The sequence below is a fragment of the Duganella qianjiadongensis genome (genome assembly GCF_009857915.1).
Classification (GTDB): Bacteria; Pseudomonadota; Gammaproteobacteria; order Burkholderiales; family Burkholderiaceae_D; genus Rugamonas; species Rugamonas qianjiadongensis.
The window spans coordinates 170,692-228,078 of sequence record NZ_WWCM01000003.1 but is presented as its reverse complement, the minus strand read 5'-3'; the positions used below and the strand labels follow the sequence as shown (position 1 = coordinate 228,078).

Here is a 57,387-nt window from a genome sequence, read left to right as displayed (position 1 = left end):
GCATCAAGGTGCTGGCCAAGCTCGATATTTCGGAAAAGCGCGTGCCGCAGGACGGCCGCATGCGCCTGATTGTCTCGCCCACCAAGACCATCGATCTGCGCGTCTCCACCCTGCCCACCCTGTTCGGCGAAAAGACCGTGATGCGGATACTCGACGCCACCCAGGCGCAGATGGGCATCGACGCACTGGGCTACGATCCGGACCAGAAGGCCTTGCTGCTGGACGCCATCCAGCGCCCTTACGGCATGGTGCTGGTGACCGGCCCTACCGGCTCGGGCAAAACGGTGTCGCTGTACACCTGCCTGAACGTGATCAACAAGCCCGGCATCAACATCTCGACGGCGGAAGACCCGGCCGAGATCAATCTGCCCGGCGTGAATCAGGTCAACGTCAACGAAAGGGCGGGACTGACCTTCCCCGTGGCGCTGAAGTCCTTCCTGCGCCAGGACCCGGACATCATCATGGTGGGCGAGATCCGCGATCTGGAGACGGCCGACATCGCCGTCAAGGCCGCGCAGACCGGCCACATGGTGTTCTCCACCCTGCACACCAACGATGCGCCGTCCACTCTGACCCGCCTGATGAATATGGGCGTGGCGCCGTTCAATATCGCCTCCTCGGTGATCCTGATTACGGCCCAGCGGCTGGCGCGGCGCCTGTGCAGCTGCAAGCAGCCGGTCGACATTTCGCCCGATCTGCTGCGCAAGGCCGGCTTCCGCGAAGAAGAACTGGATGGCACCTGGAAGCCCTACGGCCCGGTCGGCTGCGAGCGCTGCAACGGCGGCGGCTACAAAGGGCGGGTGGGCATCTACCAGATCATGCCCATCACACCGGCCATCGAAGAACTGATACTGGCCCATGGCAATGCCATGCAGATTGCTGCCCAGTCGGAAAAGGAAGGCGTGAAATCGCTGCGCCAGTCCGGCCTGCTCAAAGTGAAGAGCGGGCTGACCAGTCTGGAAGAAGTGCTCGGCTGTACCAACGAATAGGACACTGTCATGGCAACTTCGGGCAACGCAGGCCATCAGGTCAAGGAAGCGATCTTCGCGTGGGAAGGCCGCGACAAGAGCGGCAAGGCGGTGCGCGGCGAAATGCGCGCCGGCGGCGAGGCCGTGGTGAACGTGACGCTGCGCCGTCAGGGCATCATGGTGACCAAGGTCAGGAAGAAGGCCTACCGCAGCGGCAAGAAAATCACCGACAAGGACATCACCCTGTTCACCCGCCAGCTGGCCACCATGATGAAGGCCGGCGTGCCGCTGCTGCAGTCCTTCGACATCGTCGGCAAGGGCCACGCCAATCCCTCCGTGTCGAAAATGGTGATGGACCTGCGCGCCGATATCGAGACTGGCACCAGCCTGAATCAGGCGTTCCGCAAATTCCCCCTGTATTTCGACCCGCTGTTCTGCAATCTGGTGGGCGCCGGCGAACAGGCCGGCATACTGGAAGACCTGCTGACGCGGCTGGCCATCTACAAGGAAAAGACTGTGGCCATGAAGGCCAAGATCAAATCGGCGCTGATGTATCCGATTTCGATACTGGCCGTGGCCTTCATCGTCACGGCCGTCATCATGATCTGGGTGGTGCCCGCCTTCAAGGAAGTGTTCAAGAGCTTCGGCGCCAATCTGCCTGCGCCCACGCTGTTCGTGATGGCCATGTCGGAATTCGTGGTGGCGTGGTGGTATGTGATCTTCGGCGGCACTTTTGCCGCCATCTATTTCTTCTTCCGCGCCTGGCAGCGCTCGCTGCAGATGCAGCGTTTCATGGACCGTCTCCTGCTGCGCCTGCCCATCTTCGGTGCAGTGATACGCAAAGCCACCATTGCGCGCTGGACCCGCACGCTGGCCACCATGTTCGCGGCCGGTGTACCACTGGTGGAATCGCTCGATTCGGTGGGCGGCGCGGCCGGCAATGCCGTGTATTTCGACGCCACCCGCAAGATCCAGAGCGAAGTCAGCACCGGCACCAGCCTCACCGTGGCTATGCAGAATGCCGAAGTGTTTCCCAATATGGTGACGCAGATGGTGGCCATAGGCGAAGAATCGGGCTCGCTCGACGCCATGCTGGGCAAGGTGGCCGACTTCTACGAAGACGAGGTGGACGAAGCGGTGGCGGCCCTGTCCAGCCTGATGGAGCCGGCCATCATGGTCATACTGGGGGTGCTGATCGGCGGTCTGGTGGTGGCCATGTACCTGCCCATCTTCAAACTGGGCTCGGTGGTGTAAGGTTAAAGCGCCGCGCCAGTAAGGCCGCGAGATCCATACGGACGTGACAGATCAGATGAATATAGAGCACATCGCCGCAGGATGCATAAATGATGCGATTCTGGTCAGCGTGTATCTGGCGAAAGTGATGCAGTCCTAATCCGGCCAGTTCAGGGACTAGGTGTCCCAGATCGGGGCGCTGCTTTAACAGCAACACAGCGCGGCGGATTTCCTCAGTAATTTTGGTGGCGTAAGCTGACGAAACATGAGTTTGCAGATAACGGCGGATTTGCAGCACATCATCACGTGCTGCATTCGTCCATTTAATCCGCGATGGTTTTTTCGGCATCCTGTGCCTGTAACTCAGCAAAGAAGCTTTCGTGGTCGATCACGTCTCCTGCCGCTATCTGCTGTTGTCCAGCCAGAAGTATGCGCAACATGGCAAGTTGCTCCTGCGTCTGTTGAAAACTGGCGATGTCCTGCACGACCGCCTGCACTTTCCCATCGACGCTCAGCATGACTGGCTTCCGGGTAGACAGTAGTTGCTTAAGCAGTTCATCCATAGTCGCTGGAAGAAAGCTAGCCGGCGGTACTATAGTGTGTGGTTTCATGGTTTGCCCCCGAGATTTTTGAGATTAGCACAAATTAGACAGCTGATTTTGATGTATTTCATCATCCTGCGACTCTGTCCGCTTAGCAATATTTCTCCGATGATTTAATATATCCCTTCAATTCCTCTATCTTTCTCTTCCGGCCCCTGCTATGACTGATACGTCCTTTTTGTTTGCTCCTGCCGGTTTGCTGACCGTCAGCCTCGTCGCCGGACTGTTCGGCCTGCTGTTCGGCAGCTTCCTTAACGTGGTGATCCACCGCCTGCCCAAAATGATGCAGCGCGAGTCCGACAACTATGTGGCGTCGGAAAGCGGCCAGCCCCTGCCCCACACGGAGCGCTACAACCTGATGCTGCCGCGCTCGGCCTGTCCCCAGTGCGGCCACCAGATCACGGCGCTGGAAAATATCCCTGTACTCAGCTATCTGTTCCTGCGCGGTCGCTGCAGCGCCTGCAAAACCCCTATCCCGGCACGCTATCCGCTGATCGAACTGCTGACCGGCCTGCTGTCGGCAGGCGTGGTATGGCGCTTCGGCAGCGGCTGGATGGGCCTGTCCTGCCTGCTGTTCCTGTATGCGCTGATCGCCCTCACCTTCATCGACCTCGATACCCAGCTGCTGCCGGACGACATTACCCTGCCCCTGCTGTGGCTGGGTCTGCTACTCAACGTCAACCAGATGTTCGTGCCCCTGCACGAGGCGGTACTCGGTGCCGCCGCCGGCTATCTGGCGCTGTGGGCGATCTACTGGCTGTTCAAGCTAGCGACAGGCAAGGAAGGCATGGGTTATGGTGACTTCAAACTGCTGGCGGCCCTCGGAGCGTGGATGGGCTGGACCATGCTGCCTGCCATCATCCTGCTATCGTCGCTGGTCGGCGCCGTGGTCGGCATCAGCCTGATCGTGTTGCGCCGCCATGGCCGCAACCAGCCTATTCCGTTCGGCCCCTATCTGGCCATCGCCGGTCTGCTGGCCATGATGCACGGCCACGAAGTCACGCTCGTGATGCGCCAGCTGTTCGGTTAAGCAGCGCTGAGGTAGCTATATCAAATGTCCCGATTGAACTTTGCCATAGGCCTGACAGGCGGCATCGGTAGCGGCAAAACCACGGTGGCCGACCAGTTCGCCGCCCTGGGTGCCAGCGTGATCGATACCGACCAGATCGCCCACAGCCTGACGGCACCGGGCGGCAGCGCCATGCCCGCCATCGTGGCCGCATTCGGCGCCGATTTTGCCGACGCCAGCGGCGCCATGGACCGCGCCCGCATGCGCCAGCTGGTATTCAGCGATGCCAGCGCCAAAGCCCGGCTGGAAGCCATCCTGCACCCGCGCATCCGCGATGCCGCACTGGCTGCCGCCGAAGCGGCCACGGGCAGCTATGTGATTTTTGCCGTGCCACTGCTGGTAGAGTCCGGCACCTGGCGCCAGCGGGTCAGCCGCATTGTCACCGTCGATTGTCCGGAAAGCGTGCAGGTAGCGCGCGTGATGGCGCGCAATGGCTTAACAGAACAGCAAGTTCTGGCGATTATGGCCAATCAGGCCAGCCGCCAGCAGCGGCTGGACGCGGCCGACGATGTGATCGACAACGCTAGCGATGTCACGGCTTTGGCCCCGCAAATTACCCGCTTGCACGAGTTATATCTGGCGATTTCGAAAAGAAGCGCCACAAACACTGCACAATGTTTGTAATTTTGCTTGGCTTGCTTCAAAATCACAGGATTCACGCAAGTCCACCTAAAGGGATGTTATTTTGATCGTCTACGAATATCCATTCAACGAGCGCATCCGCACGTTGTTGCGATTAGAGGACCTGTACGAGAAATTTAAATTTTTTGTGCAACAAGACCATCCCATGCAGCATCATGTGGCGCTGGCGACGATCTTCGACATGCTGGAAGTGGCTGGCCGGGCCGATCTGAAATCCGATCTGCTGCAGGAACTGGAACGCCAGCGCCAGACCCTGCTCGGCTACCGCATGAACCCCAATGTGCAGGCTGAAACGCTGGACGCGATACTGGAAGAACTCGATGGCGTCAGCACGGCCCTCGTCAATGCCCAGGGCAAGACGGGCCAGAACGTGCGCGACAATGAATGGCTGATGAGCATACGGGGCCGTACCATCATTCCGGGCGGCGCCTGCGAATTCGACCTGCCGTCCTACTACGCATGGCAAAAACGTCCGGCCGACTTGCGCTACAATGACATCATGAACTGGTTTGCCCCGCTGGCGCCCCTGTTCGACGCGCTGGGTCTGGTGCTGCGCCTGCTGCGCGATTCGGGCGGCGCCGTGAAAATGATCGCCGTCTCGGGCAGCTACCAGCAGATGCTTCAAGGCAAGGTCTACCAGATGCTGCGCCTCACTCTGGACGAGGAAATGGGCGCCATCCCTGAAGTATCAGCCAATAAATACATGCTGTGGGTACGCTTTACTTCGCAGGATGGCGACTTGAAACCCAAGCCGCTGGAAGACGATGTACCGTTCGAACTCACCCTGTGTAACTTCTAAAGCAAGTCATGACCACCGTAGTTGATTGCCCGACCTGCGGCGCCAAAGTTGAATGGACGCCCGCCAACCGCTATCGCCCGTTCTGCTCGGAACGCTGCAAGAAAATCGATCTGGGCGCCTGGGCCGAAGAAAAGTACGCGATTCCGGCGGCCCCGCCTAAAGACCCGCTGGACCAAGAATAAGCGGCGCCGGTCTCGGCCCGCGCTGCAGGCCGACTACGCAGCCGGATAGCGCAGTTCGTCCAGCCAGGCCAGCAGTGGTATGGTGGCCGGCAGCAGCGGCTCCACGCCGACTGCACCCTGCCATGCAAACGCCTGCCCTTCCAGACTCTGCGGCTCGCCCTGCCAGTCGCGGCTGATGTAGAAATGCAGCCGCACATGGGCGTGCGGATACACATGCTCGACCCCGCACCATTCCTCGGCGCTATGGATGGTCAGGCCCAGCTCTTCCATGAATTCGCGCTGCAGGGCGGCGAAAATGGTTTCGCCGGGATCGACCTTACCACCGGGGAATTCCCAGTAGCCGGCATACGGCTTGCCTGCCGGACGCTGGCCCAGCAGCACATCGCCATTCGGCTTGACCAGCACGCCTACTGCCACATCGACGATATCGCTCATGCGTGCTTACCTGCGTAGTCCTTGGCGAACTGCCACGCCACCCGGCCCGAACGCGAGCCGCGTTGCAGGGCCCAGCGCAAAGCGTCGGCCCGCGCCGCTTCCACCTGCGCGGGCGTGCAGCCCAGCGTGGCCAGCCAGTGCGCCACGATGGCCAGATAGTCATCCTGCTTGAACGGGTAGAAGCTCAGCCACAGGCCGAAGCGCTCGGACAGCGAAATCTTTTCTTCCACCGTTTCGCCCGGATGCAGGTCGCCGTCTTCGTCATGGCGGTAGCTGCTGTTATCGGACATCCGCTCCGGCATCAGATGGCGCCGGTTGGAAGTGGCATAGATCAGCACATTGTCCGACTGCGCCGAGATGCTGCCGTCCAGTGCCACCTTGAGCGCCTTGTAGCCGCTCTCGCCTTCCTCGAACGACAGGTCGTCGCAGAAGATTACGAAGCGCTCGGGGCGGCCTGCTACCAGATCGACGATATCGGGCAGATCGGCCAGATCTGCCTTGTCCACTTCGATCAGGCGCAGCCCCTGCGCGCCGAACTGGTTCAGACAGGCTTTGATCAGCGAGGATTTGCCGGTGCCGCGCGCGCCCGTCAGCAGCACGTTGTTGGCCGGCTTGCCCTGCACGAACTGGCGGGTGTTCTGCTCGATCTGCTCTTTCTGCGGCCCGATGTGCTGCAGATCGTCGAGCGCGATGGGCGCCAGATGGCTGACCGCCTGCAGATAACCGGCGCCACCGCTACTGCGCTTGCGCCAGCGGAAAGCATGGGCCAGCCGCCAGTCCGGCTCGCGCGGCACGGCCGGCAGCACGGCTTCCACCCGCGCCAGCAAGGCTTCGGCACGGGCCAGGAACTGCTCGAGTGGCGTCGTCATATCAGGAACGGTAATCGGCGTTGATGCTGACGTAGTCATGCGACAGGTCGCAGGTGTACACGGTGGCCTGCGCCGCACCGCGCGCCAGTTTCACCCGCACGGTGATTTCGCTCTGCTGCATGACGCGCTGGCCATCTTCTTCCTTGTAGTCGGGATTGCGGCCGCCGTTCTTGGCCACCCATACGTCGTCGAGGTAGAGGTTGAGCTTGCTGACGTCGAGATCATCCACGCCGGCATAACCGATCGCCGCCAGAATCCGGCCCAGATTCGGATCGGATGCGAAGAAGGCGGTTTTCACCAGCGGCGAATGGGCGATCGAGTAGGCGATCTTGCGGCACTCTTGCATGCTGTTGCCCTCTTCCACCGTCACGGTAATGAATTTGGTGGCGCCTTCGCCGTCGCGCACGATGGCTTGCGCCAGGAACACCGCCAGTTCCGTCACGGCAGCGGCCAGCTGGGCGTATTCAGGGCTATCGACCGCGTTCACTTCCAGCGTGCCGGCGCCGGTGGCGATCAGCATGAAGGAATCATTGGTCGAGGTATCGCCATCGATGGTGATGCAGTTGAACGACTGGTCGGCCACCTGCTTGACCAGCACGTCCAGTACCGGCTGCGCCACTTTGGCGTCGAAGGCCAGATAGCCGAGCATGGTGGCCATATTCGGCTTGATCATGCCGGCGCCTTTGCTGATGCCGCTCAGGGTCACGCTGTGGCCGGCGATGGTGACGCTGCGCGAACCGGCCTTGGGCTGGGTGTCGGTGGTCATGATGGCTTCCGCCGCGTTATACCAGTTATCGGCTTTCAGACCGGCCACGGCCTGTGGCAGACCGGCGATCACTTTATCGGCCGGCAGCGGCTCCAGTATCACGCCGGTCGAGAACGGCAGGATCTGGGCCGGGGCACAACCGAGCTGCTGCGCCAGCGCGGCGCAGGTCTGGTTGGCCAGCGACAGGCCCAGTTCGCCCGTACCGGCGTTGGCATTGCCCGTATTGACCAGCAACGCCACGATGGGCTGGCCGGTGGTTTGCGCGGCCGCCAGATGGGCTTTGGCGATCTGCACGGGGGCGGCGCAGAAGCGGTTAAGCGTGAACACCCCGGCCACCGTGGCCGTCGGCGCCAGCTTCATCACCAGTACGTCTTTGCGGTTCGGTTTTTTAATCCCGGCTTCGGCATAACCGATTTCGATACCGTTGACTGGCTTCAGTTCGGCGGCGACGGGCAGAGGGGAATTAACGGCCATTTCAGTGTTCTCGTGTTGGTAAAGGGGAAGCCGCTATTGTAATCCCTCGGGCGGCAATTGGCGCAGGCCAGCCATACTTGCGGCGCAGTTGATAACGCACGCAAATGAGGTCTGACAAGTTATTGAATTGATTTGAAAAATAAACATCTTTCGCAGAAAAACGACAGATTTTTAGCACGATCGTGCACATTTATCGAAAGAAATTTCCATATTACACTTAAAAGCGCTTAAATAAGAGCTGGAATGCCGTACCCCCGCATCTCAAGAGACGATTGTGACGACAAAATCGTTCAAGCTGCATACAAACGACAACAATTTCAAGGAACCCTACTCATGAACAAAACTCTGTTAGCCGCAGCCCTGTTCGCCGCCATGCAAGCCCAGGCCGGCACCCTCGACGACGGCAACCTGAGCCTGAGCGGCTTCGGCACCTTGGGCGTGGCCAAATCGAATACCGATCAGGCCCAGTTCACCCGCTACAACCAGGCTGAAGGCGTGGCAGATCAGGCCAAAATCGGTCTGGACTCCAATCTGGGCTTGCAAGCGAGCTACAAGATCAATGACTGGCTGTCCGGCACGGCCCAGATTCTGACCCGCAAGAACACCAGCCCCACTTTTACCACCGACCTGACCTGGGCCTTCCTGAAAGCCCGCGTCAACGATGAAACCAATGTGCGCGTAGGGCGCGTGGTACTGCCAGCCTTCCTGATCTCGGAATACCAGAACGTGGGCTACGCCAACACCATGATGCGTCCGCCGGTCGAGATGTACGCCCAGGCACCGATCGAAGCCGTCGATGGCGCCGACGTCACCTACCAGCATGCGTTCGGCGACTTCAACTTCACCACCTCGGGCTATGCCGGCGTGAGCCGCGGCAAGCTGTTCGTTCCCGCTGCCGCCACCGTGGCCACCTATCGCGCACCGTCGGCCGGTCTGAGCGTGGGCGGCGAATACGGTCCGTTCAGCGTGCGACTGGCCCATGCCCGCATCAAGATGACCAGCAACGATCTGGGCCCCGTGAATACCCTGACCAGCACGCTGGCCAAGGTCGGCTTCGCCCAGCTGGGCAGCGATCTCTCCCTGATTCAGGGCAAAAAAATCGCCTTCACTTCGCTGGGCGGCACCATGGACTGGAACAATGTCGTCGCCCAGGCCGAGGTGGCCATGCGCGTGGCCAAAGAGCCTGTGTATGTGCCTGACACCACTTCGTGGTACCTGATGGCCGGCTACCGCATCGGCAAAGTGCTGCCTTACTTCGCCCACGCTGCCGTGCGCGATGCCGGCCACTCCGTCACCTTGCCGGCCGGCTTCCCGAAAACCGGCGCACTGGGTACGCCGGTGGCCGGCCTGATGGCAGCTGCCGAGCAGAAGAACGATCTGATCGGCGTACGCTGGGACTTCGCCAAATCGATGGCGCTGAAAGTGCAGATCGACCGCGTCCAGCCTAAGACCAAGGCCGGCACCCTGATCTTCGCCCCGGCGGCAGGCTATACCAACACCGTTACCGTGGTCGGCGCTGCGCTCGACTTCGTCTTCTAATCCGGAGCCCTCCATGCATAAACTGATGACCTCCCTGCTGCTGTCGGCACTGGCCATGGCAGCCCTGCCTGCATCGGCAGAAATCGTAGTGATCGTTAGCCAGAAGAACCCGGCCACCCGTATGTTCTCGGAACAGGCTTCCCAGTTCTTCCTCGGTAAATCCAACCTGTTCACCCCGGTCGACCAGCCGGAGAGCTCGCACATCCGTGCCGAGTTCTACCAGAAGATCGCCGACAAGGACCCGGCCCAGGTAAAAGCGCTGTGGTCGAAACTGGTGTTCACCGGTAAAGCCACGCCGCCGAAAGAATATGCCAATAGTGCCGAGGTGAAGAAAGCAGTTGCTGCCGATCCGAAAGCAATCGGTTATATTGATAAAGCGGCAGTTGATGACACTGTGAAAGTAATTCTGACCTTGCCTTAACCCCCCGGTAGGATCGCCCGCGCAGCCGCACGCCTGCGCGGGCAGGCACTCCCGGCCAGACCGAGGAGTGCCCGTTTTGAGTCTCACACTACGTGCGAAATTCCTGCTCCTGAGCGCCCTGATCCCCACGCTGGTGGTGGGCCTGCTGATCTGGAACAGCCTGCGCCTGATGAACAACGCCGTCAGCGCCAACGCCGAGCGGGTTGCGCAGGAATATGCCGTAGCCCTCAATCTCACCCTCAGTCCCTATGCCACCGGCGGCCGCCTGCCGCAGCTGCGCGGCCATCTGGCCGAAATGCTGGCCGACCCGGCCGACAGCTATCTGCGCTATCTGGTCATCCTCGACGAACGGCAGCAAGCCATCCTGTCCGTGGGCCAGCCTCCGGCACAGCTGTCCGCCACCCTGCGCAATGGCGGCGGCACCGCCTTCAAAGGCGTGCGCACCGAACTCGGCGACAACCTGCTGCACGCCCGTGCGCCCCTGCTGCTGGTGGATAACCACATCGGTTCGATCAATTTCGGCATCACCACCAGCGACCTGAAACAGGCGCGCGATGAAGTGATGTGGCAGGGCGGCGTGATCTCCATGGCCGGGCTGATGCTGGGCATGCTGCTGTTCTACCTCGTCACCCAGGGCATCGCGCGCCGCCTGAATGTACTGAGCCGGCAATCGACCCGCATGGTCATGGGCGACTACAGCAACACCCTGCCCGAAGTGGGCAACGACGAAATCACCGTCTTCACCCGCACTCTGAATACGCTGAGCGCTGCGCTGCGCGAACGCATAAACCAGCTGGAGCAGTCGCAGCAGCGCCTGCTGGAATCGGAAGAACGCTTTAAAACCCTGTTCGATATGGCGCCCCTGCCGCTCACCGTATCCGACCGCAGCGGCCGCATCGTCGCCGCCAACCGCGCCGTGACGGAAACCTTCGGCCAGTCGGTCGATGCGCTGATCGGCAAACGTTCGGAAGAAGTGCGCTTCTGGGCCAGTACGGCGGAGCGCAAGCGCATCTGGAATATGTACCAGAACGATGGCGCCGTGCACGGCGACGTGGCCGGCGTGCTGCTGGCCGATGGCAGCGTGGGCAGCGTGGCGATCTGGTCTTCGTCGCTCACGCTGGACGGACAGGATGCCATCATCTGGGCCCTGCTCGACCTGACGGAAGAACTCAATGCCAAGCGCGAACTGAAGGACCTCAACTTCTCGCTGGAGATGCGCGTCAAGGAACGTTCGGCAGCGCTGGAACGGGCCAATACGGAATTGCAGGCTACGCTGGAGACCCTGCGCATGACCCAGAGCGAACTGCTGTCGGCGGAAAAAATGGCTTCGCTCGGCTCGCTGGTAGCCGGCATCGCCCATGAACTCAATACCCCTATCGGCAACAGCCTGCTGGCTGCCACTTCGCTGCGCGACCGCGTGATCGAATTCGATGGCCGCGTGGCTGCAGGGGCTTTGCGCCGCTCGGAACTGCTCACCCATCTGGAAGAAGTGCGCATGGCCAGCGAGCTGATTTCGGGCTCGCTGCACAAGGCCGCCGAACTGATTTCCTCGTTCAAGCAGATCGCCGTGGACCAGACCAACGACCAGCGGCGCGAATTCGATCTGCTCTCGGCCGTGCACGACACGGTGGCTACCTATATGCCGCGCCTGCGCCGCGCCGAATGCGAGGTGCGGCTGCAGATCATGGAAGGGCTGATGCTCGATTCCTATCCGGGCGCCCTGTATCAGGTGCTCAACAATCTGATCAACAATGCGCTCAACCACGCTTTCGAACACCAGAAAGGCGGCCACATCACCATCCGCGCCGAAGTGGTCGATGGCGCCACCATAGGCCTGATGTTTGCCGACGACGGCGCCGGCATGGCGGAAGACGTGTTGCGCCGCGTGTTCGATCCCTTCTTCACCACCAAGATGGGTCAGGGTGGCACGGGCTTAGGCATGAACATCGTCTACAACGTGGTGACCGGCGTGCTCGGTGGCCGCATCAGCATCGATTCCACGCTGGGTGCAGGCACCACGGTGCGCATGATCCTGCCGCGCTGCGCGCCCCAGCGCAACAGCAATCACCACAGCGGCAGCCAGGGCAACTAGCTGCGCCCCGGCGCCACAAACGCCAGCGCTTCCTCGAACGAGCGCAGCACCATGTCCACGTGCGGCTGCACGCTGGCCTGCGCAGGAAAATCATCTTCCAGCGTAGGCCGTATGGTGGCCAGCAAAGCCTGCGGCAGATTGGCCCGCAGTTCGTCCACCACCACTATCCATTCCGGCAGCGACTCGCGGGTCGGATACGGAATGAATAGGGTGGACACCAGATCGGCCTTGTCCGGGTCCTGCTCCTCGGGCGGGATAGGCACCACGACGGAACGGGCATCATGGCTGGCTTCGCGCAGCGCACGCGCCAGCAGTTCGCTCACCAGTTCTTCCCGCTCGGTAGCGCGGCTCACGCACAGGATGATGGAGCGCTGCGGCACATCGAGCGAGCCTTGCCAGCGGCCCAGCCGGGCTTCGCGCAGATGGCGCAGATGGGCGCCCACATTGGCATCGAGCAGCGACACCTGACAACGTTTGGCGCGCGTCACGCCGCTGGGCGCCAGCGCTTCCGCCACTTCCGCCACGGTGCGGCGCAGATGCTCGCGCTGGCTGGCGTCTATCAGTTCGGCCCGTATTTCGGCGCCTGCCAGCGCCAGCCCCGGCAACAGCACCTGATCGCAGTAGCGCGCCAGACTGGTACGGCGCAGGAAAGGCCGCGCATCGCGCAGTATCGCGCCCGTATCGCCATTCAGGGCGCGCTGGTAGAAGCGCTGAGCGCCGGTCACATCGGGCGCCTGCCCGAGCAGTATCGCCAGCCATTCCAGCGCTGGCACATGGCGCCCCGCCACCACCAGACAGACGGTCAGCGGGGTCGACATCAGCAAGCCTATCGGTCCCCACAGCGTACCCCAGAACAGCGCCGACACCATGACCGCCAGCGGCGACAGGCCGGTACTGTGGCCATACACATTCGGCTCCACCACATTCGCCACCAGCAGCTCCAGCACGCCGAACAGCAGCAGACACGATAGCGCCAACTGCCAGCCTGGATCGACGGCAGCGGCAAAGCCGGCAATCAGGGCACCTGCCACCAGTGCGCCCAGATACGGCACAAAGCGCAGCACGGCGCTCAGCGTGCCCCACAGCACGGCATGGGACAGGCCCATGGCCCACAGCGACAGGCCGATGGCGATGCCGAATGCGGCGTTCACCACGAACTGGGAGAAGAAAAAGCGCGCCACCCCTTGCGCGGCATCGGCCAGCGCGCGCGCCGTGCGGCCGATCTCGCGCTGGCCGGCCAGCCGGATCAGGCGATCCTGCAGCGACTCGTGCTCCAGCACCATGAAGATCAGCAGCACCAGCACCAGCCCTGTCTCGCCTAGCGGCCCCCAGACTTTGCTGGTCAGGTCGCTGAGCAGATCAGTGCGCGGCACGGCCGCCAGATTCTGCCCCGCCGCTGCCACGTCCTGCCCCTCCGCCCCCTGCGGCGCCAGCGGGCTGATATGGCCGAAGCTGTCCTGCATATGGGCGAACGGCCGCTCCACGGCCGTGCGCACCTGATCGATCTTGATCTGGATGGCGGCGCGGTACTGCGGCAAGTCTTCCGACACGCGCAGCAACTGGGTGGCCAGCACGGTGGCCGTGCCCACCACGCACACGCCGGCCAGCGCCAGCGTCACCAGCATGGCCGGCAGGCGGCGCAGGCCGAAGCGGCCCAGCACCTGCAGCATGGGCGCCAGCAGCAGGCTAAGGATGGCGGCCAGCGCCACTGGCTGCAGCACATCGCGGCCGAAATACAGCAGCGCCAGCACGCAGCTAATCGTGACGACAGAATTGGCGCTGACGCGCGCGGCGAGGGACGACGGGCTGGACATGAGTTAGGGGGCGGCAGAATAGGATGCCACTAGTTTAATTCATTCGCCGGGGCAAATCACTGCCCCGCCCCGTCTGTACCACGTACACGGATGAAAAAAAACCCGGTACTGACAGGCAGTACCGGGCCGGGTGAGCTTGCTGGACGCTGCTAGCGCATGGCGCCAGCAGCGCGCAGTTAAGCCAGCTTGCCGTGGCAAGCTTTGTATTTCTTGCCGCTGCCGCAAGGGCATGGATCGTTACGGCCCACTTTCAGGCCCAGTTCCATCAACTGTTCGCCCGTCAGGCCAGCCAGTTCCGGCGGCAGACCGGCGATGGCCGGCGCTGGCGCCAGCAGTTCTTCCGGTGCGGCGTTCGGGTTGAAATCGGCGTGCTGGTAGCTGACGTTTTCCACGTGCGACTGCTGCATGGCGGCTTCGGCGGCATCGATTTCTTCGCGCGACTGGATGCGTACCGTCATGATCAGCTTGACCACTTCCTGCTTGATCATGTCCAGCATCTGGCCGAACAGTTCGAACGCTTCGCGCTTGTATTCCTGCTTAGGATTCTTCTGCGCATAGCCGCGCAGGTGGATGCCCTGACGCAGATGGTCGAGTGCGGCCAGGTGTTCGCGCCAGTGGCTGTCCACGCTCTGCAGCATGACGTTGCGCTCGAAACCGGCGAAAGCTTCCTTGCCGACGATATCCACTTTCGACTGGTACAGCGCATCGGCTGCGGCCAGCACGCGTTCCAGAATGTCTTCGTCGTTCAGATTCGATTCGGTTTCCAGCAGGCCGCGCAGCGGCAGTTCGATCTGCCATTCGGCGGCCAGGGCTTTTTCCAGACCGGCCAGATTCCACTGCTCTTCCACCGATTCCTGCGGCACGTATTCGCGTACCAGATCGGTGAAGGCGCCGTGGCGCAGCGAATCGATCAGTTCCGAAATATCGACCGCTTCCAGCAGTTCGTTACGCTGCTGGTAGATGACTTTACGCTGGTCATTGGCCACGTCGTCGTATTCGAGCAGCTGCTTACGGATATCGAAGTTACGCGCTTCCACTTTGCGCTGGGCCGATTCGATCGAGCGCGACACGATGCCTGCTTCGATCGGTTCGCCTTCCGGCATCTTCAGACGATCCATGATGGCGCGCACGCGGTCGCCCGCGAAGATGCGCAGCAACTGGTCGTCCAGCGACAGGAAGAAGCGCGAGCTGCCCGGGTCACCCTGACGGGCGGCACGGCCACGCAGCTGGTTGTCGACGCGGCGCGATTCATGGCGCTCGGTACCGACGATGTGCAGACCGCCTGCAGCCACCACTTGTTCGTGCAGCGCCTGCCAGCCATCGCGCAGCGCTTGCGCCTGGGCAGCCTTGTCGGCATCGCTCAGCGCAGCATTGGCTTCGATGAACTGGATCTGTTTTTCGACGTTACCACCGAGCACGATGTCGGTACCACGGCCCGCCATATTGGTGGCGATGGTGATGGCTTTCGGGCTACCGGCCTGGGCGATGATTTCTGCTTCGCGGGCGTGCTGTTTCGCATTCAGCACATTGTGCGGCAGGCCGCCCTTGGTCAGGATGCCGGACAGCAGTTCCGAGTTTTCGATCGACGTGGTACCCACCAGCACAGGCTGGCCGCGGTCGTAGCATTCGCGGATTTCCAGCATCATGGCGTTGTACTTCTCGGCCGAGGTCTTGTAGACCTGATCGTGGCGGTCTTTACGCTGCGATGGACGGTTAGGCGGAATCACCACGGTTTCCAGACCGTAGATTTCCTGGAATTCGTACGCTTCGGTATCGGCCGTACCGGTCATGCCGGCCAGCTTGGCGTACATACGGAAGTAGTTCTGGAAGGTGATCGAGGCCAGCGTCTGGTTCTCGTTCTGGATCTTCACGCCTTCCTTGGCTTCCACCGCCTGATGCAGGCCATCGGACCAGCGCCGGCCCGTCATCAGACGGCCGGTGAATTCGTCGACGATCACCACTTCATTGTTCTGCACCACGTAGTGCTGATCCTTGAAGTACAGCGCGTGCGCGCGCAGCGCTGCATACAGGTGGTGCACCAGCGAGATATTGGCCGAGTCGTACAGGGAAGCGCCTTCCGGCAGCAGGCCCATACGGGTCAGGATGGCTTCGGCTTTTTCGTGACCGGCTTCGGTCAGCAGCACCTGATGGGCTTTTTCATCCTTGGTGTAATCGCCCGGCACTTCCACCTTGCCCTTGCCGTCCGGGGTTTCTTCACCGATCTGCAGGGTCAGCAGGCGTGGCACTTCATTGATCTTGTAGTACAGGTCGGTATGGTTCTCGGCCTGACCGGAAATGATCAGCGGGGTACGGGCTTCGTCGATCAGAATCGAATCGACTTCATCGACGATGCCGAAGTTGAGCGCACGCTGGACGCGGTCGCGCGCTTCGAACACCATATTGTCGCGCAGGTAGTCGAAACCGAATTCATTGTTGGTGCCGTAGGTGATGTCGGAAGCGTAAGCAGCCTGCTTGGCGCTGTGCTCCATCTGCGACAGGTTGATACCGGTGCTCAGCCCCAGCCAGCCGTACAGCTTGGACATGGTGTCGGCGTCACGCTGAGCCAGATAGTCATTGACGGTAACAATGTGCACGCCTTTGCCCGACAGCGCATTCAGATAGGCTGGCAGGGTAGCGGTCAGGGTTTTACCTTCCCCCGTGCCCATTTCGGCGATCTTGCCATAATGCAAAACCATACCGCCGATCAACTGCACATCGAAGTGGCGCATCTTGAACACGCGCTTGCTCGCTTCGCGGCAGACGGCAAAGGCCTCGGGCAGCAGGGAATCCAGGCTGGCGCCCTGCGCAATGCGTTCTTTGAAAGCCGGGGTTTTCGCTTGCAGCTCGGCGTCGGACAGTTTTTCCATGGCCGGCTCGAGCGCATTGATCTCGCGTACCGTTTTTTGGTATTGCTTGAGCAGCCGCTGGTTGCGGCTACCGAAAATCTGGGTCAGTAATGACATGCTTGAATTCTTGAAAAAACGCCGTTAAAAAAGCCCGGAAGGGAGTGCGTGCCCTAGCGCTCGCTATTCGACTATGGCAAAAGACCATGATTTTATCATGCGACCGCGTCTACATTGGGGTATTGGCCTGATTAACAATAGCTCAGGCATGAACAAAGTCATAAATTGGGCAGATTTTCCATTGCCGTGACGTTTTTTTGCTGCTGTGATATGTTGCGCCCCATGCGCTTTAACTCTTCCAACTTGACCATCAAACGCCGCACCGCCGTGGAAGCGACGGATTTCCTGCGCCGCGACGACCGCATGGCCACCCTGCTGCCCGCCATCGAACGCATGGCCTCGCTGCAGAAAGATTGCGCCGCCGCCCTGCCCGCCATGTTCAAGTACTGCGAAATTCTGGCCTACGAGCAGAATGTGCTGACGCTGGCCCTGCCCAATGCGGCGCTGGCGGCCAAGCTCAAGCAGCAGATCCCCAAGCTGCAGGAGACCCTGGCCAGACGGGGCTGGCAGGTCGATCAGGTGAAATTGCGGGTACAGATGGTGAAAGCGGCCGAAATCAAAGAGCCTATGCGCGCCCTGTCGCTATCCGAGGCGGCAGTGGATGCCTTCGACCAGCTGGGCGACACGCTGGAGCCGAGCGCCCAGAACGGGCCGCTGATCGCAGCGCTGAAAGCCATGGTGGCGCGCCGCCGCACACCCTGAATGATCTGGCGCAGCGCCAGCAGGCTGCGTCACCGCACCGACACCGCCCAGCTTAGCTCAGGTAAGCGCCCACTCGCGCGCCATCTGGCGCAGATACGATGGGGGTGCCGCCTGTTCCGAACCGAACGAGACGATCTCGTAGGCATCGGGATGCTTGAGCAGTTCCAGCAGCAGCTGGTTGTTCAGCGCATGGCCCGATTTATGGGCTTCATAGCTGGCCAGCAGCGGATGGCCGACCAGATACAGGTCGCCGATCGCGTCGAGGATTTTGTGGCGCACGAATTCATCGTCGTAGCGCAGGCCATCTGCATTGAGGATGCGGTATTCATCCATCACGATGGCGTTTTCCAGCGAACCGCCACGGGCCAGCCCTATGCCGCGCAGCATTTCCACGTCCTGCATGAAGCCGAAGGTGCGGGCCCGCGCCACATCGTGCACATACGAGACATCGCCGAAATCGACTTCGGCGCGCTGCTGGGTGCCATCCACGGCTGGATGATTGAATTCGATGAAAAAGTCCAGCTTGAAGCCGTTGTAGGGCGTCAGACGGGCCCATTTTTCCTTGTCGCCCGTACCTTCGCGGATTTCCACCGGCTTGAGCACGCGGATAAACTTCTTGGCCGCTTCCTGCTCCTGCACGCCAGCCTGTTGCAATAAATACACGAACGACGAAGCCGAACCGTCCATGATGGGAATTTCTTCCGCACTCACGTCGATATACAGGTTATCCAGCCCCATGCCGGCGCAGGCCGACATCAGGTGTTCCACGGTCGAAACGCGCGCACCATCCTTGATCAGCACGGACGCCATGCGGGTATCGCCCACGGCCATGGCACTGGCGGGGAATTCCACCACCGGCGCCAGATCGACGCGGCGGAATACGATGCCGGTATCCGGCGCGGCCGGACGCAGGGTCAGTTCGACCTTGGTGCCGGAATGCAGGCCCACACCGGTGGTGCGGACCATTTCTTTGATGGTGCGTTGTTTTAACATCTGACGATTATAGCGAAGTTAGCCTAGCCGCGCTGTCAACGGTGTTTCCAACGGTAAAGCAAAGGTGGCAGCTGTTGCGCTTGCATAACTAGCCGCCTCCCACATGAAAATTCACGTATTTTCAAAAAAGCAAAAATGCTATTATTACTACATTATCTAGCATACGGTCCGGCAAATCGCAGCACAGGTCTCAGGAGAAAAAAATGCGCAAATGTCCATGTTGTGGCGAGGCAGCCATATCGTCTTCGCTGCTCTCGGCTATACGTTTCACCGGCTCGGCACGATGCCCGGCGTGCGGCAAGCACCTGAAAGTGAAGCGCAACGTCTTCAGCTTTCTCCCGCTGCTGTACACCACAGTCCGGATCGGACTGGACCGCCTATTCCACATCCGCCTGGACCTTGCCGATAGCTGGGAACTTGGTGTAATCGCGGCGTTGCTGCTGCTGGCGATCTGGCGCATTTCACTGCGCGAGGACAGCACAAAACAATCTGCCGGTTGCGATGTAGCCCGCACTGGTTAAAAACGGACGCCAGCAGCCCGTCATTCTGGAATAATCACTGCTGGATGAGCGCCCGACTTCACCGCCAGCATGACAGAGCCGATGGAATATACCCTGCACCCACCTTCCCCCCAGCATTTCGCCACACTGGGCGACTGGATCAGCGATGCCGAACAGTGCCTGCGCTGGGCGGGGCCGAAACTCGCATTTCCCTTCGATCCTGCTGTGCTGCAGTCCCTACTCGAAACCGAGCCCATGGATAGCTACGCACTGCTGGACCAGCACGCCAGTCTGGCGGGCTTCGGGCAGATTTTCCGCCGCGAGCCCGGAACTGGCCATCTGGGCCGGATCATTATCGATCCCCGCCGCCGCCAGCAGGGCATAGGACAGATACTGTGCAGCGAGTTAATCAGGGCGGGAGTGCAGCGGCAGGGCTTCCGCGCCATGACGCTATGGGTGTATCTGGATAACGCACCGGCCGTACAGCTCTATAGCGCGCTCGGCTTTGTAGCGGAGGCACGCGAGGGTGCTGCCGGTTGCCAGTTCATGCGGCTGCAGATGGCAGCATGAGCCAGGGTGCTGCGGAGCTAGGCGACGCCCGCAGCACACCCTCTCACGGATGCTCGGCTTCCGCGTGCACGCTTTCGCGCCGCACCAGATAGATGCCGCTGGCGATGATGATGGTGGCGCCCAGCAGCGTATAGCCATCCGGCAGCACCTGCCATAGCAGCCAGTCGATTGCCACGCCCCAGGCCAGCGCCGAATATTCGAACGGCGCCACCACCGAGGCCTGCCCCGAGCTGAAAGCGCGGGTAATGGCCAGCTGGCCGAAGAAACCGCTCAGCGCCAGTGCCAGCAGCACCCAGCCATCTTCGGCGCGCAGCGGCACCCAGTGCGACAGCGACATGGCCAGCCCGCCGCCCGCCATCATCAGGAGATACCAGAACATCATCGCTTCGTTACTATCGGTACGCGCCAGCACGCGGCTGACGATGGCGGCCAGCGCATAGCAGATGGCCGCGCCCAGTACGGCCAGGCCGCCCAGCGAAATAAAGCCGCTGCCTTCAGGCCGCAGCACCACCAGCACACCGAGCAAGCCCACCACGATGGCCACCCACTGGCCCAGCCCTACTCGCTCCTTCAGCACCCAGACCGACAAGGCTGTAATCAGGGTGGGCGCAATGAAGAACAGCGTGTAGGCCTGCGCCAGCGAGAGTTCCTTCAGACCGTAGGCGAACGAAGTCAGCATGATCACGCCCAGCACGCTGCGCAGTACATGCACGGGCCAGCGCACGCGGGTGATGCCGCGGAAGGCGCCGCGCACCAGCATATAGCCGCACAGCAGCGGCAATGAGCTCAGTGCCCGCATGGCCGTGACCTGCGTGGCCGGATAGTGGGCCGACAGCACTTTCATGGCCGTATCCATCAGCGAGAACATGGCCACCGATACCAGCATGGCATAAATGCTGCGCAGATTATCCGAACGGGTAGCAGAAGTCAGAGCAAGCTCCTTGCAGGGTGTTCTTTTGAACGAAGAGGACGTCAAAGTGGCGACGTCGGGAGCCGGAATCGGATGTAAAAAGACTTCGATTCAAGAGTGATGATTATAGCAAGCCCATCAGCCATACGCAGGAGGCTGGAATGAATACGGATTTAAGTCGGCCTTTGCCGCAGATCGGAAATCGGCTAATGCTATGTCTACCAAACGAGTTCATGCAGCTAGGCCAACTGACAGTGGGACAATCTCTCAGCGTCACGATTCTTACGCATCATCGACATCTGCTGATTCAGCAAATTGCTCGCATCGGACAAAAAAAATGGCGCCGCAGCGCCATTTTTCTGCCGGGGTGGCTGATCAGGCCTGGGCCAGCATGGTTTCGGCGTTCGATACTTCGAACTTGCCGCCCTGCTCCACGTTAAGCTGGGTAACCACGCCATCGACGACCAGCATGGAGTAGCGCTGCGAGCGGGTGCCCATGCCGAATTTGCTGAAGTCGGCGTCCAGACCCAGCGCTTTCGAGTAGGCAGCGTTACCGTCAGCCATCATACGGACGATGCCGGTGGCTTTCTGGTCGCGGCCCCAGGCGCCCATGACGAAGGCGTCGTTGACGGAAATGCACCAGATTTCATCCACGCCTTTGGCTTTCAGCGCGTCGGCGTGCTGCACATAGCCCGGCACGTGCTGGGCCGAGCAGGTAGGGGTATAAGCACCTGGCAGGCCGAAAATCGCGATCTTCTTGCCTTTCACCAGATCTTTCACCTGGAAAGTATTCGGGCCCAGCGAGCAACCTTCGGTTTCCGTCTCGATGAATTCGGACAGGGTGCCTTCTGGCAGGGTGTCACCGATCTTGATGGTCATAATAATCTCCGCAATGAGTGTAAACGTAAAAAAGCCGCGCTCTAGCGCGGCCTAAACCGGCATAGAACGCGCAGTATGCCTGAAGCCTGCGGTTCTTGCCGGACGCGGATAGATTTTAGTCAGCCTGTTTGCGCAGGAAGGCTGGAATGTCGTACTGTTCCATGCCATTTTTCTCCAGCGCTGCCACTTGCTCGGCAGCCGAATCACGACGCCATACGGCCGGTGCTTTCATGCCGCGCATGGCGGCATTGGCGCCACCGTCGATGCTGCTGCCTACACCCATCGAAACGGTGGTAGCGGCGGCACCGCCCATGGCGGCCGATGGCACCATCGGTGCATTGTGGGTACCGGTACGCAGCATCTGCTGTGGCACCAGCTGTACGTGTTTCTTGGCTTTGCCCAGACCGGTAGCAACCACGGTCACGCGGATATCGTCGCCCATGCTATCGTCGTAAGCGATACCCTGTGCAATCGAAGCATCCGGTGCAGCGAAGGCGCGTACGGCCGCCATGACTTCCTTGATTTCCTTACCTTTCAGGCCACGGCTGGCGGTCACGTTGACCAGCACGCCACGGGCGCCCGACAGATCGACGCCATCCAGCAGCGGCGAAGCCACCGCCTGTTCGGCAGCGATACGTGCACGGTCGATACCGGAAGCGGTCGCAGTACCCATCATGGCCTTGCCCTGCTCGCCCATGATGGTTTTCACGTCGTTGAAGTCGACATTGATGTGGCCCGGCACGTTGATGATCTCGGCAATACCGGCCACGGCGTTGTTCAGCACGTCGTCCGCGTGCTGCAGCCATTCGATCAGCGATTCATCTTCGTAGATCTCTTCCAGCTTCTCGTTCAGGATCACGATCAGCGAATCGACATTGGCCGACAGCTGTTCCAGACCTTCGTCGGCGATGTCCATGCACTTCTGGCCTTCGTGCGAGAACGGCTTGGATACCACCGCCACGGTCAGCGCGCCCAGCGATTTGGCCACTTCGGCCACGATAGGAGCAGCGCCGGTACCGGTACCGCCGCCCATACCGGCAGCGATGAAGACCATGTGCGCGCCGCGCAGCGAATCTTCGATGCGCGCGCGCGACTCTTCGGCCAGCTGACGGCCGACGTCAGGCTTCATGCCAGCACCCAGACCGGTCTCGCCGATCTGGATGATGTTGTGCGCCTTGGAAGTCGACAGTGCCTGGGCGTCGGTATTGGCGGCGATGAACTCCACGCCGGACATACCCTTGTTAATCATGTGTTGAACTGCATTGCCACCTGCGCCGCCGACTCCGACGACCTTGATGACGGTGCCCAAAGCTGCGTTATCGACCATATCAAACTCCATGATGTGCTCCTATCAGAATGCGGTTTTCAAGCGCCAGGCCTCATATTAGTAGGAGAACTGGAGATTGAAAACTGCGGTTTTTATATAAAAAAATTTAAGTGTGTTTTGTACTGCAAAAGACTGCAAAAAAATACGTCAGAAATTACCCAGGAACCATTCCTTCATGCGCTGCCAGACTGCTTTAACCGAACCATCCTGCCGCGTGACGATATGCCCGCGCAGATACTGTTTTTTCGCTTCCATCAACAGGCCCAGCACGGTGGCGTAGCGCGGGCTGCGCACCACGTCGGCCAGCTGGCCACGGTAATCAGGGGTGCCCAGACGGGCCGGTTTGAGGAAGATGTCTTCCGCCATTTCCACCATGCCCGGCATGATGGAGCTGCCGCCGGTCAGCACGATGCCCGAAGACAGCACGCCTTCGTAGCCGGACTCGCGCACCAGCGTATGCACCATGGCGAACAGCTCTTCCACCCGCGGCTCGATCACGGCCGCCAGCGCCTGACGCGACAGGGTGCGCGGCGAGCGGTCACCGAGGCCGGGCACTTCCAGCGTCTCTCCCGGATCGGCCAGCACCTGCTTGCCGACGCCGTAGCGAATCTTGATATCTTCGGCTTCGGCGGTCGGCGTGCGCAGCGCCATGGCGATGTCGCTGGTGATCTGGTCGCCGGCAATCGGCAGCACGGCGGTGTGACGGATCGCGCCATCGGAGAACACGGCCACGTCGGTGGTGCCGCCACCGATATCGATCAGTACGACGCCCAGTTCCTTTTCGTCCGCCGTCAGCACGGCATCGGCCGAGGCCATAGGCTGCAGTATCAGATCGGAGACTTCCAGACCGCAGCGGCGTACGCACTTGACGATGTTCTGCACCGCCGACACGGCGCCGGTAACGATGTGTACTTTGACTTCCAGCCGGATGCCGCTCATGCCGATCGGCTCGCGCACATCTTCCTGATTGTCGACGATGAATTCCTGCGGCACCGTATGCAGCAGCTGCTGGTCGGTGGAGATGTTCACCGCCTTGGCCGTTTCGATCACGCGCGCCACATCGGTAGCGGTGACTTCCTTGTCCTTGATCGCCACCATGCCGCTGGAGTTGAAGCTGCGGATATGGCTGCCCGCAATCCCGGCATACACATTGCGGATCTTGCAGTCTGCCATCAGCTCGGCTTCTTCCAGCGCGCGCTGGATTGATTCCACCGTCGCCTCGATATTGACCACCACGCCTTTTTTCAGGCCCCGTGATTCATGCTGACCCAGCCCGATCACTTCGTGGCGCCCGTCGGCCATGACCTCGGCCACCACGGCCACCACTTTCGAGGTGCCGATGTCGAGGCCGACGATCAGGTTTTTCGCGTCTTTAGTCATGTCTTTTAACCTACTCTCTTACCCGCTGATACTGCTATGTTTTGTGGTTAGTCTTAACAACTTATGTATTCGGTACTGCCTAGCGTACTACTGTCACCGGCTTGGGCTTGGCGCCTTCAGGCGGTATTTTCAAACCTTTGGCACTGAGCGCCAGTCCGTTCTGATAACGCATATCGATCGTGTCGATATTCTGCAAATGCGTTACCAGTTGCGGATAGATACCGGTCAGCCGGTCCACCCTCTCCTTCAATGTGGTGCTGCTCTGTTCCCGTCCCAGCGCCACGCTCATGCCGTTATCCAGCCGCACTGTCCACGCATACCGGCTCGAAAGCGACAGCGCCTCCGGCACCAGCTTGAGCGGCGCAAACCACTTACGCAGCTCCCCATAACGCGACAGCACTTCCTTCTCGCTGCCTTCCGGTCCATCAAACTCCGGCAGCACATGATCCTCTTCCGCTTCGGCCAGATTGGCGGTGAAGATATCGCCCTTCACCGACAGCAGCCGCCCATCTTCGCCCCACGTGCCCAGCGCTTCATGCTCTTCCAGCGCCACAATCAGCTGGTTGGGCCATTCGCGCCGTATCGTCGCGCGGCGCACCCAGGGCACCGACTCGAACGCCTGACGCACTGCATCGAGATCGGTGGTGAAGAAATTCCCCTTGATCTTGCCCAGCACGTTGTTACGCAGCGTCAGATTACTCACATGCCTTAACTCGTCCTCGCCTATCGTCTCCACCCGGATGGTGCGCAGATTGAACATCGGCCGCTGCGACACCCACCACACTCCGGAGGCAATGCATGCCAACAGCGACAGCACAAACAGCGTGCTTGAAGTTGCATTCAATGCCTTTACGTCTTGCCACATCCTGCTACTCAACCCTTCATCTTCAAGCGTGCGCTGGCCAGAATCTCGACACACAGATCTTCATAGCTGATGCCCAGCGCACGGGCTGCCATCGGCACCAGCGAGTGACCCGTCATGCCGGGCGAGGTATTCACCTCCAGCAGGAAAGGCCTCTGGTCGCGTTCGCGCAGCAGCACATCCACCCGTCCCCAGCCTTCGCAGCCCAGAGCGCGGTAGGCCTCTACCGCTATGCGCTGCATTTCTGCCGTCAGTTCCGCCGGCAATTGCGCCGGGCAGAAGTACTGAGTGTCATCGCTGAAGTATTTGTTCTGGTAGTCGTAATTGCCTTGCGGCGCAACGATCTCCACTACCGGCAACGCACGGGCTGCCGCACCGGCGCCCAGCACGGCCACGGTGAATTCGCGGCCGGTAATGAACTCTTCCGCCAGCACGGCATCGTCCAGCGCTGCCGCCACATCGTAGGCAGCCGTCAGCGCATCGGCGGCGCTCACTTTGGTAATACCGATGGTCGAACCTTCATGCGGCGGTTTGACGATCAGCGGCAGGCCCAGATCGGCGCACACGCCGGCCAGATCGGACTGGGCGTTGAGCACTGCGTAGCGCGGCGTCGGCAAACCGGCGGCCAGCCAGACGATCTTGGTAGTGATCTTGTCCATGCCCACGGCGCTGGCCATCACGCCGCTGCCCGTGTAAGGAATGCCCAGCAGTTCCAGCGCGCCCTGCAGGCTGCCGTCTTCGCCGTAGCGGCCATGCAGCGCGATGAACACGCGGTCAAATTTTTCCGCGGCCAGTTCGGCCAGCGAGCGTTCGCCCGTATCGAACAGGTGGGCATCTATGCCCTTGCTCTGCAGCGCCTTGGCCACACCGGTGCCGGACATGATGGACACTTCGCGCTCGGCGGAACGGCCGCCGAACAGCACGCCCACCTTGCCATATGCCTTAGCTTCAGTTGCGATTGCTTGATTCACGTTCAGACCTTTGGATAATTAGTCAGTTTGGCAGGGACGCCGCTGATCGAGCCTGCGCCCATGGTGAGTACGACGTCGCCGTCGCGCACCACGCCCATGATGGTTTCCGGCATATCGCCGATCGCCTCAACAAAAATCGGTTCCGTCTTGCCGCGTGCCCGCAGCGCATGCGCCAGCGAGCGGCCATCGGCAGCCACGATCGGGGCTTCGCCGGCGGCGTACACTTCCGCCAGCACCAGCACATCGGCATGGCCCAGCACTTTGACAAAATCTTCGAACAGGTCGCGCGTACGGGTATAGCGGTGCGGCTGGAAGGCCAGCACCAGACGGCGGCCCGGGAAAGCCGCGCGGGCAGCGGCCAGCGTGACTTCCGTTTCCACCGGATGGTGGCCGAAATCGTCCACCAGCGCAAAGCTGCCGCCGCCGGGAATGGCAATGTCGCCATAGCGGGTGAAGCGGCGGCCCACACCGGCGAAACCGGCCAGACCGGCTTGCGTATGCTGGTCTTCGATACCGATCTCGCGCGCAATCGCCACCGCCGAACAGGCATTCTGCACATTGTGCAGGCCGGGCTGATTGAGCACGATGTCCAGATCGGGATAGCCTTCCTGGATCACGGTGAAGTGCATTTCCACGCCTACCGCGCGGGCATTCACGGCGCGCACTTCGGCTTCTTCATGGAAGCCGTAGGTGGTGACCGGCTTGGTCACGTGCGGGATGATGGCACGTACATGCGGATCATCGATGCACAGCATGGCGCGACCATAGAACGGTAACCGGTGGGTGAACTGCACGAAAGCCTGCTTGAGCTTTTCGAAGTCGTGCTCGTAGGTTTCCATGTGATCGGCGTCGATATTGGTGATCACTTCGATCATCGGCGACAGATTCAGGAAGGAGGCATCCGATTCGTCGGCTTCGGCCACCAGATAGTCGCCCGTACCCAGCTTGGCATTGGCGCCGGCAGCCGTCAGGCGGCCACCGATGACGAAAGTAGGATCGAGCCCGCCCTGTGCCAGCACCGACGCCACCAGACTGGTGGTGGTGGTCTTGCCGTGGGTGCCGGCAATGGCGATACCGCGCTTCAGGCGCATCAGTTCGCCCAGCATGACGGCACGCGGCACGATAGGAATCTTGCGGCTGCGCGCCGCCACGACTTCCGGATTGTCCTGCTGCACGGCAGTCGAAGTGACCACGGCATCGGCCGCGCCGATGTTGTCGGCGGCATGGCCCTGATACACCGTGGCGCCCATGGCCGCCAGCCGCTGGGTTACCGCATTGCTGCCCAGATCCGAGCCCGAAACCGTGTAGCCTAGCGTGAGCAGCACTTCGGCAATGCCGCTCATGCCGCTGCCGCCGATGCCGACGAAGTGTATGTTTTGTACTTTATGCTTCATGTCAGTTGTTCCAATACCTGAGCGATCGCGTCATTCGCATCGCGTTTGCCCGCGCCCAGTGCAGCCGTTGCCATCTCAAGGCAGGCGCTGCGGGTCAGGGTTTCCAGCAGCGCAGCCATGCTGCGGGCGCTCAATTCTGTTTGCGGCAAATGAATTGCCGCCTTCTGTGCCGCCATCCACTGCGCGTTGTCGCGCTGGTGACTGGTGGTCGATGCCACCAGCGGCACCAGCACGCTGGCTACGCCGGCGGCGGTCAGTTCCGAAACGGTGATGGCACCGGCGCGACAGATCACCAGATCGGCCGCGCTGTAGGCGCCGGCCATATCGTCGATGAAGTCCACCACGTTGGCGCTCACGCCAGCCTGCGCATAGGCAGCGCGCAGTGCATCGATATTCTTCTTGCCCGACTGGTGGGTGACCAGCGGACGCTGGGCCTCGGGGATCAGCGCCAGCGCGGCCGGCAAGCTGTCGTTGAGCGCTTTGGCGCCCAGGCTGCCGCCCACCACGAGGATGCGCAGCGGGCCCTCGCGGCCAGCGAAACGCTGCACCGGCAGTGCCATTTCCAGTATTTCCTTGCGTACCGGATTGCCGCTCACTACAGCTTTGCTGGCAGCCGAACCGAAATTGGCCGGGAAGCCGAAGCAGACTCGCTGAGCGAACGGCACCAGCGTCTTATTCGACAGCAGCAGCGCTGCATCGGCATTGACCAGCACCAGCGGCACGCCGCGCAGACGCGCCATCAGGCCGCCCGGCACGGTGACATAACCGCCCATGCCCAGCACCACATCCGGCTTGCGCTTGCCGATGAAGCGGAAACAGTCGGCAAACGCCTGCACCATCCTGAAGGCGCCGCCCAGCGTGTGCTGCCAGCCTTTGCCGCGCATGCCGGTAAAGTTAATGCTGTCCATGGCCACGCCCTGCTTGGGCACCAGTTCCTGCTCCATGCCGGCCTGCGTACCGAGCCAGCTTACTTCCCAGCCGCGCGCGCGCATGGTGTGCGCAATCGCCAGACCGGGGAAAATATGACCGCCGGTACCGGCCGCCATAATCATCAATCGTTTCATAATCTGCCACCTCGCATCAGAACCCGGTTCTCGTAATCGATCCGGAGCAGGATCGCGAGTCCGACGCAATTAATTACCACACCCGTGCCGCCATAGCTCATCAGCGGCAGGGTCAGCCCCTTGGTCGGCAGAAGACCAAGGTTCACACCCATGTTAATAAAGGTCTGCACACCGATCCAGATGCCTATGCCCTTGGCCGTCAGGCCGGCAAAGGTCTGGTCGATGGCGATGGCCTGACGGCCGATATCGAAGGCGCGCTTGATCAGCCAGTAGAACATGGCGATCACAATCAGCACGCCCACCAGTCCCAGTTCCTCGCCGATGACGGCCAGCAGGAAGTCGGTATGGGCTTCCGGCAGGTAGTGCAGTTTTTCCACGCTGCCGCCCAGCCCTACGCCGAAGATTTCGCCGCGGCCGAAGGCGATCAGCGAGTGCGTCAGCTGGTAGGCCTTGTTGAGCGCATTGTCTTCTTCCCACGGATTGAGATAGGCGAAATAGCGCTCGCGGCGGAATTTGGACAGGGCGATGATGGATACAAAGATCAGCGCCAGCAGCGCGCCTATGCCGCCGAACCAGACCACATTGATCCCGCCCAGGAACAGGATGCCCATGGCGATGCAGACGATCACGCCGAAAGCGCCAAGGTCCGGCTCCAGCAGCAGCAGGCCGCCGACAAAGGCCACGGCAATCGCCATGGGCAGGAAGCCCTTGGTCAGTTTGTGCATGTATTCCTGTTTGCGCACCGTGTAGTCGGCGGCGTACAGCACGATCACCACTTTCATCAGCTCGGACGGCTGCACATTGAATACTTTCAGCGACAGCCAGCGGCGGCCACCGTTCACCACCACGCCCAGTCCGGGGATCAGCACCAGCACCAGCAGCACCAGCGTGCCGATGAACAGATAAGGTGCCGCCTTCTGCAGATCGGCAATGCGGATACGGAACACGAAAAGCGCAGCGACCAGCGAGACCACCACGAACATGGCCTGACGCTGCAGGAAGTAGGTGTTCTGCCAGCGCACATAGTTGGCGAACTTGGGCGAATCCGGCAGCGAAATCGACGCCGAATACACCATCACCATGCCGAGCAACATCAGCAGCAAGGTCACCCACACCAGCGGCTGATCGTACTCCATCATCTTCGACAGCCGCGCGCGGCTGTCCATCGACGGCGTCGATTTCTCAGCAAAGCGGAACGGCATCTGGAAGGCCATTAGAGCTCCTGTCCGGCGTCGAGGGCGATATCGCGCACGGTGTCGATGAACACCTGGGCGCGATGCGCATAGTTCTTGAACATGTCCATGCTGGCGCAGGCGGGCGACAGCAGCACGGCGTCGCCACTGTGGGCCAGCGCGGCAGCGCGCTTGACGGCTGCCGGCAGATCGGTGCCACAGTCTTCCAGTACCACGCCGCTATCCTGCAGGGCAGCGCGCAGCTGCGGCGCATCGCGCCCGATCAGCAGCACGGCGCGGGCATAGCGGCCCACCGGCTCGGCCAGCGGCGCGAAGTCCTGCCCCTTGCCGTCGCCGCCCATGATGACCACCAGACGCTGCTCGGCACCGGCAAACGCTTTGCCCAGACCGATCAGGGCAGCCACGGTGGCGCCCACATTGGTGCCCTTGCTATCGTCGTAGTATTCCACGTCGTGAATGGACGACACCAGTTCCACCCGGTGCGGCTGGCCGCGGTATTCGCGCAGACCATGCAGCAGCGGCGCCAGCGGCAGGTCGATGGCGCGGCACAGCGCCAGTGCGGCCAGCGCATTGGCGGCATTGTGCACGCCACGGATCTGTAGCGCATCGGCCGGCATCAGGTTTTTCACCATGCATTCCACTGGCGCTGGCGGCGGATCGTTCTTGCGGCGTTTCTTAGTCTCGCCCTCTTCCTCTACCGGCACTGCCGTGGCCAGCCACAGCACGCCGCGTTCCGTATTCAGGCCCAGATCATCGCGCAGCACGGGTGCATCCGTGCCGAAGGTGACGTTCTGGCCGGTCGGGTTAGCCATGCGCATGACGGTGGCATCGTCGCGGTTCAGTACGCGCACGGTGTCGGCCGCAAAGATGCGGTGTTTGGCAGCGGCGTAAGAAGCCATGTCGCCGTGCCAGTCCAGATGGTCCTGCGTCACGTTGAGTACCGTGGCCGCATCGGCTTCCAGCGTGTAGGTAGTCTGCAGCTGGAAACTCGACAGTTCCAGCACCCAGACTTCGGGCAGCGTGCCGCTGTCGCTGACCTGACGCAGCACATCCAGCGCGGCCGGACTGATATTGCCCGCGACGCGCACTGTCTTGCCGGCGCGTTCGCACAGCTGGCCCACCAGTGTGGTGACCGTGGTTTTGCCATTGGTGCCGGTAATGGCGATGACTTTGGGCGCATAGCCCTGCTGCTCTCTCAGCGCTTCCAGCGCCTGGGCGAACAGTTCGATCTCACCCCAGACAGGGATATTGGCTGCAGCGGCAGCAGGCGCAATCTGCGCCAGTTCGCGGCCCGGCGCCAGACCGGGGCTGACGGTGACGAAATCGACTCCCTGCAGCAGATTGGGCGTGAACGGACCGGCGACAAATTCCGCATCCGGCACCGACAGGCGCAGCGCCGGCAGGCGCTCGGGCGACTCGCGCGTATCGGCCACGCGCACGCGCGCACCGCTGCGGGCCAGCCACAGTGCCATAGCCAGACCGGACTCGCCGAGTCCGAGTACCAGTGCGTTTTTGCCGTCGTAGATCATTAGCGCAGTTTCAGAGTCGACAAACCTATCAGTACCAGCATCATCGTGATAATCCAGAAGCGCACGACAACCTGGGTCTCTTTCCAGCCTTTTTGTTCGAAATGGTGGTGCAGCGGTGCCATCAGGAACACGCGACGGCCCACGCCGTAACGCTTCTTGGTGAATTTGAACCAGCCCACCTGTATGATCACGGACACGGTTTCGGCCACGAAGATGCCGCCCATGATGAACAGAACGATTTCCTGACGCACGATCACGGCGATGGTTCCCAGCGCGCCGCCCAGCGCCAGCGCGCCCACGTCGCCCATGAACACCTGCGCCGGATGCGTGTTAAACCACAGGAAAGCCAGACCGGCGCCAGCCAGCGCGCCGCAGAAGATAATCAGCTCGCCCGCGCCCGGAATGTGCGGGATCAAGAGATATTTCGAGTAGGTGGCGCTACCGGTCAGGTAGGCGAACAGGCCCAGCGCCGCGCCCACCATAATGGTCGGCATGATGGCCAGACCGTCGAGACCATCCGTAAAGTTCACGGCATTGCTGGTGCCGACGATGACGCAGTAGGTCAGCGCGATAAAGCCCCACACGCCCAGCGGGTAGCTGATCGATTTGAAGAACGGCACGATCAGGTCCGCTTTCGGCGGCAGATCCATCGAGAAGCCCGACTGCACCCATGCGTAGAACAGTTCGAACACCTTGGAAGCATTGGGCGCCGATACGGAGAACGCCAGATACAGCGCGGCGGCAATGCCGACCAGCGACTGCCAGAAGTATTTTTCTGCCGAGCGCATGCCCTCGGGGTCCTGACGCACCACCTTGCGGTAATCATCCACCCAGCCCACGGCGCCGAAGCCCAGCGTCACCACCAGCACAGGCCAGATCAGACGGTTGGACAGGTCGCACCACAGCAGGGTGGAAACGCCGATAGCGATCAGCACCAGCACACCGCCCATGGTTGGCGTGCCGTGCTTTTTCAGGTGGGTCTGCGGACCGTCGGTACGCACGGCCTGACCGTATTTCATGGCGGTCAGCTTGCGGATGACGGCAGGACCGGCGCACAGGCCGATCAGCAGCGCCGTCGCCGTGGCAAACACGGCGCGGAAGGTAATGAAGTTAAAGACCCGGAGTGGCCCGAGGTCCTGCTGGAAGTATTGCGCGAGCCAGAGCAGCATGATTAGTGACTTTCCTTGTTAGCTTGTTGCGATCCAATCAAATGCTGCACGACCCGCTCCATTTTCATGAAACGGGAGCCCTTGATTAATACGGTTGCCTGCGGCGTGACGGCGGCATCGACTGCCGCAATCAGATCGCCGATTTGTTCAAAATGACGCACTGCTCCGCCATGCATGTGGCGGGCCAGTTCGCCCGTTACCAGCACCTGTTCGATGCCTTTCATTTGCGCGTAAGCGCTAATCTCTTGGTGGAACTCGCGGCCCAGACTGCCCACTTCGCCCATATCACCGAGCACCAGCACGCGCGGCGCGCTGGCCTTGGCCAGCACTTCGATAGCGGCGCGCACCGAATCCGGATTGGCGTTGTAGCTATCGTCGATCACCAGCGCGCCATTGCTGGCGGTCTTACGCTGCAGGCGGCCGCTGACCGGCGCAAAAGTATCCAGACCATATTTGATCTGTTCCAGCGCGATGCCGGCCGCATAGGTACAGGCCACAGCAGCGAGCGCATTGAGCACGTTATGCACACCGGCAGCCTGCAGGTTGACGAAGAACTGCTGTGCCTCACCCTCGCCTTCCTGCACAGTGATGAACATCTCGCTGCCGAAATCACTGGCGCGGAAACTGCAACGCACTTCGGCCCCCTTGTCCAGTCCGAAGCGCAGCACGCGGCGGCTGCCTGCCAGCTGCTGCCAGATAGGCGAATACTGGTCGCCAAACGGGAACACGGCCACGCCGTCGGCAGGCAAGCTAGCCAGCACGGCGCCGTTCTCGTGCGCCACGGCTTCCACCGTGTGCATGAATTCCTGATGCTCGCGCTGGGCGTTGTTCACCATGGCGATGGTGGGCGCAGCGATGGCACTCAGGCGGGCGATTTCGCCCGGATGGTTCATGCCCAGTTCCACCACGGCGGACTGCTGCTTCGCTTCCATGCGGAACAGCGTCAGCGGCACACCGATTTCGTTATTCAGATTGCCGCGCGTGGCGAGGCGGCCTGCTTCGCCATGAGCAGCGGCCAGTATCGAGGCGATCATTTCCTTGACCGTGGTCTTGCCGTTGCTGCCGGTGACCGCAATCACCGGCATGGCGAACTGGCTGCGCCAGTAGTTGGCGATCTGGCCCAGCGCCACCAGCGTGTCCGGCACTACCAGTGCCGGCAAGGTCCAGCCCTCAGGCAGTTCTTCTACCACTACCGCTGCGGCGCCCTTTTCGGCCACTTGCGCCAGGAACTTATGCGCATCGAATACTTCGCCGCGCAGGGCGACAAACAGCGAACCGGCGGCCACACTGCGGCTGTCGGTCGAAACACCGTTGAACGCAACTTCGCCGGCAACATCGTTGACCAGCGTGGCGCCCGTCAGTGCAGGCAGAATCTGTGCGAGTACAGCGCGCATTAATTCGGCCTCATCATGGTTAACCGTGCCGACAGCGCCAGCTGGGCGTGGTCAGCGTCGGAGAATGGCAGCTTCTTGCCCTTGATTTCCTGATACGGCTCGTGGCCTTTACCGGCCAGCAGTATCACGTCCGTTTTGGCAGCATGCTTGATGGCCGACAGAATCGCGGCGGCACGGTCGGCCTGCTGCTGCACGGTCGATGCCGGATTTGCCAGATCCATCCCGGCCACGATCTGGGCAATGATGGCTTGCGGATCTTCGCTACGCGGATTGTCGCTGGTGACCAGCACATGGTCGGCAATCTGGGCGATTCTCCCCATCTGCGGACGCTTGCCCGGATCGCGGTCGCCGCCGCAGCCGAACACGCACCACAGCTGGCCGGCGCGGTCGCTAGCCACGCTGCGCAGCGCCAGCAGAGTTTTTTCCAGTGCATCAGGCGTATGGGCGTAATCGATCACGATCAGCGGAGCATCCTGCCCGCCTACCTGCTGCATGCGGCCGGGAGCAGCCTGCAGACCTTCCACCGCTTCGATGGCAGCACGCAGGCCCAGTCCTTTGGCCAGCAGCGCGCCCATCACACCGAGTGCATTGCTGATATTGAAGTGGCCCACCAGCTGGGTCTTGATCAGCGCCGCACCCAGTGCGCACTCCAGATGGAATTCCGTGCCGCCGCTGCGGCCGGAACGCAGCTGGCTGGCGCGCAGCATCAGCACGCCGTCGATATCGGGCTGGCTGGCGGCGTCCTGCAGGGTGTAGCCGATCAGCGGAATGGCACCGACCAGCGGCCCCTTGGCCTTCAGGCTGTTCATCAGACGCAGACCGGCTGCATCATCGAGATTGATCACGGCAGTTTTCAGGCCGGGCCAGTCGAACAGGCGCGCCTTGGCGGCCTCGTAGGCGTCCATGGTGCCGTGGTAATCAAGGTGGTCGCGCGTCAGGTTGGTAAACAGCGCCACGTCGAAATGCATGCCCGAGACCCGGCCCTGCTCCAGCGCGTGCGACGACACTTCGATTGCCAGCGCGGCAGCGCCCTGCTGGCGCAGCTGCGCCAGCGTACGGCCCAGCAGCACGGCGTCCGGCGTGGTGTAGCCGGTGGCTTCGAACTCGGCTTCGCCGCGGGCGCGGAACATGCCCACGCCCAGCGTGCCTACCACGGCGGTCAGCTCGCCAGCACGCGACAGCGCCTGGCCTAGCCAGACAGCACTGGACGTTTTGCCATTGGTGCCGGTCACGCCCACGGTGAACATGCCAGCATCGGGCTGTTCGTAGTAGGCGTGCACGATGGCGCCAGCCTGCTGCTTCAATTGTTCTACCGTGATGTACGGTACCTTCCAGCTGGCGTTCCAGCTGAAGCCTGCGGGGTCGAGCACGATCAGGGCGGCACCCTGTTCGATCGCGCCTTCGATGAAGTTGCGGCCATCAGCGGCATCACCGCTGGCGGCTGCAAAAGCAAAGAATACGTCGCCCAGCTTGATGCGGCGCGAATCCGATGCCAGCTGGGCAGCGGGCGCCAGCTTGCGGATGGTCGCGGCGATGGCTTGTACGTCTGCCATGGGGGCGAAGTTATAAGTCGTCACATTTTCTCCTGTGCTGCTTTATCAGGAATGATGATATGGGTGAGGGTCGAATCCGGCGTGATGTTCTTAGCACGCAGGGCGTTGGCTGCCAGCTCCGAGAAAACCGGACCTGCCACGTCGCCGCCGACGTGCACCGGACCACCCGGTTCGTCGATCATCACGGCGATGATGAAACGCGGATTCGTCATCGGCGCCATGCCGACGAAGTTACCGATGTATTTGGACTGCGAATAGCGGCCGTTGACCACCTTCTGGGCGGTACCGGTCTTGCCGCCAACGCGGTAGCCGGGCACCTGCGCTTTGACGGCCGAGCCACCGGGCTGTGTCACCATTTCCAGCATCTCGCGCATCTGCGCTGCGGTTTTCGGGCTGATCACCTGAGTGCCGTGCGGCGCTTCATGCACTTTCTGGAACGACAGCGGAATGATATCGCCGTCACGCGCAAAGATCATGTAGGCACGGGCCAGCTGGATCAGCGATACCGAGATACCCTGACCGAAGCTCATGTTCGCCTGCTCCACCGGACGCCACGATTTATAAGGACGCACGCGGCCGGCCACGGCGCCGGGGAAGCCCCATTTGGGCTGCTGGCCGAAACCGACCTTGGTGAACATTTCCCACATATCCTGCGACGGCATGCCCAGCGCGATCTTGGAAGTGCCGATATTCGACGACTTCTGGATAATGGTCTGCACATCGATCACGAAGTGCGGGTGGGTGTCGTGGATTACGTGGTCGGCTATCACCATCGAGCCGTTGCCGGTGTCGAACATGGTGTGCGGCGTGATGCGTTTTTCTTCCAGCGCCAGACCGACGGTGAATGGCTTCAGCGACGAGCCGGGTTCGAAGGTGTCGGTCATCACGCGGTTACGCAGCTGCTCGCCGGTCAGCTTGGAACGGTCGTTGGGGTTGTAGGTTGGCCAGTTGGCCAGCGCCAGCACCTCACCCGTGTGCACGTCGAGCACCACGGCGGCACCGGCCTTGGCGTGGAATTTCTCCACCGCGTCCTTTACCTGCGTAAAAGCGATGTACTGGATCTTGCTGTCGATCGACAGCGTCAGGTCCTTGCCGTCGTGGGGCTCGCGCACCGACTGGATATCTTCCACGATGCGGCCCAGACGGTCCTTGATGACGCGGCGGCTGCCCGGCTGGCCCACCAGATTCTTCTGCTGCGCCAGCTCCATCGATTCCTGACCGACGTCTTCCACATTGGTGAAGCCCACCACGTGGGTGGTTACCTCACCCTGCGGATAGTAGCGCTTGTATTCTTTACGGGTCTGTATGCCTTCCAGCCCCAGCTTGGCGATCTGCTCGGCCACTTCCGGCTCTACCTGACGTTTCAGATAGACGAAGCTGCGGTCCGAATCGAGTTTTTTCTGCAGTTCGGCATCGCTGATTTCTAGCAGGCGCGCCAGCTCTTTCAGCTTGGCCTTGGGCGCATTCTGCAAATCGTCGGGAATCGCCCAGATGGCTTTCACCGGCAGCGAGGAAGCCAGCACCTGACCGTCACGGTCAGTGATCTTGCCGCGCGTAGCCGGCAGGTCGATGGTACGGGCATAGCGGATTTCACCCTGCTTCTGCAGGAACTGGGTGGACAGCCCCTGCAGCCACAGTGCACGGCCAGCCAGTGCGGCAAAGGCAGCAAACAATACGAACAGCACCACGCGCGAGCGCCAGACCGGCAGACGCACTGCCAGCACGGGGCTCTTGGAGAATGGCACGCCTTTAGCGGCGGCCACGCGCGACGAGTTCAGATTGCTGCCGCGGCTCATTTCGATCCTTCCGGCGTCAGATACTGCGTGCGTGCTGCCGTCAGCGGCGTCATATTCAGTTCGCGCCGGGCGATTTCTTCGATACGGGCGTGCTTGCCCAGCGTCGACTGGTCGAGCTGCAGCTGGGCCCATTCGATATCGAGCTGGCGCGCCTGCGACTGGCTGCGCTCCAGTTCGATAAACAGGTGGCGCGCCTGATACTGGGCGTTCACCAGCGACAGGCCGCAGCCTACCAGCAGAGCCGTCAGCACCAGATTGATCTTGCCGCTCATGCCACCCCCTTCACTGCCGGCGGCAGACGGCGGGCAACCCGCATCACGGCGGAACGGGCGCGCGGGTTGTCGCCCACTTCGGCATCGGACGGCTTGATCTTGGCCAGCAGCTTGAGTTCCGGCTGCGGCAGATCGACAGCGCGGATCGGCAGGCGGCGGTCCGGCTGCTCGACATTGGCCTTGGCGGCGAGGAAGCGCTTGACCATGCGGTCTTCCAGCGAGTGGAAGCTGATGATGGCCATGATGCCGCCCGGCGCCAGACTGGCCCAGGCCTGATTTAGCCCGGTCTCGAGGTCTTCAAGCTCTTTATTGATGAAAATCCGGATAGCTTGAAAAGTACGGGTGGCCGGATCCTTGCCCTTTTCCCGAGTCTTGACCGCGCCTGCCACGATGCCGGCAAGCTGTCGTGTGCTTGAAATTGGCTCGACTGCCCGGCGAGCAACAATCGCCTTTGCAATCTGAAAAGCAAACCGTTCTTCCCCATATTCTCTAATCACCTTTTCCAGTGTCTGTTCGGATTCTGTGGCTAGCCACTCGGCCGCCGACAGGCCGCGCGTGGTATCCATGCGCATGTCGAGCGGACCATCATTGCGGAAACTGAAACCGCGTGAAGCATCATCCACCTGAGGCGAGGAGATGCCGAGATCGAGCAAAATGCCATCCACGGCGTTCACGCCGCGCTGAACCAGCGCGTCATGCATGGTGGCGAAGCTGTCGTGCACGATAGTGAAGCGGCTGTCCTGCACCTGCTCCGCCGTGGCGATAGCCTGCAAATCCTTATCGAAAGCGATCAGACGGCCGCTGGCGCCAAGGCGCGACAGGATCAGGCGCGAGTGGCCGCCACGACCAAAGGTGCCGTCCACATACACGCCGTCGGCGCGTGCGCCAGCCAGTTCGAGTGCGTCTACCGCTTCGTTAAGCAGCACCGTACGATGCTGAAATTCCGGCACCGATGTCATTGTCATCCCAGTGCCTTAGAAAGAGAAATTAGCCAGAACATCAGGGGTGCCAGCTTCCAGAGCCTGCTGCTCTTTCTCGGCCATCTTGGCGGCATCCCAGATTTCGAAATGCGTCCCCATACCCATCATCATGACCTCGCGCTCGATACCGGCAGCAGCGCGCAGTTCCGGCGACACCAGAATGCGGCCCGCCGTGTCGAGTTCGACGTCGGTGGCATAACCGAGGAAGATGCGTTGCCAGGCGCGGGCCTGCATAGGCCAGGCGGCAATCTGCTGGCGGTGCTGTTCCCACACAGGGCGGGGAAATAACATGACGCAGCCATCAGGGTGACGGGTGAGCGTGAGGCGGCCTTCGCACTGGATCGCAAGCGCGTCACGATACTTGGCAGGGATAGCCATCCTGCCTTTCGCATCGAGATTGATTGCAGACGCACCTTGAAACACGGAATACCTCACTTGGGTTAGCGGCGCGTGGTCAGTGGTCTATTCTGGTTCGATTTCCCCCGCCGCTAAGTCGGGTGAAATTTCCCACAAAATGACACTTTTCCACACATGTGCCCACTTTAGAGGATGGCTGATCCGTGGTCAAGCGGTTTCAGGCAATCGAAACACCGATTTTAGTAATGAAATTAAGGACTTAGCGCAATTCCTTGAAGCCCAGTAGAAATAAAATAATCAGCCAAATTAAGCACTTATGCCAGAGAGTGAAAGTGCTACTTCACGTATGCACATGGGTTTCTGGCGAAATTGCTATACTGAATTAATTGCATATAGTTGCAACACGACAACATGGCAGTGCCAAATGAGCAACAGCGCGGAGGGGTAGAAATCGCCCCGATCAGGCGGGAATAGACAGAGATAGGGACAGATAGAGGGTAGCTGACGACAGCTGTATGATAGCGCATCCGGGCGCCGGAGCGGTAACTCCGGCGCCGTCCCCGGCAATGAGGGACGGCGGCGAGATCAGAGGGTCAGACTTGCGCAGCCTTGCCCCGTTGAGCGATCTCCCGATTCAGTGCCACTCCCAGCGGATCGGTCATGGCATTGATGAAATCCTTAGAATTGTTCCGAGGTAGACCGACGCCAGCCCCCTCGAGCACTAACAGCGTGTCCAGAGAAAATGCCACCCTCATAGCATCGTTGCGGGTCTGCACTAACTCTTCCAGCGCCTCGCTGGACAGGGCTTGCAGCATTTTTTCCGCCTGCTGCTCGGACTTGCATTCGGCAAAAGCTGCTTCAAACTTGGACACAGCAACTTCCCACATTTTGCTGTGTTGCTTGGGCGAGAGTTTGAATCCTTCCGCCACCTGCATGGAACGATTAAGCTGGCTCGACTCACCGTCTGGGTGGGAAACCTGCACGGGCACGAGTTTGGCTTCAAATCGCCCCGGCAGCAGGCTGTTCAGCCGTGCGCAGGCACGCTCGCGGCGGGCCGTGGCGCCACTCAGCGCCACCTTCGCCCTGCCGAACAGACTCAACGTGGCGCGTGGTCGGTAGAGCGGAACATTACGCACGGAAGGCGCTACAGCAGTGCTCAGCAATTCCGATCTTAAACCGGCAAAAGTTTTTCTATCGAAAAAGCTACGAATAGACGCAGGCGGCTGCTTAAAAGTGCGGGCAATTGAAATAGTCATAATAGGCTAGGCAAACAGAATAAGGAAGAAGACAGCGGTTCCTCATTTGGGTAACCCGCAGCATCAATTAGTTCCGCCCTGCTGAAGTCACCGCCGGCATAGGCCGGCGGACTCAGGCCGGCTGCACCCAGCCCCGCGAGCGCTCCACCGCGCGCTGCCACTGACCCAGCAGTTCCAGCCGGCGCTGCTCCGCCATGGCCGGCTCGAAGCGCCGTTCGCAGCGCCACTGGGCGCGGATTTCGTCCTGCGTCTCCCAGTAACCCACCGCCAGTCCGGCCAGATAGGCCGCTCCCAGCGCCGTAGTTTCCGTCACGGTAGGCCGGATCACGGGCACGCCCAGCAGATCGGCCTGGAACTGCATCAGCATATTGTTACAGGCAGCGCCGCCGTCGGCCCGCACCTCCGCCAGCGGAATCTGGCGCTGCGCTGCCGCCACATCCTTCTGCATGGCGGCCATCAGCTCGGCGCTCTGGTAGGCAATCGCTTCCAGCGCGGCGCGCGCAATGTGACCACGGTTGCTGCCCCGGCTCAGTCCCACCAGCGTGCCGCGCGCATACGGGTCCCAGTGCGGCGCGCCGAGGCCGACAAACGCCGGCACCATATACACACCGCCGCTATCGGGCACGCTGGCCGCCAGCGCTTCCACTTCGGAGGATTTGCTGATGATGCCCAGCCCGTCGCGCAGCCACTGCACGGTAGCGCCGCCCATGAACACGCTGCCTTCGAGCAGATAGTCGGTAGCGCCATCGACACGCCAGCCCACCGTGGTCAGCAAACGGTTGTGCGTAGCCACCGGATGGCGTCCCAGATGCATCAGCATGAAACAGCCGGTGCCATAGGTATTTTTCACCATGCCGGGAGTCATGCAGGCCTGGCCGAAAGTGGCAGCCTGCTGATCACCGGCGATGCCGGCGACAGGGATTTCCGCGCCAAACAGGGCAGCGTGGGTCTTGCCCACTTCTTCGCTGGACGAAACCACTTGCGGCAGCAGCTGCTCGGGAATATCGAACAGATGCAACAAGTCGCTATCCCAGCGCATCAGGTGTATGTTGAACAGCATGGTGCGCGAGGCATTGCTCACATCCGTCACATGCTGGCCGGTCAGCTTGAAAGTCAGCCAGCTATCGATGGTGCCGAAAGCCAGCGCGCCATGCCGGGCCCGCTCGCGCGCACCGGGCACATGGTCGAGCAGCCATTTGAGCTTGGTGGCGGAAAAATAGGCATCGAGTTCCAGCCCCGAGGTATCGGCAATCAGCTTCGCCTTGCCGGCCTCGCGCAAGTGCTGGCACAGGTCGGCCGTGCGGCGGTCCTGCCAGACGATGGCCGGCGCGATCGGCTCGCCGCTCTTGCGGTCCCACACCAGCGTGGTTTCGCGCTGGTTGGCAATGCCGATAGCGGCGATCTGCGCGCCGCTCACGCCGCTCTCGTGCAGCACTTTGCGCGCTACCGTGAGCTGGCTGTTCCAGATTTCGTTGGGGTCGTGCTCTACCCAGCCGGACTGGGGAAAGTGCTGGGGGAATTCCTGCGCGGCGCTGGCGCAGATCTGCCCCGCGCGATCAAACAGGATAGCGCGCGAGCTGGTCGTGCCCTGATCGAGGGCCAGTATGTAGTGTTTCATCGGCATCGTCCCCGTCGGCGTCGTGCTGCACGCCGACGGCGCTCCAGCCGCGCACTGTAAATTAGTTGAAGCAAGCCGATAGGCCGGATTTTGTTACGGCACAGGCGAACCTGCGCTATGACAGCCATTCCTCTAGGCGCTGGATTACTCCAGCGCTCAAGCTTCCTACCCGCACGCTCCGCGAGCCACATCATCGCGTGCCTATTTGGAATTGCACCAGGTGGAGGTTACCGCGTTTCACCGTAACTTAATACGCTCGTCTCTGTGGCCCTATTCCTCGCCTTATACCCCTGCACCACACCAGTACAAGTACCGGTAAGGCACAGCAGGCTTTCAACGGACGGCCGTTAACCGTCACCCCGCTCTATGGAGTCCGGACCTTCCTCCCGCCAGGCATTACGCGCTGGCCAGCGGCTGTCTGGCTTGCTTCGGGCGCTATTGTACCAGTTGCGCCCCCGCCCACACCAGACGGCAGCCCGCGTGCCAGAAATCTGAAATTTGGTGTCGCCATTAGAAAAGCCGCGGTATGGAGCGCGCCGTAGAATGGCTGACATCCTGAAACCCGTTTGATCCACAAGACCAATAAGGCAAATAATGACACTACCATCCCGCACTGGCGGCCAGATTCTGGTCGATGCCCTGAAGATCCACGGCGTAGACACAGCTTTCGGCGTACCCGGCGAAAGCTATCTGGACGTGCTCGATGCCCTGCACGACTCCGGCATCCGTTTCATTATCAACCGGCAGGAAGGCGGCGCCGCCTTCATGGCCGATGCCTACGGCAAGATGACGGGCAAACCCGGCATCTGCTTTGTCACCCGTGGTCCCGGCGCTACCAATGCCTCGATCGGCGTGCATACGGCGTTTCAGGACTCTACCCCGATGATTCTGTTCATCGGCCAGGTGGGCAATGATTTCATCGACCGCGAAGCTTTCCAGGAAATCGACTACCGCCGCATGTATGGCCAGATGGCCAAGTGGGTGGCGCAGATCGACCGCGCCGAGCGTGTACCCGAATATATCGCCCGCGCTTTCCAGGTCGCTACCAGCGGCCGCCCCGGCCCGGTGGTGCTGGCCCTGCCGGAAGACATGCTGACGGCCGTCGCCAGCGTGGCCGATACGGGCTGCTACCAGCCGGTGCAGGCCTCCCCCGCCGCCAGCCAGATCGAACAATTGCGTACGCTGCTGTCCGGCGCCAAAAAGCCGCTGGTACTGCTCGGTGGCGGCGGCTGGAATCCGGCCGCCTGCGCCGATCTGCAGCGCTTTGCCGAAGCCAACCACCTGCCCGTGGCCTGCGCCTTCCGCTTCCAGGACCTGCTCGACAATGCCCACCCCCATTACGTAGGCGACGTGGGCATAGGCATCAATCCGAAACTGGCGGCACGCGTGCGTGAAGCCGATGTACTGATCGCCATCGGCCCCCGTCTGGGCGAAATGACCACCGGCGGCTACAGTCTGATCGAAGCCCCGGTGCCGCGCCAGCAGCTGGTGCATGTGCATGCCGACGCCGAAGAACTGGGCAGCGTGTATCAGGCCCGGCTGATGATCAACAGCGGCATGCCGCAGATCGCCAGCATGCTGGCCGCCATGGCGCCGGTCGACAGCAGCGCATGGCGCGACAGTGTTTCTGCCGCCAGAGCCGATCTGGCCGCATGGCAGCAGCAGCCGCCCATCTTCCAGGACGGCAAAGCGCCGCTTGATCTGTGGCAGCTGGTGCAGCAGCTCGACCAGCTCACCCCGGCCAACACCATCATCACCAATGGTGCTGGCAACTACGCTACCTGGGCACACCGCTTCCACCGCTACGGCGGCATGCGCACCCAGCTCGCTCCTACCAGCGGCGCCATGGGCTATAGCGTACCGGCCGGGGTGGCGGCAAAAATCATCGATCCCGATCGCACCGTGATCACCTTTGCCGGTGACGGCGAATACATGATGAACGGGCAGGAGCTAGCCACCGCCGTGCAGTACCGCGCCGGTGTGGTCATCATCGTGTTCAACAACGGTATGTTCGGCACCATCCGCATGCATCAGGAACTGCACTATCCGGGCCGCGTCTCGGGCACCCAGCTGCACAATCCGGACTTTGCCGCGCTGGCGGCAGCCTATGGCGGCCATGGTGAAGTGGTGGAAACCACGGCGGGGTTTGCGCCGGCACTGGAGCGTTCGCTGGCATTTGCGCGCAGCCAGAATCTGCCGGCAGTGATCGAACTGCGCTATGACGGCAACCTGATTACGCCGGGCGCCACGCTGGAAACCATACGCAACAACGCATTGCAGGCTAAAAAGGGGAAATAAGTCGTCTGGGCAGCGCTCTAGCCCAGGCTGGCAGTGGTGCGGCCAGCCTCGATTTTCTGCAGCGGCGCCGCCGGTTGCGGCGGTGCCGCGGGCGTTTCAGGCGGGGACGGCTCCGGCTCGGCCGGTGCCGATTTCATGGGCGGGCAGACCCGGCATACGCCGGCCTGACGGCCAAAGTCACTCACCCGCAGCAGCTTCATGGGCATTTTCGCATCATTACAGTAGCTGCCATCGAGCACCAGCGCCTTGCCATCCTCGCTCAGCGTGCCGCGTATGGTGCGCTCTTCCTCGTCGGGCGGCTGCACCGTGAAATAGAACTGGCGGCCACGCGGATCGATCACCACATCGCTGGCCACCACCGGCCAGCTCAGGCCACCAGCCGTGTATTCATATAACACCGTATCGACTTCGGCAAAGCGCTGCAGCGTAATGCGCTGGCCGCCAAATTCGCCATTCTCGGAACTGACGCACAGATCGGAAAACACCAGCATGCCGTAGCGCGGCAGCACCTGCGCAGCCGGCTTGCGCGCCAGCTTGGGCGCCGCCAGTACGGCAAACGAGGCCAATATCAGGGAACCGGCAAGCGAACTGGCAAAGAGAACCCGGCGCGAGCGCATCATGGTAGCGGCTTTCGACAAAAATAAACGAGGGCGGAAATGAACAACGGCTGCACTAGGCAGCCGTTGATGATTCTACCTGATCAGATCAGATTAGAACGAGTGACGTACGCCCACGTTGAAGGCTTTGTCACCGGTACCGGCTTCGCTGTTGTTACCAACAGTGTAGCTAGCGCCGTTTTTGTTTTTGATCTTAGCGTACGAAACGTAGGTGCTGGTGCGTTTCGACAGAGCGTAGGAGTAACCCACTGCCCACTGATCAGCGTCGTGGTTTGCAGCTTCTTTGTCGTTCTTACGGGTGTACGAAGCCATCAGGGTGCCTGCTGGGCCAACTGGTGCGGTCAGGCCGATCAGAGCAACGCTGCTGTCCTTCGACGCTACTGGAGCGACGGTGTAGCCGAATGGGTTGCTGGTGTTAGCCAGAGCCGAGCTGTTGGTGCCCTTGTCTTTGCTGAAAGCAGCGTAAGCTTTAACAACTGCGAAGTCGTAGTTAGCGGCGATCAGGGTGTTGTGGCCTACGTCGGTGCTCAGTTTCGAAGCTGGCACGTCGTTGTTACGTGCATTGTAAGCAACGCGCACGTTCAGAGGACCGTTAGCGTAGCCAACGTAGCCGCCGATCTGACGCTGTGCCGATGCATCGCCAGCTTGCTCGCCAACGCTGTACGAAACTTCGCCCTGGAAGCCTTCCACTACTGGCGACTGGTAAACGATGGCGTTGCTGTTACGGGTGTTGTTGCCAGCCACGCCGAACAGGTTTTTAGCAGTACCAGCGTAGCCCATTGCGAATGGATCTGCTACGTCACGTACGGACTCGTAGTAAGGGGTGTACTGGCGACCCAGTGTCAGCTGACCAGCGGTGGTCGATTTCAGACCAACGTAGGATTGACGGTTAGCGATCGAACCAGCAACGTCGGATTCGCCGGTGTCAGCTTTGATGCCCGATTCCAGCACGAAGACAGCGCTCAGACCACCGCCCAGATCTTCCGTACCTTTGAAGCCCAGACGGGAGGCTGCGCCTACGCCGCTGGAAACTTTGGTGGTGTTGGCAACGCCGCCGCGCTCGCTCACCAGACCGGCATCAACGATACCGTAGATGGTGACGTTCGATTGGGCGAAGGCTGCAGCGCTGGTTGCGCTCAGAACGGCCAAGGCGATAAGGGATTTTTTCATAACGTGTTTCCTTCAGTTGTGTTGCTGTAAATAGGTAAAGCTAGTATTACGGCATGTTCGGTGCTTATCGACGTCGCTTCAGACGTCGTGTATTTGTGAGGGCAAACTCCCCAGCTGCCACTATGCTCCGCGGGATACGCGAGGCGTTCACTTAAATGCGGCCGATACGGTCGCCGCTGGCTTTATCGCAGCGCGCTTGCGCGCCGGAGGCGGCACTATACTGATGCTTTGCTTGTCTATCAAGAGTCACATGGGCAAGATTGCCGTTTGTTACTCTTGGCAGAATTTCAAAACGCCAGCATTCTACCGCATCGCAATATTTCCTGCCTTTAGAACCAACTAGCCCGGATTTTCCGCCCGATTTCTTTATTCCAGACTGCCCTGCCCTCGCGGGACGGACAGCATTGTCGGACCAAGTGAAAATAGCTATGTTTGCTATTAACCATGACATTTTATACCGGAGCCGGCAGACAACAGCCTCAACTAATTGGTAATAAGCTTACAACTCCGCAGAAAATTCGGCGATTTCAACGGCGAAATATCGCACAATGCCAACTATATGCATGAAAAAACCTCATATTGCTCAATTAAATTCAGCCTCCCCTGCAAGCTGCTGCGTCGCATCAGCAATTTGTAAGTAATTGCTACTTGTCACAATTACGCAACATTACCATCGAAAAAGATTGCGGAAATTTAAAATTCATGCAGAACAAGTCAATTTCAGCAGAAAAGTCAGCGCTAAAAACAACGGTTTCCCCTTCCGGGACAACATTTCCTAAGAAAAATATTTTGTCTATGACAAAATTTCCTCCAGCGACGGAATCACATATTTCATTCTGGCTGTCTGGGACATGTCGTGGACAAGCTGTTTTCTCCATGCACGAACAGACAAGCTGCTGGCTGCGTGCCATACTTGCGCTCATAAATCGAATGTAGAATGCAGGTCGCGTTATCCGGCGTGACCGTGCGCGTTGTGCACCCGGACCCTGTGCCAACCCTTGCAGCCAATAAAAAACTGGCCGCTGTAGCCTGATGATTAATAAAGAAAATACACCACTAGCACTGAGCACAATTAGTGACGTGGAACGCGACACCGGCGTTGCCAAGGAGACTTTACGAGTGTGGGAGCGCCGTTACGCCTTCCCGCAGCCTCTGCGCGACCCCAATGGCGAACGGATCTACCCGCCGGATCAGGTGCAGAAGCTGCGTCTGGTCAAACGGCTGATCGATCTCGGCTATCGTCCCAGCAAAATCATCCAGCACAGTAGCGAAGAACTGAAAGCACTGACCGGCCAGGCCGCCGTCGTCAAAACCACGAGCGTGCCCCCGCCCGAACTGCAGAGCTATATCGACCTCTGCAAGAGCCACCAGATGGAAGCACTGCGCCGCAAGCTGTCGCAGGCACTGCTGATGATGGGGCTGAAAAGCTTTGTGATCGATCTGGTTGCGCCGCTCACCTCGCTGGTGGGCGAAGCCTGGGCCAGCGGCATCCTCGCCACCTTCGAAGAACATCTGTACACCGAATCGCTGACCGTAGTGATGCGCAGCGCCATCTTCGCCATGCCCCAGGCGAACGGCAACAGCCATGGTGCGCCGCGCATCATGCTGACCACGCTGCCGCAGGAACGCCACGGTCTGGGCCTGCTGATGGCCGAAGCCATGTGCGTGGCCGAAGGCGCGCACTGCATCTCGCTAGGCGTGCAGACCCCGCTGATCGACATCGTCGAAGCGGCACAGGCCCAGCGCGTCGACATCATCGCCCTGTCATTCTCGGTCGCCATGAACGCACGCCAGGCGCTCGACGGTCTGGCCGAGCTGAACAATCGTCTGGGCGGCCAGACGGAACTGTGGGCCGGCGGCAGCAATGTCGCCCTGAAACGCCGCCGCCCACCATATGTCCGCGTGTTCGCCCTGCACGAATTGCAGGCTGCCATTGCCGACTGGCGCCAGCGTACTAGCCGCTAATCGCCGCGGCCATGCAGTAGGGCTCTGGTAGAATAAGCGTTTCCTAGTGGCTGGCCACGCCAGCCTCCGCTTGAAGCGCCCGTAACCACCTGCCCATGTTTAGTTTCTTCAAGAAAAAAACCGTCACGCCTCCCGAGGCCGCTACTCCTGCTGCCGCGCCTGCTGCGGCGCCTGCCACTCCCGTCAGCGCTGCGCCTGCTGCCGCGCCACTGCTGGTTGAAGAACCGGCGCCGCGCCAGTCGTGGATGGCGCGCCTGAAAGCGGGCCTGTCCAAGACTTCCTCCAACCTGTCCATCCTGTTCGTCGGCGCCAAGATCGATGACGATCTGTATGACGAACTGGAAGCGGCCCTGCTGATGTCCGACGCCGGGGTGGAAGCCACCGAATACCTGCTTACCGCACTGAAACAGAAGGTCAAGCAGGACAAGCTGCTCGATGCCGCCGCCGTCAAAGCTGCGCTGAAACAGCTGCTGGTGGAACTGCTGCTGCCGCTGCAGCGTCCGTTCGAGCTGGGACGCCATCAGCCCATGGTGATGATGATTGCCGGCGTGAATGGCGCTGGCAAGACCACCACCATCGGCAAGCTGGCCAAGCATATGCAGACCCACCACCAGTCGGTGCTGCTGGCCGCAGGCGACACCTTCCGCGCCGCCGCGCGCGAACAGCTGATGGTATGGGGCCAGCGCAATAACATCACGGTGATTTCGCAGGCCTCCGGCGATCCGGCCGCTGTGGCCTTCGATGCCGTGCAGTCCGGCAAAGCCCGGGGCCACGATGTGGTGATGGTCGATACGGCCGGCCGCCTGCCGACCCAGCTGCACCTGATGGAAGAGCTGAAAAAAGTCCAGCGCGTGCTGGGCAAGGGCATGGAAGGCGCGCCCCATGAAACGCTGCTGGTGATTGATGGCAATACCGGGCAGAATGCACTGGCGCAGGTAAAAGCCTTTGACGATGCGCTGCATCTGACCGGGCTGGTCATTACCAAGCTCGATGGCACGGCCAAGGGCGGCGTGCTGGCCGCGATTGCCCGCGTGCGTCCGGTGCCGGTGTATTTCATCGGCATAGGCGAGAAGATAGAGGATCTGCAGCCCTTCGTGGCGGCCGAATTTGTCGATGCTTTACTGGGTGAATGACCGGATAACCGTTCCATGATCGAATTCCGCAACGTTTCCAAACAATATTCCACCGATACTTACGCCCTGCACGATGTGTCCTTCACGGTGGCCAAGGGCGAGCTGGTGTTTCTGGCCGGCCCTTCCGGCGCCGGCAAGTCCACCCTGCTGAAAATGATCGCTGCCATCGAGCGTCCCAGCAGCGGCCAGGTGCTGATCAACGGCGCCGATATTGCGCGCATCCGTCCGGCCGCAATTCCTTCGCTGCGGCGCAATCTGGGCCTGATCTTCCAGCAGCAGCGCCTGCTCACCGACCGCAGCATCCTGGCCAATGTGATGCTGCCCCTGCTGGTGGCGGGCGCCGCGCACAAGGAAGCGGAAACCCGCGCCCGTGCCGCGCTCGACAAGGTGGGACTGGCCGAGCGCGCCGATGCCCAGCCGCTATCGCTCTCCGGTGGCGAGCAGCAGCGCGTGTCGATCGCGCGCGCCATCGTCAACCGTCCCCAGCTGATACTGGCCGATGAACCCACGGCCAATCTGGACCGGGTCAGCGCCAACCGCGTGCTGGATGCTCTCAAGGCCTTCAATTCGGTCGGCGTGACCTGCATTATTTCCAGCCACGACGAACAGATGCTCGATGCAGCCGCGCGCGTGATCCATCTCAATCAAGGCCAACTGGAGGTAGCCGCATGACTAACTGGTTACGCCAGCACCGTTACGCTCTGGGCGCAGCCCTGCTGCACCTGCGCCGCTCGCCCGGCGGTTTCCTGTTCAATATTCTGGTGGTGGCCATCGCGCTGGCGCTGCCGTTTGCCGGCGTCACCCTGCTCGACAATGTGCGCCCCATGTCGGAGCAGCTCTCGGTCGATCCCGAAGTCAGCGTATTCCTGCGTCAGGATACGCCGCGCGAACAGGCCCAGGCACTGGCCTCCTCGCTGCGCCAGACCGTCAAGGACAAGCAGGCCAAGATTATCTTCACCCCGCGCGAAAAGGCGCTGGACCAGCTGCGCGACAAGAACGGACTGGCCGATGTGCTGACCACGCTGGGCGAAAACCCCCTGCCCGATAGCTATGTCATCAAGATCGATGCCTTCCGCAATGCCCAGGCTGGCGGTGATGTGGACCAGCTGGCCGAACAGCTCCGCACCCTGCCCGGAGTCGAATCGGTACAGGTCGACTCGGCCTGGGTCAAACGTCTGGCTGCCCTGATCAATGTGCTGCGCATGGCCCTGCTGATCCTGGCCGCCACGCTGGGTACGGTGGTGGTGGCCGTGATCTTCAATACCATCCGCCTGCAGGTGCTGACCCAGCGCGAAGAAATTCAGGTCTGCAAGCTGATCGGCGCCACCGACAACTTCATCCACCGCCCCTTCTTCTACACCGGCGCCCTGCTGGGCCTGTGCGCCGGCGGTGTGGCGCTGGGCGCCGTAGCGCTGGCGCTGCGCCCGCTGAATCAGGCGATCGCCGAATTTGCCCGGCTGTATGCCTCGGAATTCCAGCTGACTCCGTTGCCGCCGCTAGCCATGGCCGGCCTGCTGGCCCTCTCGGCCGGCCTCGGCCTGCTGGGCGCCATGCTGTCCGTGCAGCGCCATCTGGCGCGCATGAATTAAGCCTTCCGCTAGCGTCCGTGCGGCCCCGCACGGACGCTACGCCCCTCCGGCACTACCCTTCCCTGTATTAAGCCCAGCCTAAGTTGCAAGGCGCACTCTGTGCCTATTACCTGACGCTGGCTATAGCTTTTTTGCTATCAATGCGATAGATTTGCAGTGATTGGCACTCAACGACAGAGAGTGCTAATATATATCGACTGCAGAGCAAATTCAGTTCTCTACAGCGACAAAGTAATAATTTTTGCTAAGACGCACTCACCACTAAGGAAAAAATATGCCTACGATGTCCGCACCGAATGCTCTGGTACCGGTCACCAATCGCGCCTTGGGACTGGGATTTACTGGTAATCTGGGCAATATCGATGCCTATATTTCGGCCGTCAACCGTCTGCCGATGCTGAGCCATGACGAGGAAACCTCCCTCGCCAAGCGTCTGAAAGAACACAACGATCTGGCTGCCGCACAGGAGCTGGTGCTGTCGCACCTGCGTCTGGTGGTGTCGATCGCGCGCGGCTATCTGGGCTACGGCCTGCCGCACGCCGACCTGATTCAGGAAGGCAACATCGGCCTGATGAAGGCCGTCAAACGCTTCGATCCCGATCAGGGCGTGCGGCTGGTGTCCTACGCCATGCACTGGATTAAAGCCGAGATGCACGAGTACATCCTGAAGAACTGGCGTCTGGTCAAAGTGGCCACCACCAAGGCCCAGCGCAAGCTGTTCTTCAACCTGCGCAGCCACAAAACCGGTCTCGATGCCATGAGCCCGGCCCAGATCGACCAGCTGGCGCAGACGCTGGATGTGAAGCGCGAAGAAGTGATCGAGATGGAAACCCGTCTAAGCGGTCGCGATATCGCACTGGAATCGCCCAGCGACGACGAAGACGACAAGTTCGCGCCTATCGCCTACCTGTCCTCGGAAGCCAGCGAGCCGACCCGCGTGCTGGAAGCCAAACAGGTCAACCGGCTGCATTCGGAAGGACTGGAACAGGCACTGGCCCAGCTCGATGCCCGCTCGCGCCGCATCGTCGAAGCGCGCTGGCTAGCCAATGATGACGGCAGCGGTGCCACGCTGCATGAACTGGCGGAAGAATTCGGCGTTTCCGCCGAACGCATCCGCCAGATCGAAGTGGCGGCGCTGAAAAAAATGAAAGCTGCGCTGGCCAAATACCAGTAAACCAGCCCGGCACCGCCAGACAGCCGCCGCTCACCGCGCGCGGCTGTTTTTTTTCGTTGCAGCGCACGCTAGTGTCTGGCGTGCGCCCCATCTATAGACTTTTTGTTAAGCTGATCGTGTGTTGCGCCACATGATGGCCTTCGTTCGAAGTTTCGAGGTATTACCATGAAAACCAGCATACTCCGGCAGCTCGTCATCCTGCCTCTGCTGATTGCCAGCATGGCGCTGCTGTATGCCTGTAGCAGCGCGTTCGGGCGTGCCGGTGCAGAGCCCCCCGCCGTCACCCGCAATATCGTGCTGACCCAGGGTGCCAGCGTAGCTCTGGCGGCGACAGCCAGCAGCAACCATGCTGCCGCCCAGCTCAGGCTGGAGCGCGTCAACGATAGCCGCTGCCGCGCCGGCACCGTGTGCGTATGGGCTGGCTACATCAGCTACAGCTTTGTGCTGACGGGGCAGGATGGCAGCACCAGCCAGTTTGTACTGTCCGAAAACATGCCCAATGCCCGCGCCAGCATCACGGAACAGGGCTGGACCATTACCCTGACGGGGCTGGAACCACAGGCGGCCCCGGCAAAAGATGAAATCGCGCCAGATTATCGGGTAAGCTTGAGGGTGAGCAACGCACCTTCATCCTAACCCGAGTAAGCGCCCATGACCCAGCTCCGCCAGCCCACCCTGTCCTTCCTTGTTTCCACCACCTTCATCACCACGCTGACCATCAGCTTCACCGCGCCAACGGCCGCCTGGGCCAAAGCGCCTGTGGCTACCGGCACGGGTGGCGCTGTAGCCACCATCAGCGAACCGGCCTCGCAGGCAGCCATTACCATCCTGAACAAGGGCGGCAATGCCATCGATGCGGCCGTTGCCGCTGCGGCCACGCTGGGCGTGACCGATCCGTTCAGCTGCGGCATAGGCGGTGGCGGCCTGATGGTCATCTATCTGGCCAAGGACAAGCGCGTGATCACCATCGATCACCGCGAAACGGCGCCGGCCAGCTTCAGCCCTACTGTATTCCAGCAGGATGGCAAGCCGCTAGACTACGACACCGCCATCGCCAGCGGCATGTCGGTCGGCGTGCCGGGTACGGTACGGGGCTGGCACGAAGCCCTGCAGCGCTATGGCAGCATGTCGTTTGCACAGGTGCTGGCACCGGCCATAGGCGTAGCCAGCAAAGGCTTTACCGTGAATGCCAACTTCAGCCACCTGATCGACGAAAACCTCGGCAAATTCAAACTATTCCCCGCCACGGCGGCGCTATATATGAAGGATGGCAAAGCACTGCCGCCCGGCACCCTGCTGCGCAATCCCGATCTGGCCAAGGCCTACCGCGAACTGGCCAGCGGCGGCATCAGGACTTTTTATGAAGGCAAACTGGGCCGCGCCGTGGTGGCCGCTGTCAACCAGCCGCCCGTCGCCCCCGGCGTACAGGTACGTGCCGGCAACATGAGCATGGCCGACCTGGCCAATTACGAAGTGCGCATCCGCCAGCCCATCCACAGCACCTACCGTGGCTACGACCTGTACGGCATGGCCCTGCCCAGCAGCGGCGGCATTGCGATTGCCGAAGCGCTCAATATTCTGGAAGGCTACGACCTGAAAGCCCTGCCACGCGCTCAGGCCGAACACCTGTATCTGGAAGCGAGCCGGCTGGCCTTCGCCGACCGCAATGCCTATCTGGCCGATCCCGAATTCGTCGACGCGCCCGTGGCCGGTTTGCTGAGCAAGGAATATGCCGCGCGCCGCCGCGAACTGATCAACCCGCAGCAGGCCAGCCCCCATGCCGATGCCGGTGATCCTTATCCGTTCCAGAACGATGTCAGTGTGCCGCTGCGTCCGCGCAGCAACAAGCTGCTGGCCGAAGGCGCCCACACCACCCACCTGACCGTGGCTGACAAGGAAGGCAACATCGTTTCCTACACCTACACCATCGAATCGTGGGGCGGCAGCGGCATCGTGGTGCCCGGCTATGGCTTCCTGCTGAATAATGAAATGACCGACTTCGACTTCTCCGGCCCGGCACCGAACGTGCCGGAAGCGGGCAAGCGGCCCCGTTCCAGCATGTCGCCCACCATCGCTTTCCGCAACGGCAAACCGGCCTTCACCATCGGCAGCCCGGGCGGCGCCACCATCATCACCACAGTGCTGCAGACCATGGTCAACTACCTCGATCTGGGCATGAGCATGCCGGACGCGCTGAACGCACCGCGTCTGTCCGAACGCAACGGCATGACTACCGATGTAGAGCCGGGCTTTGCCGGCACGGCACAGGCGCAAGCTCTGGAAAAACTGGGCCAGCGCTGGGGCCAGCCGGAAGAAATCGGCGCGGCCAACGCGCTGGTGTTCAATCCCGATGGCACGGTGACGGCCGTGAGCGAAGGCAAGCGCCACGGTATAGGCAGCGCCATGGTGCAGAAGAGCGCCCACTAGCACGGCACAGCCGGCATCAGGTGCGCGTCACCTGATGCGCCCGCGTGGCGGCACCGCCACACTAAGCCATGTTTAAGATAGAGCTAACACACTGACAACTTCACCACTCGGGAGTTGCCATGAAAAACTGGATACGCGCCAATAAAGGCTTTGTCATGTTTGTTATGCTGTTCGGCATCTTCCGCACAGCCGTGGCCGACTGGAACCCGATACCCTCCGCCTCCATGCACCCCAACCTGCTCGAAGGCGATGTAGTCTTCGTCAACCGGCTGGCCTACAACGTCAAAGTACCGCTGACCGATATCGTGCTGGGCCACACAGGCGAACCGCAGCGCGGCGACATCGTCACCTTCTCTTCGCCAACCGACGGCACACGACTGATCAAGCGCGTCATCGCCCTGCCCGGCGACCGCGTGGAAATGCGCAATGAGCGGCTGGTCATCAACGGACAGGCGGCCGACTACGATGGCGTGGTGCGCACCGCCGACCACATCAAAGGCGTGGGCGAACTGACCGCACTGCAAGTGGCCGAGAAAATCGACGGCGGCCGCCCGCACACCATCCAGATTTTGCCGCAGGTACAGGCGCGGCGCGATATGGCAGCACTGGTGGTGCCAGCCGACCAGTACCTGATGCTGGGCGATAACCGCGACAACAGCGCCGATTCGCGCTACATCGGCATGGTGCCGCGTGCCCTGCTGATCGGCCGCGCCGAACGCGTGCTGGCCTCGGCCGACATTCAGGGCAACTGGCTGCCGCGCACGGAACGCTTCGGCATGAGCCTGTATCCGCTACGCTAAGGCCTGCCGGCTGGCAAGGTAGCCGGCCCCATACGCCGCTACTCGCCGCTACTCGCCGCTGCCCGGCAATGTTATGATGCATAGCATCTTTTTAACATTGCCGGATTCGTCAAGAGCGAACGGCGCGCGAGGCAGCATGATTGCATTCGAAGCACTAGCCAAAAGCTACGGTCATTTTCACGCCGTCCATCCCCTCTCGCTGCAGGTACGCCGCGGCGAAGTGTTCGGCTTCCTCGGCCCCAACGGCGCCGGCAAGACCACCACCATCCGCATGATGATGGGCATACTGGTGCCCAGCAGCGGACGGGTGCTGATCGACCACCTCGATTGCCACGCCGATGCCACCGAAGTCAAACGGCGGGTCGGCTATCTGCCTGATACGCCGGTGTTCTACGACTACCTGCGTGGCCGCGAAATTCTGCAGTTCGTGGCCGAAATGCACGGCTACAGCCGCGCCCAGGCCCGTGAACGCAGCGCCCGTCTGCTCGATGAATTCGGCCTGCAGGAAGCTGCCGAAGACTATGCCGTCAACTATTCGCTGGGCATGAAAAAGCGTCTGGGGCTGGCCTGTGCGCTGATCCACGATCCGGCCGTGCTGATCCTCGACGAACCCATCAACGGCCTCGATCCGCGCGCCTCGCGCGATGTGCAGGAACGCCTGCTGGCGGCAGCGGCACGCGGCGTCACCATCTTTGTATCGACCCACCTGCTCGACATGGCGGAGAAGCTGTGCGACCGCGTCGGCATCATCCACCACGGCCAGCTGGTAGCCACCGGCACGCTGGACGAAGTGCGCGCCCAGGCCTCGGCCAGCGGTTCGCTGGAAGAAGTCTTCCTGAAAATTACCGACGCTGACAGCGCCCACGCAGCATGATGGCGCGCCTGCCCGCGCTGCGAGCCGCCTGGCTCATGACCAGAATGCGCTGCCTGCGCCAGCGCAACGTCATCCTGCATGGGCTGCTGCGCGGCTTCGGCAGGAAAAAAGCGCGCGATGGCAACGGCGGCAAAGCCGCTGGCAGCTGGATACTGGCCAGCGTAATCGCGCTGACCATGGCCATCTCGCTACTGAGCATGTCCAGCAACATCGTACTCAATCTGCAGTGCCACGTCGTCAGCACCAGCGCCTGCCACGCCAGCGCTGCCACCGAAGGCGGCCCAGCGCACAACCATATCGCCGCGGCCGAACTGGAAAAGGCCCGCAGTTTCGCACCGCCGCTGCAGCGCGCCCTCGCGCTGGAACTGGGTGCGCTATTTCTGATCAGCGTGCTGCTGCCGCTGGGTAGCAAGGAAATGGCCCAGCCGGACTGGGATCTGGAATGGCTGGTGACCCTGCCGGTCAGCCGTTCCAGCCTGCTATGGGGACGCATCGTGGAGCGCAGCGTTTCTAATATCATCGGTATTTTCCTGCTTTCTGCCGGCTACGGCATGATCGCGTGGTATGGCGGCCAAGGCTGGTATAGCGTGCCGCTCGCCCTGCTCGCTGCCGCATTGCTGCTGCCGCTCAGCGCCGTTGTGCAGACGCTGGCCGACACCGGCTTGCGCATGGCCTTGCCCGCTTCGCAGCTGCGCAATCTGCAGGCGCTAATCTCCCTGCTCGGCTTACCGCTGATGTATCTGGTAATCGCCACCGGCATGCCGCATGCCAGCCGCTTCATCATGGACTGGATGCGCGCCAGTCCGCCATGGCTGCTGTGGACGCCACCGGGCCTGCTGTTGCAGGCCCTGCAGGCGGACAGCAGCGCTGCGCTGATGCGCAGTCTGTGTCTGTTTGCCTTGCAGGCCATTGCCCTGCTGTGGGGTGGTGTGATCCTGCTGGCATTCCAGCTGCGTCACGGCGTGGTGCGCTCCGGTGCACGTGAAAGTACGCGCCGCATTGCGCGCGCAGCCATCACCCAGCCTTCCGCCAGCATGGCGGCGTCCCTGCCGGCAAGCCAGCCCCCTGCGCCAGCGCAGAGCAACTGGCTGGAACGCCTGCTGTCGCCGGTGCAACGGCGCGAACTGCGCCTGCTCAGCCGCGACCGCAACTTCCTCGTGCAGACGCTGGTGCTACCTCTGGTCATCGTATTTAGTCAGCTGATCTTCAACGGCAAACTGGAAAGTCTGGCCGAACTGGGCCAGCACCATGCCAGCACCGCTGCCATCGCTTTCAGCATAGGCGCGTATGTGCTGATGCTGTCGGCCTTCCAGACGCTGAACAATGAAGGACAGGTACTGTGGCTGCTGTACACGCTGCCGCAGTCGCTCAACGATATCCTCAAACAGAAAGCCCGCCTGTGGGCCGTGCTGGGCCTGCTGTACCCGATCGCTGTCTTTGTCATCAGCGCCTACTACACCACGCAATTCGAATGGCGCATGCTGGTACTGGTGCTGACCGTACTGGCCGGGATACCGATCTACTCCACGCTGGCCGTAGCGCTGGGCGTATTTGCCTGCAATCCCCATGCGGTCGATGCCCGCAACAAGGTACGCCCGACTTTCATCTATCTCTACATGCTGCTGGCCAGCTTCTACATCTGGTCGATCACAGCCAGCTTCTGGTGGCAGAAGGTCATCGTGATGGTGCTGATTACGGCGATGGCGCTGGCACTCTGGCAGAAGGCACGCGACGCCATGCCCTATCTGCTCGATCCTGCCGCCGCTCCGCCGGCACGGGTGGCGCTGGCCGATGGTCTGATCG

53 protein-coding genes and 1 other RNA gene (2 of these 54 cut by a window edge) are annotated in these 57,387 nt (G+C 61.3%); 23 read left to right on the top strand and 31 right to left on the bottom strand.

Annotated elements, in window-relative coordinates; translation table 11 throughout:
- Both pilB and GTP27_RS06715 read left to right on the top strand, forming a co-directional pair.
- Window positions 1-989: the 3' portion of a type IV-A pilus assembly ATPase PilB gene (pilB, locus tag GTP27_RS06720; protein ID WP_161038407.1), read on the top strand. 748 nt of this gene lie to the left of the window's left edge; the window shows 989 of its 1,737 coding nt (coding positions 749-1,737); the start codon falls outside the window, past its left edge; its stop codon occupies window positions 987-989.
- A 9-nt stretch (window positions 990-998) separates the two neighbouring features.
- Window positions 999-2,222, top strand: coding sequence for a type II secretion system F family protein (locus GTP27_RS06715; protein ID WP_161038406.1), 1,224 nt, complete (start codon window positions 999-1,001; stop codon window positions 2,220-2,222).
- Here GTP27_RS06715 and GTP27_RS06710 read toward each other — a convergent pair.
- A complete protein-coding gene (locus tag GTP27_RS06710) occupies window positions 2,200-2,550 on the bottom strand; it encodes a type II toxin-antitoxin system RelE/ParE family toxin (protein ID WP_161038405.1) in 351 nt (116 codons plus the stop codon). The two genes, GTP27_RS06715 and GTP27_RS06710, sit on opposite strands and share 23 nt — an antisense overlap.
- Complete coding sequence (locus tag GTP27_RS06705) at window positions 2,525-2,719, bottom strand: hypothetical protein (RefSeq protein ID WP_161038404.1); 195 nt, start codon at window positions 2,717-2,719, stop codon at window positions 2,525-2,527. The genes GTP27_RS06710 and GTP27_RS06705 overlap by 26 nt, the downstream gene beginning before the upstream one ends.
- Window positions 2,720-2,963: 244 nt before the next feature.
- Here GTP27_RS06705 and GTP27_RS06700 point away from each other — a divergent pair, with 244 nt between their 5' ends.
- The 4 genes from GTP27_RS06700 to yacG all read left to right on the top strand — a co-directional run bounded on the left by GTP27_RS06700 (window position 2,964) and on the right by yacG (window position 5,495).
- Window positions 2,964-3,833: a prepilin peptidase gene (locus GTP27_RS06700; protein WP_161038403.1), complete on the top strand. Its 870-nt coding sequence runs from the start codon at window positions 2,964-2,966 to the stop codon at window positions 3,831-3,833.
- 24 nt (window positions 3,834-3,857) lie between these two features.
- On the top strand, window positions 3,858-4,496 hold the full coding sequence (gene coaE / locus GTP27_RS06695; protein ID WP_161038402.1) for a dephospho-CoA kinase: 639 nt from the start codon (window positions 3,858-3,860) through the stop codon (window positions 4,494-4,496).
- 61 nt (window positions 4,497-4,557) lie between these two features.
- Window positions 4,558-5,313, top strand: coding sequence for a cell division protein ZapD (gene zapD / locus GTP27_RS06690; RefSeq protein ID WP_161038401.1), 756 nt, complete (start codon window positions 4,558-4,560; stop codon window positions 5,311-5,313).
- Window positions 5,314-5,321: 8 nt separating this feature from the next.
- Window positions 5,322-5,495 carry a DNA gyrase inhibitor YacG gene (gene yacG, locus GTP27_RS06685; protein WP_155434385.1) on the top strand — a complete coding sequence of 58 codons (174 nt, stop codon included), beginning with the start codon at window positions 5,322-5,324 and terminating at the stop codon, window positions 5,493-5,495.
- Window positions 5,496-5,528: 33 nt separating this feature from the next.
- Here yacG and GTP27_RS06680 read toward each other — a convergent pair whose 3' ends face one another.
- Genes GTP27_RS06680 through argJ form a run of 3 tightly spaced genes read right to left on the bottom strand, consistent with a single transcriptional unit; the run spans window position 5,529 to window position 8,039 of the window.
- Window positions 5,529-5,930 (bottom strand): NUDIX domain-containing protein, encoded by a 402-nt coding sequence (locus GTP27_RS06680; protein WP_161038400.1) that lies wholly within the window; start codon window positions 5,928-5,930, stop codon window positions 5,529-5,531.
- Window positions 5,927-6,799, bottom strand: coding sequence for an ATP-binding protein (locus GTP27_RS06675; RefSeq protein ID WP_161038399.1), 873 nt, complete (start codon window positions 6,797-6,799; stop codon window positions 5,927-5,929). Before GTP27_RS06675 ends, GTP27_RS06680 begins: the two co-directional genes overlap by 4 nt.
- Window position 6,800: 1 nt before the next feature.
- Complete coding sequence (argJ, locus tag GTP27_RS06670) at window positions 6,801-8,039, bottom strand: bifunctional glutamate N-acetyltransferase/amino-acid acetyltransferase ArgJ (RefSeq protein ID WP_161038398.1); 1,239 nt, start codon at window positions 8,037-8,039, stop codon at window positions 6,801-6,803.
- Window positions 8,040-8,372: 333 nt separating this feature from the next.
- Between argJ and GTP27_RS06665 the strand changes: the two genes are divergently transcribed.
- From GTP27_RS06665 to GTP27_RS06655, 3 genes are all read left to right on the top strand, one after another.
- Window positions 8,373-9,578, top strand: a complete 1,206-nt coding sequence (locus GTP27_RS06665; protein WP_161038397.1) for a porin — start codon at window positions 8,373-8,375, stop codon at window positions 9,576-9,578.
- 13 nt (window positions 9,579-9,591) lie between these two features.
- A complete protein-coding gene (locus tag GTP27_RS06660) occupies window positions 9,592-9,999 on the top strand; it encodes a type 2 periplasmic-binding domain-containing protein (protein ID WP_161038396.1) in 408 nt (135 codons plus the stop codon).
- 76 nt (window positions 10,000-10,075) lie between these two features.
- Entirely contained in the window at window positions 10,076-12,091 is a 2,016-nt protein-coding gene (locus GTP27_RS06655) for an ATP-binding protein (RefSeq protein ID WP_161038395.1), read from the top strand.
- Here GTP27_RS06655 and GTP27_RS06650 read toward each other — a convergent pair.
- Window positions 12,088-13,905 (bottom strand): AI-2E family transporter, encoded by a 1,818-nt coding sequence (locus GTP27_RS06650; protein WP_161038394.1) that lies wholly within the window; start codon window positions 13,903-13,905, stop codon window positions 12,088-12,090. The genes GTP27_RS06655 and GTP27_RS06650 overlap by 4 nt on opposite strands.
- 176 nt (window positions 13,906-14,081) lie before the next feature.
- Window positions 14,082-16,868: a preprotein translocase subunit SecA gene (secA, locus tag GTP27_RS06645; protein ID WP_161038393.1), complete on the bottom strand. Its 2,787-nt coding sequence runs from the start codon at window positions 16,866-16,868 to the stop codon at window positions 14,082-14,084.
- 222 nt (window positions 16,869-17,090) lie between these two features.
- Between secA and GTP27_RS06640 the strand changes: the two genes are divergently transcribed.
- The gene (locus tag GTP27_RS06640; RefSeq protein WP_229633476.1) at window positions 17,091-17,570 is read left to right on the top strand and encodes a DciA family protein; all 480 of its coding nucleotides are present in this window, start codon (window positions 17,091-17,093) and stop codon (window positions 17,568-17,570) included.
- A gap of 57 nt (window positions 17,571-17,627) precedes the next feature.
- Here the strand turns inward: GTP27_RS06640 and lpxC are convergent, their stop codons facing one another.
- Window positions 17,628-18,563: a UDP-3-O-acyl-N-acetylglucosamine deacetylase gene (lpxC, locus tag GTP27_RS06635; protein ID WP_161038391.1), complete on the bottom strand. Its 936-nt coding sequence runs from the start codon at window positions 18,561-18,563 to the stop codon at window positions 17,628-17,630.
- A gap of 203 nt (window positions 18,564-18,766) precedes the next feature.
- On the opposite strand from lpxC, the gene GTP27_RS06630 reads away from it, so the two are divergent.
- Both GTP27_RS06630 and GTP27_RS06625 read left to right on the top strand, forming a co-directional pair.
- Complete coding sequence (locus GTP27_RS06630; RefSeq protein WP_161038390.1) at window positions 18,767-19,084, top strand: hypothetical protein; 318 nt, start codon at window positions 18,767-18,769, stop codon at window positions 19,082-19,084.
- An 81-nt stretch (window positions 19,085-19,165) separates the two neighbouring features.
- On the top strand, window positions 19,166-19,633 hold the full coding sequence (locus GTP27_RS06625) for a GNAT family N-acetyltransferase (RefSeq protein ID WP_161038389.1): 468 nt from the start codon (window positions 19,166-19,168) through the stop codon (window positions 19,631-19,633).
- Window positions 19,634-19,676: 43 nt separating this feature from the next.
- Here GTP27_RS06625 and GTP27_RS06620 read toward each other — a convergent pair whose 3' ends face one another.
- The 20 genes from GTP27_RS06620 to rnpB form a co-directional block, all read right to left on the bottom strand.
- Window positions 19,677-20,519, bottom strand: coding sequence for a DMT family transporter (locus GTP27_RS06620; RefSeq protein WP_161038388.1), 843 nt, complete (start codon window positions 20,517-20,519; stop codon window positions 19,677-19,679).
- A gap of 399 nt (window positions 20,520-20,918) precedes the next feature.
- Window positions 20,919-21,422 (bottom strand): peroxiredoxin, encoded by a 504-nt coding sequence (locus GTP27_RS06615; RefSeq protein ID WP_155434372.1) that lies wholly within the window; start codon window positions 21,420-21,422, stop codon window positions 20,919-20,921.
- A 115-nt stretch (window positions 21,423-21,537) separates the two neighbouring features.
- Window positions 21,538-22,761 carry a cell division protein FtsZ gene (gene ftsZ, locus GTP27_RS06610; protein ID WP_161038387.1) on the bottom strand — a complete coding sequence of 408 codons (1,224 nt, stop codon included), beginning with the start codon at window positions 22,759-22,761 and terminating at the stop codon, window positions 21,538-21,540.
- A gap of 135 nt (window positions 22,762-22,896) precedes the next feature.
- A complete protein-coding gene (gene ftsA, locus GTP27_RS06605) occupies window positions 22,897-24,129 on the bottom strand; it encodes a cell division protein FtsA (RefSeq protein ID WP_161038386.1) in 1,233 nt (410 codons plus the stop codon).
- 79 nt (window positions 24,130-24,208) lie between these two features.
- The gene (locus GTP27_RS06600) at window positions 24,209-24,994 is read right to left on the bottom strand and encodes a cell division protein FtsQ/DivIB (RefSeq protein ID WP_161038385.1); all 786 of its coding nucleotides are present in this window, start codon (window positions 24,992-24,994) and stop codon (window positions 24,209-24,211) included.
- Window positions 24,995-25,002: 8 nt separating this feature from the next.
- The gene (locus GTP27_RS06595; protein ID WP_371865892.1) at window positions 25,003-25,962 is read right to left on the bottom strand and encodes a D-alanine--D-alanine ligase; all 960 of its coding nucleotides are present in this window, start codon (window positions 25,960-25,962) and stop codon (window positions 25,003-25,005) included.
- A 2-nt stretch (window positions 25,963-25,964) separates the two neighbouring features.
- Complete coding sequence (gene murC, locus GTP27_RS06590; protein ID WP_161038384.1) at window positions 25,965-27,356, bottom strand: UDP-N-acetylmuramate--L-alanine ligase; 1,392 nt, start codon at window positions 27,354-27,356, stop codon at window positions 25,965-25,967.
- A complete protein-coding gene (gene murG, locus GTP27_RS06585; RefSeq protein WP_229633475.1) occupies window positions 27,353-28,420 on the bottom strand; it encodes an undecaprenyldiphospho-muramoylpentapeptide beta-N-acetylglucosaminyltransferase in 1,068 nt (355 codons plus the stop codon). The genes murC and murG overlap by 4 nt, the downstream gene beginning before the upstream one ends.
- Window positions 28,417-29,634, bottom strand: coding sequence for a putative lipid II flippase FtsW (gene ftsW / locus GTP27_RS06580; protein WP_161038383.1), 1,218 nt, complete (start codon window positions 29,632-29,634; stop codon window positions 28,417-28,419). Before ftsW ends, murG begins: the two co-directional genes overlap by 4 nt.
- Complete coding sequence (murD, locus tag GTP27_RS06575; RefSeq protein WP_161038382.1) at window positions 29,634-31,142, bottom strand: UDP-N-acetylmuramoyl-L-alanine--D-glutamate ligase; 1,509 nt, start codon at window positions 31,140-31,142, stop codon at window positions 29,634-29,636. Before murD ends, ftsW begins: the two co-directional genes overlap by 1 nt.
- Window positions 31,142-32,311, bottom strand: a complete 1,170-nt coding sequence (gene mraY, locus GTP27_RS06570) for a phospho-N-acetylmuramoyl-pentapeptide-transferase (protein WP_161038381.1) — start codon at window positions 32,309-32,311, stop codon at window positions 31,142-31,144. Before mraY ends, murD begins: the two co-directional genes overlap by 1 nt.
- Before the next feature lie 2 nt (window positions 32,312-32,313).
- Window positions 32,314-33,705, bottom strand: a complete 1,392-nt coding sequence (locus GTP27_RS06565) for a UDP-N-acetylmuramoyl-tripeptide--D-alanyl-D-alanine ligase (RefSeq protein ID WP_161038380.1) — start codon at window positions 33,703-33,705, stop codon at window positions 32,314-32,316.
- Window positions 33,705-35,258, bottom strand: coding sequence for a UDP-N-acetylmuramoyl-L-alanyl-D-glutamate--2,6-diaminopimelate ligase (locus GTP27_RS06560; RefSeq protein ID WP_161038551.1), 1,554 nt, complete (start codon window positions 35,256-35,258; stop codon window positions 33,705-33,707). Before GTP27_RS06560 ends, GTP27_RS06565 begins: the two co-directional genes overlap by 1 nt.
- Before the next feature lie 20 nt (window positions 35,259-35,278).
- Window positions 35,279-37,054, bottom strand: coding sequence for a peptidoglycan D,D-transpeptidase FtsI family protein (locus tag GTP27_RS06555; RefSeq protein ID WP_161038379.1), 1,776 nt, complete (start codon window positions 37,052-37,054; stop codon window positions 35,279-35,281).
- On the bottom strand, window positions 37,051-37,326 hold the full coding sequence (gene ftsL, locus GTP27_RS06550; protein WP_161038378.1) for a cell division protein FtsL: 276 nt from the start codon (window positions 37,324-37,326) through the stop codon (window positions 37,051-37,053). The genes GTP27_RS06555 and ftsL overlap by 4 nt, the downstream gene beginning before the upstream one ends.
- Window positions 37,323-38,291 (bottom strand): 16S rRNA (cytosine(1402)-N(4))-methyltransferase RsmH, encoded by a 969-nt coding sequence (gene rsmH / locus GTP27_RS06545; RefSeq protein ID WP_161038377.1) that lies wholly within the window; start codon window positions 38,289-38,291, stop codon window positions 37,323-37,325. The genes ftsL and rsmH overlap by 4 nt, the downstream gene beginning before the upstream one ends.
- Before the next feature lie 9 nt (window positions 38,292-38,300).
- Entirely contained in the window at window positions 38,301-38,729 is a 429-nt protein-coding gene (gene mraZ / locus GTP27_RS06540) for a division/cell wall cluster transcriptional repressor MraZ (RefSeq protein WP_161038376.1), read from the bottom strand.
- A 527-nt stretch (window positions 38,730-39,256) separates the two neighbouring features.
- A complete protein-coding gene (locus GTP27_RS06535) occupies window positions 39,257-39,919 on the bottom strand; it encodes a hypothetical protein (protein ID WP_161038375.1) in 663 nt (220 codons plus the stop codon).
- A 112-nt stretch (window positions 39,920-40,031) separates the two neighbouring features.
- Window positions 40,032-41,537 (bottom strand): glycerol kinase GlpK, encoded by a 1,506-nt coding sequence (gene glpK / locus GTP27_RS06530; RefSeq protein WP_161038374.1) that lies wholly within the window; start codon window positions 41,535-41,537, stop codon window positions 40,032-40,034.
- 63 nt (window positions 41,538-41,600) lie between these two features.
- An RNA gene (gene rnpB / locus GTP27_RS06525) (RNase P RNA component class A) lies at window positions 41,601-41,967 on the bottom strand.
- Window positions 41,968-42,131: 164 nt separating this feature from the next.
- Between rnpB and GTP27_RS06520 the strand changes: the two genes are divergently transcribed.
- Window positions 42,132-43,835: a thiamine pyrophosphate-binding protein gene (locus GTP27_RS06520; protein WP_161038373.1), complete on the top strand. Its 1,704-nt coding sequence runs from the start codon at window positions 42,132-42,134 to the stop codon at window positions 43,833-43,835.
- Between the two features lie 17 nt (window positions 43,836-43,852).
- Here the strand turns inward: GTP27_RS06520 and GTP27_RS06515 are convergent, their stop codons facing one another.
- From GTP27_RS06515 to GTP27_RS06505, 3 genes are all read right to left on the bottom strand, one after another.
- Complete coding sequence (locus tag GTP27_RS06515) at window positions 43,853-44,455, bottom strand: hypothetical protein (RefSeq protein WP_229633474.1); 603 nt, start codon at window positions 44,453-44,455, stop codon at window positions 43,853-43,855.
- A gap of 90 nt (window positions 44,456-44,545) precedes the next feature.
- Entirely contained in the window at window positions 44,546-45,622 is a 1,077-nt protein-coding gene (locus tag GTP27_RS06510) for a porin (protein WP_161038372.1), read from the bottom strand.
- A 644-nt stretch (window positions 45,623-46,266) separates the two neighbouring features.
- Window positions 46,267-46,533, bottom strand: a complete 267-nt coding sequence (locus GTP27_RS06505; RefSeq protein WP_161038371.1) for a hypothetical protein — start codon at window positions 46,531-46,533, stop codon at window positions 46,267-46,269.
- 169 nt (window positions 46,534-46,702) lie between these two features.
- Between GTP27_RS06505 and GTP27_RS06500 the strand changes: the two genes are divergently transcribed.
- The 10 genes from GTP27_RS06500 to GTP27_RS06455 all read left to right on the top strand — a co-directional run.
- On the top strand, window positions 46,703-47,587 hold the full coding sequence (locus GTP27_RS06500; RefSeq protein WP_371865891.1) for a MerR family transcriptional regulator: 885 nt from the start codon (window positions 46,703-46,705) through the stop codon (window positions 47,585-47,587).
- Window positions 47,588-47,682: 95 nt separating this feature from the next.
- Window positions 47,683-48,720, top strand: a complete 1,038-nt coding sequence (ftsY, locus tag GTP27_RS06495; protein ID WP_161038369.1) for a signal recognition particle-docking protein FtsY — start codon at window positions 47,683-47,685, stop codon at window positions 48,718-48,720.
- 15 nt (window positions 48,721-48,735) lie between these two features.
- On the top strand, window positions 48,736-49,392 hold the full coding sequence (locus GTP27_RS06490; protein ID WP_161038368.1) for a cell division ATP-binding protein FtsE: 657 nt from the start codon (window positions 48,736-48,738) through the stop codon (window positions 49,390-49,392).
- Entirely contained in the window at window positions 49,389-50,309 is a 921-nt protein-coding gene (gene ftsX / locus GTP27_RS06485) for a permease-like cell division protein FtsX (RefSeq protein ID WP_161038367.1), read from the top strand. The genes GTP27_RS06490 and ftsX overlap by 4 nt, the downstream gene beginning before the upstream one ends.
- Window positions 50,310-50,583: 274 nt before the next feature.
- On the top strand, window positions 50,584-51,483 hold the full coding sequence (gene rpoH, locus GTP27_RS06480) for an RNA polymerase sigma factor RpoH (RefSeq protein ID WP_161038366.1): 900 nt from the start codon (window positions 50,584-50,586) through the stop codon (window positions 51,481-51,483).
- Window positions 51,484-51,648: 165 nt separating this feature from the next.
- Window positions 51,649-52,119 (top strand): hypothetical protein, encoded by a 471-nt coding sequence (locus GTP27_RS06475; RefSeq protein WP_161038365.1) that lies wholly within the window; start codon window positions 51,649-51,651, stop codon window positions 52,117-52,119.
- 15 nt (window positions 52,120-52,134) lie between these two features.
- Window positions 52,135-53,910: a gamma-glutamyltransferase gene (gene ggt, locus GTP27_RS06470; RefSeq protein ID WP_161038364.1), complete on the top strand. Its 1,776-nt coding sequence runs from the start codon at window positions 52,135-52,137 to the stop codon at window positions 53,908-53,910.
- Window positions 53,911-54,029: 119 nt separating this feature from the next.
- Entirely contained in the window at window positions 54,030-54,710 is a 681-nt protein-coding gene (gene lepB, locus GTP27_RS06465; RefSeq protein ID WP_161038363.1) for a signal peptidase I, read from the top strand.
- Window positions 54,711-54,846: 136 nt separating this feature from the next.
- Window positions 54,847-55,584 (top strand): ABC transporter ATP-binding protein, encoded by a 738-nt coding sequence (locus GTP27_RS06460; RefSeq protein ID WP_161038362.1) that lies wholly within the window; start codon window positions 54,847-54,849, stop codon window positions 55,582-55,584.
- A gap of 35 nt (window positions 55,585-55,619) precedes the next feature.
- Window positions 55,620-57,387, top strand: the 5' portion of a protein-coding gene (locus tag GTP27_RS06455) for a CPBP family intramembrane glutamic endopeptidase (RefSeq protein WP_229633468.1). 611 nt of this gene lie beyond the right edge of the window; only the first 1,768 of its 2,379 coding nucleotides appear in the window; the start codon lies at window positions 55,620-55,622; the stop codon falls past the right edge of the window.

Excerpts from the sequence above, each read along its gene's own strand:
- ftsY (WP_161038369.1), top strand. The coding sequence starts at position 47,683 with ATGTTTAGTTTCTTCAAGAAAAAAACCGTCACGCCTCCCGAGGCCGCT.
- yacG (WP_155434385.1), top strand. The coding sequence starts at position 5,322 with ATGACCACCGTAGTTGATTGCCCGACCTGCGGCGCCAAAGTTGAATGG.
- coaE (WP_161038402.1), top strand. The coding sequence starts at position 3,858 with ATGTCCCGATTGAACTTTGCCATAGGCCTGACAGGCGGCATCGGTAGC.
- GTP27_RS06535 (WP_161038375.1), bottom strand. The coding sequence starts at position 39,919 with ATGACTATTTCAATTGCCCGCACTTTTAAGCAGCCGCCTGCGTCTATT.
- ftsX (WP_161038367.1), top strand. The coding sequence starts at position 49,389 with ATGACTAACTGGTTACGCCAGCACCGTTACGCTCTGGGCGCAGCCCTG.
- ftsL (WP_161038378.1), bottom strand. The coding sequence starts at position 37,326 with ATGAGCGGCAAGATCAATCTGGTGCTGACGGCTCTGCTGGTAGGCTGC.
- murC (WP_161038384.1), bottom strand. The coding sequence starts at position 27,356 with ATGAAGCATAAAGTACAAAACATACACTTCGTCGGCATCGGCGGCAGC.
- rsmH (WP_161038377.1), bottom strand. The coding sequence starts at position 38,291 with ATGACAATGACATCGGTGCCGGAATTTCAGCATCGTACGGTGCTGCTT.
- GTP27_RS06555 (WP_161038379.1), bottom strand. The coding sequence starts at position 37,054 with ATGAGCCGCGGCAGCAATCTGAACTCGTCGCGCGTGGCCGCCGCTAAA.
- GTP27_RS06680 (WP_161038400.1), bottom strand. The coding sequence starts at position 5,930 with ATGAGCGATATCGTCGATGTGGCAGTAGGCGTGCTGGTCAAGCCGAAT.
- GTP27_RS06630 (WP_161038390.1), top strand. The coding sequence starts at position 18,767 with ATGCGCAAATGTCCATGTTGTGGCGAGGCAGCCATATCGTCTTCGCTG.
- GTP27_RS06615 (WP_155434372.1), bottom strand. The coding sequence starts at position 21,422 with ATGACCATCAAGATCGGTGACACCCTGCCAGAAGGCACCCTGTCCGAA.
- GTP27_RS06710 (WP_161038405.1), bottom strand. The coding sequence starts at position 2,550 with ATGCCGAAAAAACCATCGCGGATTAAATGGACGAATGCAGCACGTGAT.
- GTP27_RS06560 (WP_161038551.1), bottom strand. The coding sequence starts at position 35,258 with ATGGCAGACGTACAAGCCATCGCCGCGACCATCCGCAAGCTGGCGCCC.
- GTP27_RS06700 (WP_161038403.1), top strand. The coding sequence starts at position 2,964 with ATGACTGATACGTCCTTTTTGTTTGCTCCTGCCGGTTTGCTGACCGTC.
- GTP27_RS06650 (WP_161038394.1), bottom strand. The coding sequence starts at position 13,905 with ATGTCCAGCCCGTCGTCCCTCGCCGCGCGCGTCAGCGCCAATTCTGTC.
- GTP27_RS06490 (WP_161038368.1), top strand. The coding sequence starts at position 48,736 with ATGATCGAATTCCGCAACGTTTCCAAACAATATTCCACCGATACTTAC.
- mraY (WP_161038381.1), bottom strand. The coding sequence starts at position 32,311 with ATGCTGCTCTGGCTCGCGCAATACTTCCAGCAGGACCTCGGGCCACTC.
- secA (WP_161038393.1), bottom strand. The coding sequence starts at position 16,868 with ATGTCATTACTGACCCAGATTTTCGGTAGCCGCAACCAGCGGCTGCTC.
- GTP27_RS06705 (WP_161038404.1), bottom strand. The coding sequence starts at position 2,719 with ATGCTGAGCGTCGATGGGAAAGTGCAGGCGGTCGTGCAGGACATCGCC.
- GTP27_RS06640 (WP_229633476.1), top strand. The coding sequence starts at position 17,091 with ATGCGCTTTAACTCTTCCAACTTGACCATCAAACGCCGCACCGCCGTG.
- GTP27_RS06715 (WP_161038406.1), top strand. The coding sequence starts at position 999 with ATGGCAACTTCGGGCAACGCAGGCCATCAGGTCAAGGAAGCGATCTTC.
- rpoH (WP_161038366.1), top strand. The coding sequence starts at position 50,584 with ATGCCTACGATGTCCGCACCGAATGCTCTGGTACCGGTCACCAATCGC.
- GTP27_RS06625 (WP_161038389.1), top strand. The coding sequence starts at position 19,166 with ATGGAATATACCCTGCACCCACCTTCCCCCCAGCATTTCGCCACACTG.
- GTP27_RS06665 (WP_161038397.1), top strand. The coding sequence starts at position 8,373 with ATGAACAAAACTCTGTTAGCCGCAGCCCTGTTCGCCGCCATGCAAGCC.
- GTP27_RS06515 (WP_229633474.1), bottom strand. The coding sequence starts at position 44,455 with ATGATGCGCTCGCGCCGGGTTCTCTTTGCCAGTTCGCTTGCCGGTTCC.
- ftsW (WP_161038383.1), bottom strand. The coding sequence starts at position 29,634 with ATGGCCTTCCAGATGCCGTTCCGCTTTGCTGAGAAATCGACGCCGTCG.
- GTP27_RS06460 (WP_161038362.1), top strand. The coding sequence starts at position 54,847 with ATGATTGCATTCGAAGCACTAGCCAAAAGCTACGGTCATTTTCACGCC.
- GTP27_RS06520 (WP_161038373.1), top strand. The coding sequence starts at position 42,132 with ATGACACTACCATCCCGCACTGGCGGCCAGATTCTGGTCGATGCCCTG.
- ggt (WP_161038364.1), top strand. The coding sequence starts at position 52,135 with ATGACCCAGCTCCGCCAGCCCACCCTGTCCTTCCTTGTTTCCACCACC.
- murD (WP_161038382.1), bottom strand. The coding sequence starts at position 31,142 with ATGATCTACGACGGCAAAAACGCACTGGTACTCGGACTCGGCGAGTCC.
- GTP27_RS06675 (WP_161038399.1), bottom strand. The coding sequence starts at position 6,799 with ATGACGACGCCACTCGAGCAGTTCCTGGCCCGTGCCGAAGCCTTGCTG.
- lepB (WP_161038363.1), top strand. The coding sequence starts at position 54,030 with ATGAAAAACTGGATACGCGCCAATAAAGGCTTTGTCATGTTTGTTATG.
- lpxC (WP_161038391.1), bottom strand. The coding sequence starts at position 18,563 with ATGTTAAAACAACGCACCATCAAAGAAATGGTCCGCACCACCGGTGTG.
- GTP27_RS06565 (WP_161038380.1), bottom strand. The coding sequence starts at position 33,705 with ATGCGCGCTGTACTCGCACAGATTCTGCCTGCACTGACGGGCGCCACG.
- ftsZ (WP_161038387.1), bottom strand. The coding sequence starts at position 22,761 with ATGGAGTTTGATATGGTCGATAACGCAGCTTTGGGCACCGTCATCAAG.
- GTP27_RS06505 (WP_161038371.1), bottom strand. The coding sequence starts at position 46,533 with ATGGCACGCAGCCAGCAGCTTGTCTGTTCGTGCATGGAGAAAACAGCT.
- glpK (WP_161038374.1), bottom strand. The coding sequence starts at position 41,537 with ATGAAACACTACATACTGGCCCTCGATCAGGGCACGACCAGCTCGCGC.
- GTP27_RS06475 (WP_161038365.1), top strand. The coding sequence starts at position 51,649 with ATGAAAACCAGCATACTCCGGCAGCTCGTCATCCTGCCTCTGCTGATT.
- GTP27_RS06600 (WP_161038385.1), bottom strand. The coding sequence starts at position 24,994 with ATGTGGCAAGACGTAAAGGCATTGAATGCAACTTCAAGCACGCTGTTT.
- GTP27_RS06620 (WP_161038388.1), bottom strand. The coding sequence starts at position 20,519 with ATGCTGGTATCGGTGGCCATGTTCTCGCTGATGGATACGGCCATGAAA.
- GTP27_RS06660 (WP_161038396.1), top strand. The coding sequence starts at position 9,592 with ATGCATAAACTGATGACCTCCCTGCTGCTGTCGGCACTGGCCATGGCA.
- argJ (WP_161038398.1), bottom strand. The coding sequence starts at position 8,039 with ATGGCCGTTAATTCCCCTCTGCCCGTCGCCGCCGAACTGAAGCCAGTC.
- murG (WP_229633475.1), bottom strand. The coding sequence starts at position 28,420 with ATGAAACGATTGATGATTATGGCGGCCGGTACCGGCGGTCATATTTTC.
- ftsA (WP_161038386.1), bottom strand. The coding sequence starts at position 24,129 with ATGACTAAAGACGCGAAAAACCTGATCGTCGGCCTCGACATCGGCACC.
- GTP27_RS06510 (WP_161038372.1), bottom strand. The coding sequence starts at position 45,622 with ATGAAAAAATCCCTTATCGCCTTGGCCGTTCTGAGCGCAACCAGCGCT.